This is a genomic window from Stenotrophomonas sp. GZD-301, from assembly GCF_049310345.1.
In the GTDB taxonomy this organism is placed as follows: domain Bacteria; phylum Pseudomonadota; class Gammaproteobacteria; order Xanthomonadales; family Xanthomonadaceae; genus Stenotrophomonas.
On record NZ_JBMOWY010000033.1, the window covers coordinates 1 to 40,841 of the forward strand.

Here is a 40,841-nt window from a genome sequence, read left to right on the forward strand (position 1 = left end):
GGTGCGCACACATTCGACACACAACAGAACAGTACGAACACCCAGCTGACACCCACCGCACCATGCCGGCCAACGGTCGGCACCTACCGCACCATGCCGAGCAACGGTCGGCACCTACCGCACCGTGGCGACCAACGGTCGGGGCCTGCCGGATCGTGGCGACCAACGGTCGGCACTACCCGCGCACGCACCGGTCTCCCTCGGCGCGCACCCGGGTAGAGCCGACCGTTGGTCGGCTGCCTTTCGCTCCGGCACCGACCCTCTCACCCCACAAACAAAAAGGCCGCCCGAAGGCGGCCTTTCTGCATGCCAAGGTCGGACGACCTCAATGCATCATGTGCACGTTCATGTTGTGCATGACCCACAGCGAACCGGCGACGATGATGCCGATCACCACGACGGTGAAGGCCGCCGCGCTGACGTTCCAGCGCTGCTCCGAGGAGCGGTCCAGGTGCAGGAAGAACACCAGGTGCACCAGGATCTGCAGCACCGCGGCGATCACGATGATGATGCCGGTGGTCAGGCGCGGCAGGTCGCCGTGCATGACTGCCCAGAACGGGATGATGGTCAGCACTGCAGCCAGCAGGAAACCGATCAGGTACGACTTGACGCTGCCGTGGCTCTCGCCGGCGGCGCTGTGGCCGTGGTCGTGTGCGTGATTGTCATGTGCGGACATTACAGCGCTCCATTCAGATAGACGACGGAGAACACGCCGATCCAGATCAGATCCAGGAAGTGCCAGAACAGGCTCAGGCACGCCATGCGGGTCTTGTTGGTCGGGGTCAGGCCGTTCTGCTTGATCTGGATGAACATGATCAGCAGCCACAGCAGACCCGCGCTCACGTGCAGACCGTGGGTGCCGACCAGCGCGAAGAACGCCGACAGGAACGCACTGTGGTCCGGACCGTAGCCCTGGTGGATCAGGTGGTTGAACTCCCACACTTCCATGACCATGAAGCCGAAGCCCAGCAGCCAGGTGATCGCCAGCCACAGGTACATCTGGCCGATCTTGTGCTTGTGCATGGCGATCATGCCCAGGCCGAAGGTCAGCGAGGACACCAGCAGCAGCGTGGTTTCCCACGCGACGAACGACAGTTCGAACAGATCCTTCGGACCCGGGCCGCCGTTGGTACCGCCGGACAGCACGATGTAGGTCGCAAACAGCGTGGCGAAGATGAGGCAGTCGCTCATCAGGTACACCCAGAAACCGAAGACGGTGTTGCCGCCGGTGTCGTGGTGCTCGTGGTCATCATGACCGTGGGCCGCCGCATGCGCGGCGTGCCCGTGGTTCATGGTGTTGGGGGTAGTGCTGCTCATGCCTTCAGCTCCGATTTCACCAGGCCCTGCGCCACCAGGTGGCGACGGTGCTCATTCTCGATCCGCTCCACTTCGGCGGCCGGCACGTAGTAATCCACGTCCTTGTCGAAGGTGCGCCAGATGAAGGTGCCGATCATGCCGATCATGCCCACGATGGCCAGCCACCAGATGTGCCAGATCATCGCAAAGCCGAACACCAGGCTGAAGGCGCCGATCACCACACCGGTGCCGGTGTTGCGCGGCATGTGGATGTCGGTGTACTTGGCCGGGCGTTCCCACGCCTCACCACGCTGCTTGCGCTCCCAGAACTCGTCCAGTTCGTTGACGCGCGGCAGCGAGCCGAAGTTGTAGAACGACGGCGGCGAAGAGGTTTCCCACTCCAGCGTACGGGCGTCCCACGGGTCGCCGGTCAGGTCGGCGGTCTTCTTGCGGTCGCGGATCGACACGGCGATCTGGATGACCTGGCACAGGATGCCGGCACCGATGATGAAGGCACCGAACATGGCGATGATCAGCAGCGGCTGGTACTCCATGTTCGGGTAGCTCTGCATGCGGCGGGTCATGCCCATGAAGCCCAGGATGTACAGCGGCATGAACGCCACATAGAAGCCGATGAACCAGCACCAGAACGCGCGCTTGCCCCAGGTTTCGTTGAGACGGAAGCCGAACATCTTCGGCCACCAGTAGGTGATGCCGGCGAACATGCCGAACACCACGCCGCCGATGATGACGTTGTGGAAGTGGGCGATCAGGAACAGGCTGTTGTGCAGCACGAAGTCGATGGCCGGGATCGCCAGCATCACGCCGGTCATGCCGCCGATGGTGAAGGTGACCATGAAGCCGATGGTCCACAGCACCGGGGTCGTGAACTGCACGCGACCGCGGAACATGGTGAACAGCCAGTTGAAGATCTTCACACCGGTGGGAATGGAGATGATCATCGTCGTGATGCCGAAGAAGGCATTGACGTTGGCACCCGAGCCCATCGTGAAGAAGTGGTGCAGCCAGACGATGAACGACAGCACGCCGATGCAGGCCGTGGCGTAGACCATGCCCTTGTAGCCGAACAGCGCCTTGCGCGAGAACGTGGCGATGACTTCGGAGAACACGCCGAATGCCGGCAGAACCAGGATATAGACTTCCGGGTGACCCCAGATCCAGATCAGGTTGATGTACAGCATGGCGTTGCCGCCACCGTCATTGGTGAAGAAGTGCGTGCCCAGGTAACGGTCCAGGGTCAGCAGCACCAGGGTGATGGTCAGCACCGGGAAGGCGGCGATGATCAGCACGTTGGTGACCAGCGCGGTCCAGGTGAACACCGGCATCTGCATCAGCTTCATGCCGGGGGTGCGCATCTTCAGGATGGTGATGAAGAAGTTGATGCCGCTCAGCGTGGTACCCAGGCCAGCGACCTGCAGGCCCCAGATGTAGTAATCGACACCTACCCCTGGACTGTATTCCTTGCCCGACAACGGCGGGAAGGCCAGCCAGCCGGTCTGCGCGAACTCACCGACACCCAGCGAGATCATCACCAGGCCCGCGCCCGCCACGAACAGCCAGAAGCTGAGCGAGTTGACGAACGGGAAGGCGACGTCGCGTGCGCCGATCTGCAGCGGCACGACGACGTTCATCAGGCCGGTGATCAGCGGCATCGCCACGAAGAAGATCATGATCACGCCGTGGGCGGTGAAGATCTGGTCGTAGTGATGCGGCGGCAGGACGCCCTCGGCGCCGCCGGCCGCCATCGCCTGCTGGACACGCATCATGATCGCGTCGGCAAAGCCGCGCAGCAGCATGACGAAGGCGACGATGAGGTACATCACGCCGATCTTCTTGTGGTCGACCGAGGTGAACCACTCTTTCCAGAGATAGCCCCACAGCTTGAACTTGGTGATCAGGGCCAGCAACAGCAGGCCACCGATGCCCGCGCCGATCAGCGTGGTGATGATGATCGGGTCGTGCGGGATGTCGGCAAATGTCAGTTTACCCAACAGATTCATGCTCATTCTCCCGAGCCGCCGTGGCCGGTGTGACCGGCGGCGGCGTGCTCGTCTGCAGTGTGTTCGGCATGCGCATCGGCGGCACCGGCCGCATGGCCGGCGTGCGCGTCGGCGGCGCCGGCAGCGTCATGACCATCGGCCATACCCGGCATGGCGTGGCCTTCGTGGCTTTCGCCCTCGGCGCCGTCATGCTTCATGGCCTTGTGGTCGTGCTTCATGCCGTAGTGCTGGTTGTCGCCCATGTGCTTGGCGATCACCCAGTCGAACAGGCCAGCCTCGACGGTGCCGTAGTAGGTCACCGGGTGCCAGTCGTGGTTCTTCTCGGCGCCCAGCGCGTTGAAGGCGGCCTTGTCCAGGCTGCCGCTCTCGGCACGCACCTTGGTCAGCCACGCCTGGTACTGCGCGTCGGTCACCGAGTGGGCACTGAAATGCATCTTGCTGAAGCCCGCGCCGCTGTAGTGCGAGGACATGCCCGGGAATTCACCGGTCTCGTTGGCGATCAGATGGAGCTTGGTCTCCATCGCCGTCATCGAGTAGATCATGCTGCCCAGATGCGGGATGAAGAACGCATTCATCACCGAATCGGACGTGATCTTGAAGTTCAGCGGGGTATCGACCGGGAAGGTGATCTCGTTGACCGTGGCGATCTTCTCTTCCGGATAGATGAACAGCCACTTCCAGTCCAGCGAAATGGCCTCGATCACCACCGGCTTCTTGTCGGAAACAAGAGGACGGTACGGATCCAGCGCGTGCGAGGAGCGCCAGGTCAGCACTGCCAGCACCAGCACGATCATGCACGGGATCGACCACACCACCACTTCGATCGCGGTGGAATGCGACCACTTCGGCTCATAGCGGGCCTTGGTGTTGGACGCACGGTACTTCCACGCGAAGGCCAGGGTCATGACGATGACCGGCACGACGACCAGCAGCATCAGCACGGTAGCCGTGATCAGCAGGGTCTTTTCGTCGTGGCCGATCTGGCCCTTGGGGTTGAGGATGGCCGAGTTGCAGCCCGTGAGGAACACGGACAACGCAAACAGCAGGCCCGGACGCAAAAAGCGTCCAAGGGGTTTCAACGGAATCATCGGTCGATCCAATTGCGTAGGGAATGCAGGTCAGGCCCGCCCCATCCCGGCCAAAGCCGGTTGTGCCGGTCCAGGGGGACGGGCACAGGGACGTTCTTGTCAGCCCTCTAATTTTAGGCCGTCACGCACCATTTAAGAAAGGCATTGACAATGATCCAGCGCAGGAAAGCCCTGTTTTGGGCTGCGACACGTTGTCGCACCGCGCGCAGGGCGCCCGGATCGGCACAGTTCCCGCCGTTCAGGTATAGACAATTGCCCCCCCTCTCACCTTGCTAATGGATGGAGTCGATTCTTCCAACGGCTCACAGCTACAATCTTGACGCTTTGTTAACAGGGGAAGAGGATGAAACACCAGGATGCAGCAACCGCCGTTGCTGCCAACGCGCATGGACCATATCGCGCGGACATTGACGGCCTGCGCGCCATCGCGGTTGTAGGCGTATTGCTCTACCACGCATTTCCGAAACTCCTGCCCGGCGGATTCGTCGGTGTGGACGTCTTCTTCGTCATTTCCGGCTTCCTGATCACCCGGGTGATCCTGGATGGCCTGGACCAGTCCCGCTTCAGCATCGGCGACTTCTACGCGCGCCGCGTGCGACGGATCTTCCCCGCTCTGCTGCTGGTCCTGGCGGCCTGCTTCGCGTTCGGCTGGAAGACCATGCTGGCCGAGGATCTGGCTCATCTCGGCAAGCAGACCGCCGGGGGTGCCGGGTTCGTCGCCAACCTGGTGCTCTGGAGCGAAGCGGGCTACTTCGACATCGCTTCGGCGAGCAAGCCGCTGCTGCATCTTTGGTCGCTGGGCATCGAAGAGCAGTTCTACCTGGCCTGGCCGTTGCTGCTGTGGGCGGCCTGGCGGATGCGCCTGCCGCTGATGCCGGTCATCATCGCCACCGCCGTCGCCTCCTTCCTGGTGAACCTGCACCATCAGGGCGGCAACCCGACCGCCGCGTTCTACTCCCCCCTGTCACGGGCCTGGGAATTGATGATCGGCGGCATGCTGGCGCACTGGAGCTCTGTGCAAGGTGCCCGTGAGCGCACCCGGTGGGCGGCCCGCCTGAGCCGTTCCGGCATGGCGATGCCTGCCGAAACCGCGGCGCTGGTCCGCGCCTGCGCTGCATGGGTGGGCGTGGCCCTGATCGTGATCGCAATGCTGAGCATCCGTTCGACCATGCCTTTCCCAGGCGTGCGCGCCCTGCTGCCGACCCTGGGCACCGCCCTGCTGATTGGCGCGGGTCCGTCCACCCCCGTAGCGCGTTGGATTCTCTCCAGCCGCCCCTTCGTGTGGATCGGCCTGATCAGCTACCCCCTGTATCTCTGGCACTGGCCGCTGCTCACCCTGTCCCGCAATGCCTACGGCGACCTCAGCAGCCTGGACCGCGCTGGCCTGCTGCTGGCCAGCGTGGTTCTCGCCTTGCTTACCTGGCGCCTGGTCGAGCGGCCGCTTCGCTCCTCGCGGCGCGGCGGCATCAAGGTCGCCATCCTGCTGGTGGGCATGGCCATCATCGGCGTGCTCGGCTACAAAACCTGGAAGAACGCGGGATATCCCTCCCGCTATCCGGAGATCATCCAGCGCGCCACTGAGTACGACCTGGAGGCCTATCGCGCCGGGCTGCGCAACCATGTCTGCTTCATGGAACTGGGCGACAACGCCGACAAGTACGCAGCGGAGTGCGTGGACGACGGTACCCAGCCGCTCTGGGTGCTGTGGGGCGACTCGTCCGCGGCGTCGCTGTACACCGGCATCCGCAGCCTGCAGCAGCGCAGCAGCCAGATGCGCCTGGCGCAGTTCACGTCCTCGGCCTGCCCGCCGATGGCCGGCTTCGCAGGCCCCAATCCGGCGTGTACGTACAACAACGACTGGGCCCTGGCCTCTATCGCGCGGCTCAAGCCGGACACCGTGCTGATGGCCGCCATGTGGCACGAGTACGACAAGGCGAAACTTCCGGCCACGCTTGCCCACCTCAAGGCCCTCGGCGTTCGCCGCGTGGTCATGCTGGGGCCGCCGCCGTCGTGGAAGGACACCCCGTCGCGGATCGTGTTCAATATCTGGCGCGACGACCCGCTGCATGCCACGCCTTCGTCGCGCCTGGACTACAGCAAGTACGGCATGGGGCAGGATGCCGCGGCCGGTGCGGCCGATTACCGGACCGCCACGGCCGAAGTGCTCCTGCGCGATATCGCCAAACAGACCGGCGTGGAGTACATCTCGCTGACCGAGGTGCTGTGCAACGATGACGGCTGCCTGACCCGCTCTGATTCAAAGAGCGGTGAGACGTTCTATCTGGATATCGTGCACCTCACCCCGGCCGGGTCGCGCTTCACCGTGGACCTGATCGGCAAGCAGCTGCTGCAGGACGCGCCCTGACGCCGGACGCGAACGCACCCGCTGTCCTGACGCAGGCGGCCGCTCCGGTACTGGAGCGGCCGTCTGCGTTCAAGGCGGTGTTACCCGGCGGGCGGGGCAACGGCGTTCGGGCACGGCGTACCCGCCGCGTAATGCTCCAGATTGCGCAGGGTGATCTGCGCGATCTCCTGCAGCGCCTCAGCAGTGAAGAAGCCCTGGTGGCCCGTCACCAGGACGTTGGGGAAGGTCATCAGGCGCTGGAACACCTCGTCGTCGATGATCTCGCCGGAGCGGTCCTGGAAGAACAGCGCGCTCTCCTGCTCGTATACGTCGATGGCCAGCTGGGCGAGATGGCGCGACTTCAGCGCATCGATCACCGCATGGGTGTCCACCAGCCCGCCACGTGAGGTGTTGACCAGCATCGCGCCAGGCTTCATCGATGCCAGTGCGGCAGCATCGATCAGGTGGTGGGTCTGCGGCGTCAGCGGGCAATGCAGCGAGACGATGTCCGAGCGCGCCAGCAGCACCTCCAGCGCAACGGATTGGCCGAGCGCCTCGAACGCGGCGGACGGCCACGGGTCGTGGCCCAGCACCGTGCATCCCATGCCGTGGAAGATGCGGGCGGTGGCCAGGCCGATCTGCCCGGTACCGACGATGCCCACTGTTTTGCCGTGCAACGTGCGACCGAGCAGGCCATCGAGCATGAAGTTGCCGTCGCGCACGCGGTTGTAGGCGCGGTGCGTCTGACGATTGAGCGTCATGACCAGCGTCAGCGTGTGTTCGGCCACCGCCTCAGGGGAATACGCCGGCACGCGCGCCACGAACAGCCCGAGCCGCTGTGCAGTGACCAGATCGACCATGTTGAATCCCGCGCAGCGCAGCAGCAACGCACGCACCCCCTGGGCATGCAGCGCCTCCAGCACCGGCGCGTCCAGGCGATCGTTGACGAACACACAGACCGCTTCGCAGTCCTGCGCCAGCGCCACCGTGTGCACATCCAGCGCGGCGTCAAAGTACAGAAACCCGAAGGCAGCGTTCCCGCCATCACGTGCGTTGGCGGCATCCAGGAACAGACGGTCGTAGGGGCGTGCGCTGAAAACGGCGATCTTCATCGGGAGCTCGGTGAGTGGGCCCCTGCCACGATAGCGCGGAAGCGCGTGCCCGGGCCGCTCAGATTCCCGCGTTGAAGGTCACGGGGATGCGCAGCGTGATCTCCTCCACGTCCGTCACGGCCCGCGTCGGAGTCACATGCCAGCCGCGCGCGGCCTGCAACGCCGCGCGGTCGAGCTCGGGGTGGCCACTGCTCTCGGCCACGCGCGCGTCCAGCACCCGCCCGCCGGCAGACATCCTGAGCACCAGCACGACGCGTCCATCGGGCCGTTCGCCCCCCTGCATCGTGGGATAGCGCGGGGGATGGCGGCGCGCCTGCGCCGACAGCTGCGCCCCAAGCGACTGCGCAGGATCCAACTGCGGCGGTGGCGGCGTGGTACCGACCGGGAACGGCGCGGCATCCTCCGCAGGAGGCGACGCCTGGACCGCGGCAGGCGCCTTGAACACGACCTCGACGCGCCTGCGCTCGCCGCCCTTGGGCACCTTGGTGGCGCTTCGCCAGTCGCGCGCGCCATGTCGCGCCGCCTGGTCCAGGTCCGGGCTGCCGCTGCCGGTCTCGATCAAGACCGACGTCACCTGCCCGTCCTCCCAGACATCGAGCACCAGCACCGCACGCGTGTCCGTGACGATACCCGGCGGGCGCAACGGGATGCCCGGCGGCGTCACCTTGAATCCGGCGGCGGCCAGATCAACCTGCACCTCGCCACGATCGCGGCGCGGCATCGGCGCCGGCGGTTCCGGCGGCGGCCGCAGTGCCAGTCCCGTACGCTCGATCAACAATCCGGCCGGCGGCATAGCCCGCTCGGCCTGCACGTCGTGACGCGGCGTGCGCCCGGTCGGCACCTCGATCACCCGCTCGGCGCGCGGCACCGCATCCGGCCCCTGTGCAGGCGCGGGATCGGCGGCGGGCTTGCCGATCAACAAGGCCGCACGCGACGCCAGAATGTCCCGTCGGGTCGACGACCCGCTCCCGGCCACCGTCGACATGGTCAAGACATCGCTGCCCAGCATCAGCGTGTTCACGTCGAATGCGCCGGCATCGGCGCCGACCATGCGCTCGCGCCCTTCAAGTATGCCGGCGATCACCAGCGCGCCCAGCGACAGCTCTTCGTCCTTGTCCACCACCGTTGCCGCGTAGGCTTCCCACAGCCGCCGGTCCATCGGCGCATAGGCGAACAGCACCTCCTGCAGCGCATGGACCCGCCACAACCGTCGCTCCATCGCGGCATCGGACTCGGCATCGACGGCCCCGTCACGGCCCAACCACCGCGATACCGCCAGCGTCCTGAGATCGATCGCCATCAACCGCAGCGGCACGTTGATGTTCGACGCAGACTGATCCCACATCTGTTCCAGCAGTTCCACCTGCCGCGCTTCCAGCGTCTGGATCTGCTCGGCGGTGGCCGGGTCCGGGGCCGGCACGCGTCGTCCGCGCGCATCCCGCCCGCCGACGTTCAGCTTGCCCAGCGCCTCCACGGTGTCGTTGTAGGCCAGCCGCAGGCGCTCATAGGCGGCCGCATCCTCCGCCACCCGGGGCGGGTTGCGCGACCACCGGTGCAGCTCCTCGAGCAGCGCATCGGCACCCTGGCGATCACCGCGCGCCGCGGCCCGTGCGGTCTCCTGCACCTTGGCCACCATCTCGCGTTCGAAGTGGGCGCGCGAATACCAGCGCGGCACGTGGCCATGCTGTTCCGGCGCGTCCTCGGCCTGTTCCACCGGCGCGGCGTTGCGGGCGGCCCGTTCCGGCGACAGGCCGGTGGCAAAGAAGATCAGGAAGAACACGAAGCCCAGACCACCGCCGGCGAGCAGATAGCTCAACGCGCGGTCCTGCCACGCCACGCGCAGGAACGACAGCACCGACACCGTGCCGCCCAGCAGCACCGCCGTGCGGAACGCCGCGCGGCTGTCGCCGAGCGGGCCGGTGGCCAGCAGGTGGCCCACCCAGGCGATGGCCCCGTACACCAGCGCGCCCGTCCAGCCCCAGAACGGCGACAGCCCGATGAAGACCACCACGGCGATGATCAGGATCGCGACGACCTTCATGGCCGTCTGCTCAGGATCAGCACCGGCACGAACAGGATGAAGGCCAGAATCGCGATGCCCAGCATGACCAGATGCATCCCCAGCGGCAGGCCGTCGGCCATTGCCGGCACCACCAGGTCCGCATAGCGCCGGAAGGCCGGCATGCCCCACCCCATCACCCAGCCCAGCAGCAGGGTACCGATCACCGCCATCGCCGCCCGCGTACCGATGCCGGGCAGCGTGCTGGCCGTTGCCGCCTGGCCCGCTGGAGCCGCCTGTCCGAGCGGCGCCCTGGCAGCGGCAGCGGTGTTGGCCGCCGGGCGCCGGGCCGGTTGCCGCCGCTTGCCGCCGTTGCCGGCCTTGCGCCGCGACTGCGCTTTGGCCGCGCGCACAGTGCCGGCCAGCAGCCCCGCGCGCGCGCAGGCCGCACAGGGCATGCCGGCAAAGTGCTGGTGCGCGGCATCCTGGCTGCATTCCACCAGGTGCCCTGCACTGCGCCGCGCGTAGTCCAGCAGCAGCGTGGCCCATTCCTGTGCCGACGGCCGGCGGCGCGCCTGGGTCGAGAACGCGCGGTCGAACATCTCGCGCAACGCCGCCGGAAACGCCTCATGGCCGCTTACCGGCGACGGCAGCATCTGCGCATGCGCCTTGCGCCCGTACGGGTAAAGGTTCGCGGCGATCCGCCCTGGCAGGTCGCTGGGCAGCGTCGCCCCCTTCGGCCGCCCCGCATAGGGGTGCAACCCCGAGTTGAGCAGCTGGAACACCATCACCGCCAGCGCAAAGCGGTCCTGCGCCTCTTCGGCACCAGCGCTCACGCCCCGCTGATGGAACTCGGCGGCCAGATAGTCCGGTGTGACCTGCCCCGCCGGAAAGCGCTCGCCCTTGCCCTGGATGCTGAAGCCGTCGCAATCGAGCATCGCGATGTACAGCGTCTCGCGGTAGAACCGCACGTTGAGTGGCTTGAGGTCCACGACATAGTGCTGGCGACGGTGCAGCGTGGCCAGCATCGCCGCCAGATTGGCGGCCAGGGTCATCTTCGCGCCGAGCCCGGTCGGCAGGCCTTCCGCGCGCGCCTGGCGTTCCTGCAGCACATGCTCCAGGTCGCTGGTGGCCGACACATCCAGAATCGGCATGGTGAACCCGATGAACTGCCGCGCGCGGTCGCGCAGCAGGCTCACCGGCCAGGCAATCTGCACCAGCCGCTGCCCGTTCTCTTCCACCGTCGGCAGGTCCGGCTGCAGCTCCAGCATCGCGCGCAGCTTGCGCTCGTACACCGGCGCGTCCTTGCTGGTGTGGTACAGCTTGGCCACTTCCTGTGGCCGCTCCTTCAGCAGGAACACGCTGCCGGCGCCACCACTCTTGAGCAGCCGCCCCAGCGTCAGCGGTGTGCCGCGCTGGTCATGGATGGTGTCGCCGCTGCGCGTCGGCATCGGCTCAGGCCGGCAGCGCCACCAGCAACGTCTTGTCGTCGCCGGTGATCTGGTCGGTCCGCGGGTCCGCCAGCGTCGCGCGCAGTGCTTCGCTGCCGTGTTCGCTGTCCACGCCGGCAAGATAGCGGAGTACCGGCGCAATGAAGGGCGGGAACAGGCTGTCGCCGGCGCGCGTCATCGCAAACGGCTGCACGCCGTCGGACATCAGCACCAGCGCCTGCACATCGCCCTCGAAGCGGGTCAGCCGCAACTGCTCGCGCCAGTTCGCGCCGGTCACGAACCAGGTCTCATTGGCGTATTCGCCATTGGCCGGCAGCGAGACCGCATCGGCCACGTCGCCCGTGAACGCGCAGGCCGCCACACCATCGCCGACGTGGAAGAACCAGCCCCCACGCGCGGTGGCAATCGCCCCTACCAGCGTGCAGGCGTGGTCGGAGAGCGTCAGCCCCTGGGCCGCCGCCACCGCCGCCAGCTGTTCGCGTGCGTCTTCGACAGCGGTTTCCAGCATCGCCCGCAGCACATCCACCGTCATCGCCGGCGGGTCATCGCCCAGCGTCGGCGCCCGGCCCACCGCCTCGACCACGCGAGCGGAAAAATGCTGCGCGCCCACGTCGCTGTGCGCAGCCGAGCCCGCGCCATCGCAGACCACCGCCACCACCATCCCGCGCACGCATGCCGATGCGAAGGCATCCTGGCAGGGTTGCCCGCGATCGAGATGGGAACGCCCCGTGGCCGATGCGGCCATCACGCGCCAGGACATGGTCAGACGGGTACTTGCGACCAGCTGTCCGTCGCCGGCAGCTGCACCTGGCCGCCGGGCGTCGAGTTGGACACCACGCGCATGCTCGCGCTGAGCCACAGGAACAGTTCCTTGAACTGCAGCCCCTGCAGGCGCTTCACGCCGCGCTCGCCATTGCGGCTGAACTGGCCAAGCACCCCCATATCGGCGTCGCCCACGGCAATGGGGAACACCGCCACCTTGTTCTGCTGCTCGGCATCGCGGCACTGCGCGGCCACCTCTTCCCACGCATCGGTGGGCTGGCCATCGGACATCAGGAACAGCCACGGCCGCGTATACGCCACGCCCGCCTGCCGGAAGCGGGACTTCTCGTCCTCGATCTCCTGCAGCGCCAGCTCCACGGCTGCGCCGGTGGGCGTGGTGCCATTGGCCACAAGCTGCGGCGCGGCGAAATCCATCGCGTCGCACCAGTCGCCACTGACCGCAGCGTTGTCCATGCCGCCGTACTCCACCAGCAGCACGCGCACGCGCTTGGCCGCGATCACATCGGCCTTCAATTCCTGCTCAAGCAGCTTCAGGCCCGCGTTCAACTGTTCGATCGGGCCGCCGCCCATGCTGCCGGAGCAGTCCAGTACCAGGATCAGCGGCGTGCGCTGCTCACTGTTGTCGACCAGCGAAACGTCGGGGATTGCGGCAATGGACATGGCGTCGAGCCTCCGTGCTCTTGGATCTGCGGAATATGTGAGGCGATTATAGGCCCGTCGGCACCATGCGATAGACCCCGCCCCCGCCTCTCCCCTACCATCGGGCCCTTGTGCGACGCGATGGGCAGATGTGCTTGAACAGCTTCAGCAGCTTCAACGGCCGCCGCAGCGGCAATGGAAAAGACGTCGTCATCCTCTCGCATGGCTTCGGCACCGACCAGAGCGCCTGGACCGCCCTGCGGCCCTGGTTCGAGGCACGCTATGACGTGATCTCCTTTGATCTTGCCGGCTGCGGGCCATTGGGCGCTGACGCTTACGACACCGAGCGGCACGGCTCGCTGTTCGGCTACGCCGACGACCTGCTCGACATCATCGACGAGCTCGACCTGCGCAACTGCACCTACATCGGGCACTCGATGAGCGGGATGATCGGTGCAGCCGCCTCGGTGGCGCGACCGGATCTGTTCGAGCGCATGGTCATCATCGGCGCCTCGCCCCGCTATCTCGACGACGACGGCTACACCGGCGGCTTCCAGCCGGATGACCTGGAACATCTGTTCGAGAGCATGCGCGCCAACTACCAGGCCTGGGTGGCCGGCTTTGCCCCGATGGTGGTCGGCGTGGACGACAGCGCGGTCATCGCCGACTTCTCCAACACCCTGTTCCAGATGCGCCCGGATATCGCCCTCAGTACCTCGCGGACAATCTTCACCTCCGACATGCGGTCGCTGGCGCCACAGCTTTCCACGCCGGTGCACCTGATCCAGACCGCCCACGACATGGCCGTGCCGGTCGCCGTCGGACAGTGGCTGGAGAAGGCCATCAACGGCGCGACCCTGGACGTGATCGACGCGTCGGGCCACCTCCCGCACATGACGGCACCGGAGGAAGTGATCCGCATCCTGGCGCATCGTCTCGGTGGGGCAGCGCGTTGACCACGACCGACAGCCAGGCACTGGCCGCGCTGTGCGACTTCGCACGGCTCACGACCCAGGCAGACCTGGTCATGGCCATCGAGATCCAGGCAGACGGGCGCGCCACCTGGGCCGCCGCGTCCCCCACCGTGCCGGCGGCCGGCTTCAACATGGCCCGCAGCGGCGTGTTCGACCACGCATGGGGTGACCAGCCGATGGAGGCGAGCGGCTTCCGGCTTCCTACGGCCTTCATGCACGCCCTTGGCGGCCCCGCCGCACACCTGCTGTTCGTCCCGGCGCCCTCCCACGGCGCGCCACGCAGTGGCCTGCTTCTGCTGTGGAGGCGCCACGCGCCAACCCTGACAGCGCAGATCCCACTGCTGGCTGGCAGCGTCGCCCGACTTCTCTCGGCGCGGCGCGAGGCCGTGCGCGAGTCCATCGTGCGCAACCAGTTCCTCGACCTGGTCGAGAGCGTCCCGGCAGGCATCGTTCTCATCGACGGCGATGGCCAGAACGCCGTCATCAACGAACGCGCGGCGGACCTGCTGGGCTGCACACCCGGCCACCACCGCGCCGCCGACCTCGCCGGCCCGATGCGGGCACTGCGGCAGCGCTGCGACAACCATGCCGAGCTGGACCAGGCCTACGCCGACCAGATCGGGGACATGAATTTCGCTGCGAAACTCCACTGGACGCTCGGCGAGCGCACCTACGAAGTGGATACCCACCCGGTGCGCGGCAATGGCGAGCACGGGCGCATCTGGCTGTTCGAGGACGTCACCGCCGACCTGCTGATGGCGGCCGAACTGCGCCGCCTCGCGGCGTCCGACCCGCTCACCGGCATCCCCAACCGTCGTCATTTCGAGGAGCGCTCCGCACAGATCATCGCGGCCCGCGAGGCCCAGGGGCGTGCCGTCGCCGTGCTCATGCTCGACGTGGACCATTTCAAGAAGATCAACGACACCTACGGGCATCCGGTCGGCGACGAAGTGCTGAAGGTCGTCGCAAAACGCTGCCGGGACGCGCTGCGCGACCGCGACCTGCTCGCCCGCTTTGGCGGGGAGGAGTTCATCGCCCTGCTGGCCGCGCCCGCCAGCGACGAGGTGCACATTACCGCCGAGCGCCTGCGCCGTGCGATTGCCGCCGAACCGATCAGCGTCGGTGGCGAACGGATTGCGGTATCCATCAGCGTCGGCGGCGCCATCGGTGACGCGCTGCCAGGGTGCGATCAGACATTGCTTGAGGAACTGATCGGGCGCGCCGACGAGGCGCTGTATGAGGCGAAAGCGGGCGGACGGAACCGGGTCAGGATGGCGGAGCCGGTGACGGAGTAGGCACAAACGCTGGTGAGCACAGCATCACCACACGCCAATCATCCAGCGCCATGACGACTCCAATGTTCGCCCGCACGAATACCGGCCGCGCGTTCAAAATCTGCCCTGTGTGCGCTTGCCAAGCAGCAAGGCCATGAACGGACCCAGCATGATGCGAATGCAGTCCGCGACCCATGCGCGACCATGCTGCCCCAGCTCCCTTGCTACCTCCGAGTAGCCAAAGACCCCCTGAAGCTTCCGCCAGCTGCTGCACGCAGATAGAACTTCTTTGCCGCATCCAGATCCACATCAGGCCTGATGCGATGGTAGCGCGCCCATCCAAGAACAACCTCTGGCGTCAAACCACTTCCGGCCGCCTCCTGCAGGTACCCAAACGCATTCTGGTACCCGCTCCGGTCCCCCTTCTTCATGCTCGCGCGAGCCAGGGAACAGAATGATATTGGATCTGGCGCTATCAACGATGCTTGACGATAGTTGTAGATAGCTCTCTCTATATCGGGCTGAAGATCGTGGCCGCTATCTTCATACGCCAGCCCTCGACACCAGTAGCCTGACAACCTGTCTGCCTCATCCTCTTCCCGCGCTTGCTGGCGACGCTCCGCATAGAACGCCATGCCGACGTCACAACCGAAGTGATTCACTTACCCGAAGACGCGTGGAGCTTCCCAAACTCTTCCGCGATGGCACGATTCGCCTTCACACCGATGCCCCAGTAGAACATCCTTCTCAGCTGTGCCGCCGATGACACGTCACCACAACGCCACGCCCGGAGATAGAGTGCAGCCGCCTTCGCCAGGTCTTTCCTGACACCCTCACCATCTTCGTAGCAGACGGCAAGATCGTATGCAGCCTCTGCGACGTCATTGGCCGCAGCCTGCTTGAATAGCGCGACGGCCTTCTTCAAGTTCTTCTTTACATGCCTTCCATACAGATACCAGGTGCCCAGCGCATAGTGCGCTCTGTAGTCCCCAGCCTCCATCGCCGCTACCAGCAGGGGATGGGCCTTTTCAGCGGCATCCTCATTGTTCATTATTGAAAGAGCTTCTTCGTAGTATTCGCTTCTCATTTCCCTTCCGAAATGCGGTTGCTTCCAATAGTTGTCCGAACGTGTCTGAGCTATCTGCTTGACCTGCGGCCGTGCCCCGTGACGGGCGTGCTCAGCACGTACTCCCGCAGCATCGGCAACACGATCCCGATACCGTCCCCCAAGAGGCCTTCGTCAATCATCTCCCTGGCGATCAAGGCGATATCCACTGCCTGCATCGTCAGGGTCCCACCGGCCGACGCCTGGATTGCAACCCGATGCAATGCAGCCACTGGATCAAGATGCCCACGGTCAAGGAACCACTGGACAAGCGCCAGGTGGAGGTCGGGCTGACACCCGGCAAGCGCGTAATGGTCAACCACCCAACGGCCTGCCCTGACCAGTGCGTCACTGTCGCCATGAACCAGATACGCATCCATATCCGACTCAATGGGCGTTGGTACATCAAGCTCGCCTGCCCAGTATTGGCAGATGAGGTCGGGAGCGGGAGCCGTGCCAGCCCCAAGCAACCCATTGCTGAGAACGGCGATGACGATGTCGATGGCGCCCTGCTCCGTTAAATGTAGCTATCGTCGCTACGCATTCGCTCAAAATGGCCTGATCATTTCCTGACCCGCGGCCAGGAATCGACGAAACGGGCCCGTACTTCGGGCAGCTTCAGCCTGTGCCGTCTCACACTTCCGTTCACTGGAACGCTCAGGTGAGCCCGCCAACTCGATGACGTGCCAGCTCATGGACTACGCAAAGCATGCAAATCGGATAAGAGCTGCCTCGCCCTTGCATTGTCAAGCCAACCATTTATCTCAGGGCTTGATATGGCAAAGATCACTGCCGGGATCGCTTCATTGGTCTCAAACGCCACTCCGTCGTTCGCGTCATGGAACTCGGCCCAATCAGCTATTTCCTCTTTCGTGATCTCGCCCGCCAGAAACGCATTCAATGCCCTGGCAACTTCCAAACTCGACAATAGCAGCCATTGGCCGGATTCTTCTGCAGCAGCCAGCTTTGCATGCAACACGTCTAGGGAGTATTCCGAGTCCGTCATCACTTGCGCTTGTCCTTCTCGTGAGTACCTACCCATCCGGGACTACCGTCAATCTTATGTATCGGATCGTGTCGCCTACATCATCGCCCGCGACACCGGAACGAGTCCGAATCAAGCAGGCCCGATGGCCAACAGAACAGCTTCAGTCCCGACCTCCGCACAGATCCGAAGCGCCCGCTCCCGGGCTTCAGACGCCGTCACCCGTCCTGCCATCTTCAGCACTTCAGGCAATGCCTCCGCATCAAGCGCGATCTGGTTCACAACTTCCTCTTGAATGCGGCGGTGCAGCTCAACAGCAGGACCTAGCCGCGCTCTCTCTTCAGCGTGCAGCAGACTTGAATCCTCGTGACCGTCCAACGCCTCGGAGTAATAGAAGTTGGCGTAATTGTCGATGAAGCTCTGAACGTTGACAGCACCGAGCGCAAAATCCCTCACAAGCCTCGTCATATCGATGATCCCAGTCGGGTCATTCATGGTCTACGCAGTGCCTCTCATCTCTATTGGGAAGCCAAGGTGGCTTCCATCGGGAGTTGTTTACACCTGGCACTTGGCCCGGCGGGCGTGCCATACGCCATGTTCGGACTCCTGAGCCAGCTTGAGACGGGAGCGATCACTGCGAAACGTACGTGGACCCGGCGCAATGGACGGGCGTTTCTCCAGCAGCTTGTCCGTCACGAGCCACGAGAAGAACACTTCATTACGCCCTGATGGGGCGCTGCGCCCAATCGTCATCACACTGCCGCGCGTACCACTTTTGAAGCAATGAGATCGCAGCTTCCATCGTCACCCTCACGTCTACGTGCACCTGACGCGACACTTTTGACCCTTAGAGCCACCTTCGGCGTGCTAGGAGAGCACACTACCTGCAGTGGTCGAGCAGGAACAAACTCCACACGAGCACGTCGTCTTGGCGACACCTGACCCCGCCACATCCCGCCTGACAGATCACAACGCAAACACTGTCGCCTGCGGAAACTCTCCCACCACAATTTCAACGCAAGAAACAGATGAAGCAGCAGGTAAATCAATCCAAAGCAAGCCCACACCCCCAATCCAACACCAAGCGCGTCTGGGTGGCCTCCATATGTGAGGACAGCAAAGAACACAAGACCCTTTAGCCCAGCAAAAAAAAACGTCACCACGATTCCCTTGACTAAAGTGTTCACTACTTCCTCTCCTGCTGCTTCTGAACGCAACTCGCCCCTGCTCCCGCGGCATCCTGGCCAGCTTGTGACGCCGCACCTTGGACTGCTGATTGTCGAGGCACAGCAACCCCAGTCGATGCCGTGGTCGCGGCACGGTTGGTCGCCCCTCCGGGGCATTATGACTGGGTCAACCTTTGAAGTGTTCCCCGCGCTGTTGGTCCACCAAAATCGCCGATGACCACGCCGACACCTGTGGCACCTATCAGTCGTGTCTCCAAAGCACGTTGCACATCACGTATCTTCAAGCCTCACCAATTGATCCTCATGAATTTCCGTAGAAGTGCCATCCTCGTACTCCACCGAATAGACCACTCCAGCGGGGAATTTTTTAAAGTAGCTCCCACTGGGTCGATCTGAAAAGACGCCGACCACCCAGACCAGCGCTCCCGGTCGCAAATCAATTCCTGCAGAATCCGCAACGTTGGCGCGGTCTCCGTAATCAAGCTTCGGCATCGTCACTCACTTTGGAACTCGTTAAGGTTTAGCCTACTTAAGCGGAAGAGGTGGGTTGCCTGCGTCGTCAGTCACTGCGGGACGATGCGCGTGTGGCTGTCGAGCGCCCGTCGAGACGACAGCACCTCCTGCGGTCACCGCCTCCGCAAAAGTGGTAGCAACAGATAGGAAAGAGCAGGAATGCGGCTTCCTGACAATTCCAATGCGATTCAACACAGCGTGTCAAATGCTGACAGCGATCCAAGCAACTCACAACTGATCGAACAGCCCCAACTCCGGCCGAGAAGACCGGCATGGACCGTCACGATCCAAGCTTTGGGCCCCGGGGCTTCACGCGAAGAATCAGGCCGCGAACCTGAGCATCCCTGAGCTCGCAGGGGCGGTCCTTGGGCTCAGCTGTGAACGATGCGCTTGGTGAGTGCGGATGACAGTGACCGACTGCCGGTAAGTGGCGATAGAGCCAGAGTAGAACAGGATGAGAGCCGGTGCTTGGATGAGGATCGTCCGCAGTGGACCACCCCACCCCCATACGGTTGCCAGTTCAATCAAAAATCAATCTGAAATTAATGAAATTCAAACAGGCACGCGGGCGCTACGGAACGTATACCAACACTACCTCGTATCGATATTCATCATCAACTTCATACACATGGACCTGAAGCACCAGGTCACTTCTCCCCTCCTCCTCTGTATAAAGATCAACGAGAACGTCCCAAAAATCTCCGTACCAAATGCATAAAGAAGAGTTCCAGGATTCATCCGGCAACTTTCTCAGATGTGCGCCATACGCGCGGATGTTCTCCTGCGCGCTCACCCACACATCCGGAGACTGAAGGCTTACGCGCGGCAGCAATGGCTCGCCCCCCTGGATCAGCGCATCGACGATAGCGGTGAGCGTGGGGCGCCACGCTTGCGGCACCGCAATCTCGTTTTCGCCATCTTTGGCTACGATCGTCTCATTCATTGCTGATCTCTCCCGTGCAATTTCTTGTGGCAGTCCACACAGACCTCAGCGTGATTGGAGGAAGGTTCCGTCGCACTGGAATACCAGACGGCCGTCCTGCGCAACTGGGAGAGTACGCCCCCGGCACCTGGAGTGAATGCCAGAATTCGGCGTCCCGAATGATCCTCAGTCGTCAGTCCACCTTCATCAGATACATGTTGATCGCAGCAACCCCTGCCGACTGATCCGCGTAGATGATTGTCAGTGGGATGGGTGCGCCCTTATCGCAGGGCCATAGAGAATCGGGCGCTTGTGCGACAGTAGCGCTGCCGTTTGCTGCAACCGTCAGACACGCTTTGGGGCGGTACATGAGCTTCGGCGAGCCTGTGACGTCTGTCACGACGCCCGATGGGTCGACCAACTTGACCTGGATCTGGAACGTAGCCCCCTGTGCAACGCCGACCTGGGAGACCAAGGCACCGCTGAGCACCTCCTCTCCGCTTCCGCCGCTTGAAGACTGGGAAAGCTCCCACTCGCCAACCAGCGCCTCCCCTGCAATTGCGGCGCGAAGATGCCAGGCGGGGCGGCCGTCATCCCCGGCGTTGACGCCAAACGCCACTGCGCTCAACAGCATTGCAGTCAATAGTCGGCTTTGCATGATTCCTCCTTGATACAGGCCTTGACGAAAAACGGTGGAGTACTGACACCGTGGCAGCTACTCCTAGGTGCGTCGAGGCCTACGCGGGACTCGATGCGAGGCGATGCCTGGACGAGTGACGACCGAAGCGATTGCTGCGTCCAGCGCCCCAGCCTGATCAAGCGCCCAATTACGTACGCCCACCATTTCCAGAGACTCGCCTGCGCCCAGTATCGAATCGATTTGTTCTGACCATACATACTGAACCACGATCACGACTCCTTTCCAGTCTTCCGCACCTGACGACCCAACGCCCTTCTCTCCACCTTCAACTGATCAGAGAGACCAGTGCGTGCCTGAGAGAAGAGTCGTTTTCCACCACCGCAACCAGATCCATGTCCGGGTCGCCTCCGCCAGCCCCAAACAGGAAATACTCAAGCGCCTCGCCTTCCTCCGAACTGGAAGACGTCACCACGTCAAGATTGTCATCGAGCTCCAGCACTGCATCAAGAGCGTCCTCCAGCGCATCGGAAAACTGTCCAGCGCAACAAACCTCCTTGCAACCCAAACGAACTGCCTGAAGTGCAATGCTCAAGGACGATTCGACGTCCGACATTGTGGAAGCAGGAAGCAACAACGTGCAGTTCTTACTATTGATGCTCTTTTCGGTCCGCGCAAAGGATTCGACATCGCATAGGAAAACTCTGCGAGATCCAAAATTCATCATCATGATCCAGGCCTCGACGGCGGTGGGCATTCGGCCAGGTTTTCGGGAATGGGAGGCTGTCAAACGTCAGCCGGTAATGCGCATTGAAGCCGGTTCATCGCAAGCAAGCTGGCAGCCGCCATGAATACCACATTTTGTGCGCCGAAGGCTGCATACGAAGAATCAGGCCGCGAACCTGGGCGTCCCTGAACTCGTAGGGGCGATCTCGGGGCTCAGCTGTGAGAACAATGCGTTTGGTGAGGGCGGATGACATTAGGCAACCTATCCATCAGTGGCGATAAGGCCAAGTTAGGACAGGATGCGAGACGGTGTCTGGATGCGGATCGTCCGCAAGCAGGTCCTTCTGGAGATAACCTTCCACAAGGCAAGCAAGGCTAGCCGTCCGACTCTGCTGCAACTAGCAACTTCCACCGCTGATGCTTCGTTGCCGTGTCAAAGACAATGATGACTACCGCTCAGCGCCCAACATGAATATGACCGCATTTCCCATTGAAACACAGGAAAGAGAGCCGCCTAAACATGGTCCAGAGCCGGTCGGACGCTCCATCACAACTTGCCAGACAGAATCCTCAATCCCCACATCCTCGTCCGTAGCAACCAGTTCAATGACTGAGTCACCCATAGATAGAGCAAGCCGCCCCTCGGAATCGAGCTCAACACCGGAGACTTCAACGCCAATCTTTCCATAGACCTCTGGGAGGAATACCGCCCTACCCACAAAGAAATCAACATTCCCGACATTGCCGGGAGATGTGAGGCCATCACGGAGAGTGACCGCACATGAGAAGCTCAGATCCACGTACAACGATTTATCAGGGCACGCCGATGCATTGATTAGCCTCAACGTTACCTGAAGGCTACTTACGTTGAATGAATCAAGATATGAACCAAGCAGCATCCCCTCCAAGCTCGAGAGGGCAGCCGCAACATCAACTTCCATCCTTTCGATTCGCGTCATCACAATCTATCTCGATAGTAGATATGACTTCCCGTGCACTGCTCGCCCTTGGGAATACTGCCAAAGTTCTTACCATTCTCAGGATTTACGGGCTGACGCGGGGTGCCTTCTCGCGTCACCGATACTCTGTGTGGATGCTTTGGTCCTCCGTCCATGACTCTAACGTCCATCTTCATGGACGGCACATTGTGAAGCGTTCCCGATTCCGTGCCAGCGTTGTTCGATATCCGCGTTCCCATATACCCAGCATCCTCCAGCGCCGCCCTGGTGTCAGCAGGCCTATCTCCAACCTTCACCCCGGCAACGGTTCGACCTTGCATCTCCGATACCGCAGCCTTGGCAAAGGGGAGTGCCAGATGTTCGACCGAACCTAAGGTACGACGCTTACCGTGCGCCCAGGTGACGATCCAAGCCTTGTGCCCAGAGGGCTGCACACGAAGAATCAGACCGCGAACTTGAGCGTCCCTGAGCTCATAGGGGCGATCCTAGGCTCAGCCGTGAGAACGAGGCGTTTGGTGAGAGCGGATGACATCCGGCGGGTTGTCCGTAAGCGGCCATAAGACCAACTTAGGACAGGATACGAGGCGGTGTTTGGATGAGGATCGTCCGCATGAGATTTAATCTAAAGCGGACCCATCGCCGGCATGCAGGGCTTGCCGTCGATATCCGCTGCAGCGGCCGAGATACTGATCATGCCTCCTGACTGCATCTCAACCTTCAAAGAAACTCCGCCATCCGTTGACGAATCGTCCCAGGAAGCCTCATTGATTGAACTGCTTGGCCCCCAGTGCTCTCGCCTATCAGCTGAGAATTCGTGCAGCCCTCTGAAGAATATCGACCGGCTCAAAGAGCATTCGTCCAGCACAATGAGCACCGCCGAGCTTGCAGCCCAGTCGATTCGTATTTCCAGAAGCGTCCAATCATGCATCAGAACCTCACTTTGTCTTGAGGGGAAGATGCGCTTCCGGCGACTCCGGAGCGACATGCTTCCCATTGATATCCAAACGTTGGCCACTAGCATCATTCACATGACAATGGGGGCCGCAGGCAGCGTTGGGATGTACCAGTACCCTTTGATTACCATTCACTGGATCTACGTAGGCCCCTTTTCCAGCAGAGGGGTCCGGGCCCTTGGGCTGTAGACCGCTCTGCTTTGCAATCCCGTCGATCTCTCCCGCAGTACGTCCCGCGATGTCCTTTGGACTTATATCTGGCGACTTCGCTGGCTTGGTGACCCCACCAACCGTAACAACCCCAGTCCGCGGCGGTTGCATACGCAGTGGCGGCGCTCGAATGCCACCAGCATGGGACTGCCCGCCCTTGACGATACCGGAACCAATGGCATAGCCAGTCTGCTCAGCCCAATTGGCATGCAACGGAAATCCGTGCTCGTATCGGGAAGCGTTAAGTGTTCCGTTCTCAAAGCCGGTCTGGAAGTCACTCCAACTCTGTCTCCCGTCAGGATCAGTGAACTTGTACGGATTGCCGTTTGCATACCGATAGCGATTGAACTGCCCCACAGGCTGGTCATACGCAGTTACCGGATCCACCGACAGGAACACACCCAACTGCGGATCCATGTACCGCTGCTGCATTTGCACCAGCCCGGTCTCACCGTCCATCACATGCCCGGTTACGCATTACGAGCCCAGCCGAGTGGACCCTATTACCCGACCTCGCCGGGAAGAGTATAACGACGAGCCTCAACACGGACGGAGCGTAACGGCATGGACGGATGCCAACCCTAGCTTCGTCCACATGACTCACTCCGCGGCATGAGCCCCGTCGAGTACCGTACCGCCCACGTCAGAAGCTCTACTTTAGAAATGTCTGCTTGACGGGGGAGCTTACGCAATGACCAGCTTGCAGCGAATCCCTCACCAATCAATGAGTTCCAACACTCACCCAAACAAAAAGCCCCGGCCTACGCCGGGGCTGTCTGCTGCATCTGGTGCCGGACATAGGAATCGAACCTACGACCTACGTATCAAAGGCAGCCGATCTTGAATCGCCTACTCAGCGGCTTCGGATTCAAACCGTGCTTTGATCTCTCGAAACGCCGCGCGTGCGCCAGGCAAATCTTCATGAATGTCATCTGACAGATAAACATTATCGATGAACTCCTGAGGTCGCAAGTAAAACGAACCGTCGCTGTAGCCCGCCAGCCAGTACTTTGAAGCGCGGGCGTCAGTGACTTCAAAAAGTGCGGCCGGATACAACATCAGGCGGCCATACTCATCCTCAATGCCGTAAAGAATTGAGCGCTCCATCTTGCGAGAGTCATAGTAACAATCGACTGTAAAGACAATGTACTCGTGCCCCAACGAGACTTCGTAGCGGGATAGAGAGGGGTGAGCACCCATGGCAACGGTCGCTTCAATATTTTTCCGGACAGCACGCACCTTCATATCAAACTCGCCTATGGATTTATGACGGATTTTGGTTCAATGATCTGGCCTGTGTCCGCATTCCGGAATGCATGGGTCTCTACGTGCCCCCCGTCAGCAGCTTTGTATGACGAGCTTGATACTTTTTGATAGGAAGACGCATCGCCACCGTACTCACCCGCGAGACGCTCAGCTTGACGTAGGGGCTTCGGAGTAGAAGCACCATGAGTGACCTTGACGGCCCCACTCGCCAGCTCCCCCATCTGCTGCTCGCTAGCCAACATTTTTCCCAACTGTGCGGCTTCGTCACCATGCTTTAGGACTGCCTTTCCGGCATCACCGGCAAGTGGGACCAGACCAATTGCCGCCCCAGCAATATTCGCAGCTGTTGGAGCTTGGATTGCCTCAACGATACCTTTGACGTCACCCAAGACAGGAGTGAAGTCGGCAACTACAGGGAGGATCTGCCGGGCTTGCTCAGCTGTTACGGGATTGTAGAAATCCCTCGGCGCTCCCAGCGCTTGACGTCCATCCGGATCCGTGAACTTGTAAGGGTTCGAGTTCGCATACCGATATCGATTGAACTGCCCCACAGGCTGGTCATACGCAGTTACCGGATCCACCGACAGGAACACACCCAACTGCGGATCCATGTACCGCTGCTGCATTTGCACCAGCCCGGTCTCACCGTCCATCACATGCCCGGTGTAGCCAGGGCCATCCACCACCTTGCCGATGGGCGCGCCATACGGCTCGTAATGAGTACGCTCGATCACGTTACCGGAAGCATCAGTACTGGCAACCGGGCTACCCAGCGCATCGGTGTGCAGGTAGGTGATCTTGGCGTCCACACCTGCGTAGTCCCGGCGAGCGATCAGGCTACCGGCCAGATGGACGTACTCGCGCCCCAGGCCCTTGCGGCCATCACTCTGGAATACCAGCCGGCCGTCCTGCGCGTACTGCGAAAGCACCACTCCGAGTCCTGGGGCTGAGGCAAAGATGCGGCGCCCCAGCGCGTCATAGCGATAGCTCTCCTTTCCGCTGACCTCGCGCAGACGATTGCCATAGTCAAAAACGTGATTGAGGCCATTCTTCAGCTTCAGGTTGCCCTGCACGTCATAGCTCAGGCCGATAAGCGTATTGCCCGCACCATCCCGCACATTGGTGAGGCGGTTGTGCGCGTCGTACCAGTAGCGATGGTCTTTGACACCCGGCAACATCCAGCTGGTCAGGTTGTCCAGCGCGTCGTAGCTGAACCGGTGCCAGGAATCGCCGCCAAAGTTGCTGGATTCTGCCGCGATCAGACGATCCAGACCGTCGTAGAGCATGTGCCGGTTGTAGAACGCCCCCAGTGCCAGGTCATAGATGTCGCTGACATTGCCATTCCGATCGAATCGCGTATCAAAGTCGAGAACACCTGAATCCGTGCTTCGCACCGGCAGTTGACGCTCGTTCTGCTGCATCGTGTGCACGATGCCGTTGCCATAGGTGAATTGCTTGATGCCGCCATTCGCGTGGTAGCGAACGTCGGTAGCGAAGTTGCCGACCCGCGTGGCCTGGCCCAGCGCATCGGGCGCGTAGTCGACCGTCAGCCCGCTTGGCCAGGTCTGTCCGGCAAGATGACCATTGGCGTTGTAGTTGTAGACGATGGGCCAGTCATACCAGCCCGGCTGGGACAGGCCCTCCATCGTCAACAGGCGGCGCTTGTTGTAGGTGTAATGATTGGAGGCCGTGGTGGCCCCGCCCTCATTCCAGACCGTCAATCGCGATGGGAGCCCATCCGGCGTGTACGTCCAACTCGTGTTGCCGTTTCCGTCGGGAAATTGCAGATGGATTGGTCGATTTCGCACGTCATACTCACGATAGACGGCGCGGCCGCTGCTGCTGATGGCCTCGGTATTGCAGGTCAGTGGCGATGGAGAATCGACCCCGGATGCCGACCAGATCAGGTTGCCGGCGCCGTCGTAATCCATCAAGGTACTGCCGGTTTCCGGCTCGATCGTCTTGCACAGCTGCTGGCTGGGCGAGTAGACATAACGGCGGGCCACTGTCTGGCTGCCATCGGCATTGCCGCGGGCGATGATCAATGGCTTGTTGAAGATGTCCCGGGCGATATTCATCACCGTCCCTTCCGGCATCTGGATCGACACCGGGTGCTCATAGGACGGCTCATCGAACATCTGGAACCGGGTCTGCGTCACCTGCCCCCTGGGGTTGGTCACGCGCATCTGCCCACTTGGCAGATATTCGGTGAGGGTGGTCAACAGACCATGCTCGCTGTCCTGCGAACTTGAGGTCACCCGCCCCAGTGCGTCGTACTCCTTCCAGGTGCCCTTCCAGGGAACCGGAAAGTCTGAAACCGGGTACGACGAGAATGTCTGCCGCCCCTGGGCATCGTAAGCAAACAACTGCAGGCGCTGCGTGGCGGCTTGATTGCCCGCATCGAACTCCTGGGTGAGCATCGGTCGCAGCAACGCATCGAAGTAGGTGATCTTGCGTGCGTTGCCCGTGACCGTTGTCTGCCGCCAATGACCCGGAGGAATACCGTACTCATTGATCGGCACCCACTCGAGTGCCTGCCTCTTTGCATTCCAGGCGACGCTGTCATCGCTGGGATACTCGACGCGCGTCAGCCGTCCCATCCCGTCATATTCGTACTGGGTGAGGTAGTCATTCTCGTCGGCGACGGCGGTAATCCAGCCAGAATCGTTGACGGCGGCCCGGGTCATCGTGCCGTCGGCATGGATTATCCACTGTGGGATACCCAGCTTCCACCGCTCCAACGTGGTCGTGTTGCCATTGCCATCCTTGACCGACGCGACATTGCCGTCGGCGGCGTAGGTTACCTGCTGCGCCAAGCGCCCGAAGACGTAGGCACGTACAGGTTGCGCGGTGGCTGTATCGAACTCGGTGCGCGATTGCTCGATGCCGTTCACCAGGCTTCTGGCCACCTGGCCCCGCACCCATAGCTGCGGGTTGTCGTAGTACTGGGTCGAGATGCTCCGGCCCTGGCCGTTCGAGTTGGACTCAGCAACTTCGATCTCGCGCACGGAGGGATCGAACGCCTGGACCGTTCGGGTGAACTGCACGCCATCCTGGGTAGTCAGCGTGGACTGGACCGGCCTGTTCAGGTGCTCGCCCAGCTCGGTGGCACCGTACTTCAGGTTGCGTCCTGCCTCGCGTGGGAATGGCGCAGTGGCAAGCTCCGCATCGGGGTAGTAGACGCTGCGATCGGTGCGGACAACGGCGCCGCCGGAACTGGTGGAGGTCGCCAGCAGCAGGCCATCGTTGTAGGCGACCTCCTTGCCGAACTCATAGGTCTTGACCACACCGTCCGGCTGGGTCTCGATCGTGATCTTCGGTTCGGACTGGCCCACCGGCACCATCGGCCATCCCTGCTGACGCACCTCGCGGTTGTACTTCCCACCCAGGTTGGCGTACTGATAGGTCCAACTCGCCCTCGGCACGCCGGGGCCTTCGATGGTCCTGGCGACCAGCGACATCGCGTCTCGATAGATGGGGGTGAGATTCCAACCATCTGCAAGCAACTGGTCATCGCCAGAAGTCTGGCAGTTGAAGGGAACGTTCTTGCGCCCATGGCGGAACGGCCGGAACGCGAACGCTCCCACAACACCCGAGGGATGTTTGATGCTGATCACCACCTCGGTCTGCACGATCTTGTTGGTCTTCGCGCACATGGCCGGAGTGTCCATGTACTGGACCTCAGCTTGACCAATGTAATCCGGGTACTTCTTGGTCACGCCGACCGGCGGCAGGTTGTAGCGCCAGTACGTTCCATCCGGTAGCACCACGGTTTGCAGCTCCCCCTGAGGCGTGTAGCCATAGGTCCAGTTCCTGCCGCCCGCCGATGCGCTAACAACACGCCCCTGCGCATCGTACGCCAGGCTGATACTGCGCCCGTCACTGGCATTAATGCGCTGCAGCTGCCCACCATTCCACTCATAACGAACCCAGTTGCCGAAACGATCGACCACCTGGGACGGGTAGAGGAAGACCTTCCTACGCTTCAGCGTCGCATGGGTGACGGTGTCATAAGGCTGCAGCACCGCGTAGTCTTCGTCGCGGGCCACCATCCAGTCGAAGTAGTACTTGTTGCCATCAGGCGAGTGGCCGATGAATCCTTCACCCGGCTGGCCGCTCTTGAGCGAAGCGAGGCAGGAGAAGAACCAACCTCCCTTGGTGTTCCAAGGCGTGGGCTGCCCCACCTCAGGCCGGGGCTGTTTCGCGTCGTTGCTCCCGGCCAGAACGGTTTCACCGTTGCCACCAGGCAGTGTAAGACGCACCCCATCCCAATAGGTGTGCGGGTCGAAGTTGATCGTCTGCGTGTGCCGATAATTCCAGACTTCCAGCGTCGGCGGCGCAGTTACCGTCGAACATCGCGCGCGCGGTGACCAGTAGCCCTCTGACACCGTCTCCGGCTGATCGCCATAAATGCCGGAAAGTGAAGGCACGTCCAGCGTCCAGGTGCCGAACTCTTTGTCGCCGCGGCTGCCAGCAATATCGCTGTAGCCGCGGCTGATCGAGACATCCAGTCCATTGGAGCCGGGTAGCGAAATGTCGGTCGCGCTGAAGCTGACCGAACCGTCGTAAAGATTGATCTTCTCACCGAAGATCTCTCCCTTCAGCGGCTCGACCAGATCGCCATACTTCAGGCGCTTGTCATACTCCTCGCGCCAGGTCGGAATGATCTGCGCCTGCGCTGCCAACGGCGCAAGCAGTCCGGAAGCGAGCATCGACAGCAGCAGAAGGGGCTTGGCCGCGCAACGCAGGCGCAGGCGGTGGGCAACGCGTGACAACATCTGAGTCCTCCCTGGACCGGCTTTTCCCGCATGCGTCCTAGCGGAGCCCAGCCCCCGACAGGGGGCCACTTGACTCAGACCGGAGCAGATCGCTTTCCTCTTCAGGAGCGACCACAGGTATTTGAAGTGGCTTTATGAACCAATGCAATCCGAACGGTCAATAGGGCAATCCGTTATCCGCATCGTTCCTGGGGGGGCTGCCCACGCAATCCCCCGGCAGGGGAAGGAATGCACAAACAAAAAGCCCCGACCAAGGCCGGGGCTTTCTGCTGTATCTGGTGCCGGAAATAGGAATCGAACCTACGACCTACGCATTACGAATGCGCCGCTCTACCAACTGAGCTATTCCGGCTGAGCTGGCAATTCTAAGGCCGGGCGTCCGGGCGGTCAATTGCCCGGACGCCCGGATGGGCTCAGAAGCGGTAGCCCAGGCCCAGCATCACGCCGTTCTGGTCCTGGCCGTCCCGGCGCTCGCCGACGTAGTCGATCATGATCGACAGGCGCTCGCTGGCGCGGCTGGTGACGCCGACGTTCCAGCTCAGGACCTGCTCGCCCACCGACTGGCTGGTCGAACCGAAGACCAGGTCCGGCGCGGCCGCGAAGCCGGTGCTGAACTGGGCCTGGGTGTCGCCCAGCTCCTTCTGCCACAGCACGCGGGCGTGCGGGGTGATGCGCTCGCCCTTGCGGCCTTCGAAGGTCTTGAACAGCTGCAGGCCGGCACCCACGCGGATGCTCTCCAGGCTGTCGCTGCGGCCGGCCAGGGCGCCTGCGCCCTGCCCTTCGTTGAAGCGGACGTTGGACAGGCGGGCGTAATCGACCACCGGCAGCAGCGGCTGGATCACCAGACCGCGGGCGGTGGTGAACGAGAAGCCATGCTCCAGGCGGGCCGACAGCGCGTCGCTGTCGTACTTGGCGCGCAGCGGGGCTTCCAGGCCTTCGATACCCACGAGGCTGCGGTGGGTGTCGTGGCGCAGGTCGGTGTAGCGCAGCGAGGCCGACAGGTAGCCACGCGAGTACGCGGCATCCAGGTAGCCGCCCACGTCCAGCGCCCGCACGTCACCGCTGAAGCCGGTGCCGTCGCGCCCCTTGGTGGACATCTCCGCTGCGGCCACGCTGACACCCAGGGTGACCTTGTCGTCGGCCAGGCGCGTATCGGCGCCGAGCACGATGCCGCCGGTGGTGTGGGTCATGCCGGCCACGCCGCCGTTGGCGTCGATGCGCCCCTGGCTGCCGAAGCCGCGGCCCCACATGCCGACGCTGCGACGCTCGCCAGCGGTGCCGGCACTGCCGGTGTCGCCGGCGGGCTGCACCAGGTGCATGGCCAGCTGGTTGAACAGGCTGCCATTGCCCATGCCCGGCTGCGCCGAGGCGGCCTGTGCGGCCTGCGCCGCCAGGCCATCGGCGTCGCCGCCGCTGCTGCGCATGTCGAACTGGTGCTGCTGCACGACGTTGCCGATGCTGCCCACCAGGGCGGTGTCGGCCAGGCGCAGGGTGGCGTGGCTGTCACCGCGCAGGCCACCGGCCTGCTGGGCGATCACGTCGCGGTCGGAGAACTGCAGCGAGGCCAGCAGCGGCTTGAGGCCGGCAGCGTTGCCGGTGGCGGCGCTGGCCAGCGCGCGGCCCAGACCATCGCCGGAGGTCGCGTTGGCGAACAGGCCGAGCTGGTCGAAGCCCGGGTTGGCGGTCAGCGACAGGCCGTTGGCGCTCTGCACGACATTGAAGCTCAGCAGCGAGTTGTGGCGCGGACGGAACACCTCGCCCTCGGCGATGCTGGCGGTGTAGCCGGTATCGCCCAGGCGCACCACATCCTGGAAGCCATCCTGGTAGATCGGGCCGGTGACCAGGTCGCGGCGGTAGCTGCCGTCGTAGTAGCCGCGCGCGACGTTCAGTTCCAGGTGCGCGCCGGGCGAGATCACCAGGGCGCCGTCGATCTGCTCGTCGTCGAAGAAGGTGCCCACACGCAGGCGACCGGTGGCGGCACCGCCGTTCTCGGTGACGTCGAACAGGACCTTGCCGCCCGGCATGATGTTGACGTAGCCGTGGGTGACCAGATCGCCGCCGCGCGGCATCAGGGTGCCGTACACGCGCAGGCGGTTGAAGCCGTCTTCGCGCCACGACGGGCCGCTGCCCTCGGCCAGTGCGTTGAGGTCCATCGCCGGCGAGGCGATGTCGCCATGACCGACCAGCATGCTGGTCTGCATGACGCGCACTTCAGCCGCGCGCAGGGCGCCGCCTTCCAGGGCGATGGTGCCGTTGTCGACCAGCATGAAGTCCGCGCCGGTGGTGGCCGCGGTGCGCCACACGGCACCGTTGGTGACGCGGATGACGCCCATCGAATCGTCGAGGGTGGACGCAGTGAGATCATTCAGGCGCAGCTTGGACAGCAGCAGGACCTGGATGCCCGGGTCGCTGAGGTAGTCCTGCACCGAGTCCGGGCCGATGCCGTTGGGGCCGCGGCTGGACGCGTTGTAGATGGACTGCGCCAGGTTGATGTAGGTGGACTGCCAGTCGGTGTTCCAGCGCGCGAAATCGTCGTCGACGAAGGTCTGCAGCTGGCGGCCGGTGCGCAGGTAGCCGGCGTTGATGTCGCCGGTGACGTTGGCGGTCACGTTGAGCGTGTCGCCCGGGGCGCGGTACTCGGCCGAGGTCATGATGTTGTTGTTGAACATGTCCTCGCCGGCGAAGGTCACGCGCTTGGCGCCGGACCCGTCCGGATCGAAGCTCACCGAGTTGCCGCGGGTGCGCGCCGGATCGGAGAACACCAGCAGGCCGTTGGGCTGCACGACTTCGTACATGGCCTTGTGCAGCAGGCCGGCATCCATGCCACCGCCGTAGTTGCCGGTGTAGATCTCGGTCATGCGCGCCGACGGCGTGTAGATCACCTTGCCGCCACTGCTGGCGGCGTGGATCTGCACCGAATCGACGGTCGGCAGGTCGCCGGCCATGTAACGCTCCACGCCACCGGACTGCATGATCGAGCACGAGGAGATGCAATGGCCGGACACGATGGTGTTCAGGCCGGCCGTGCGGATCACGCCCTGCAGCCACTCGCCGGCAATCAGTGCGCCGCCGTTGGAGGTGCGCAGCACCACTTCACGGATCGGACGTCCCTCGGCCTGCGCCTTGGCCAGCAGCGCCGGCAGCGAGACCACGTCGGCGTAGGTCACGCCGCCGCTGAGGAAGATCCGATCGCCCTGTACGTGGTAGCTCATCGCGGCCGCTTCGCCCGCCGCGCCCATCGCCGCCACGCCCAGCAGGCCGGCCAACGCCACACTCAACACCGATTGCTTCATGCTTTCTCTCCAGAAAAGGTCCTACCCCGCATCGCGCGGGACCTTTGCAGAACGTGGCGGAATGACGATCTCCCCCAGTCGGACGTCGACATAAAAATGAACGCGTTCATTTTCAGGCGTGGCACTTTCGGCCTTTCACATCCTGTCAACGTCGCGTAATACTCGGGATGCCCGTGATCGTTGCCGTTCGAGGTTCCGTTCTGTCCGCTCCGTCCCCCCTGCTGCGCTACGTCCCGGAACCGCTGCCGCGGGCCGAGCCGTTCGCTGCGTTCGTGCGGGATGAGCGCGCGCCGCTGTGCGCCTTCCTGCGCGCGCGCGGGGCCAGTGCGGATGACGCCGAAGACATCGCCCAGGACTGCATGGAACGGCTGATCCGCTACCAGTCACATGGCAGCGAGGAGCTGCGACTGCTGCTGTACCGCATCGCGCGCAACCGGCTGGCCGACCGCGGGCGATCGCCGCACGCGCGCACGCACCTGCCGCTGGCCGAGGGCGACGGCGCGGTCGAGCCGCTCTGCACCGCCCCCGGCCCGCTGCGCCAGGCCGAGTCCGGGCAGATGCTGTCGCTGCTGCGGCAGGCGCTGTTCAAGCTGCCCGAGCGCTGCCGCGAGGTGTATCTGCTCAACCGGATCAGCGGCATGAGCTACGCGCAGATCGCCCGCCACCGTGGCATCACCGCCAAGACGGTGGAAAAACACATCGCCCGCGCCCTGCAGGGATTGCGCCAGGAGCTGGGCCCCGACACCTTCGGCCAGGACGGAGATACCTGATGCGGGCTGCCACGCACCGCCGCCACGAACCGGCATTCGACCAGGCCGCCCACTGGGTGGCGCGACTGGAGGCGCCGGACTGCAGCCGTGCCGAACGCGACGCGTTCGAACACTGGCTGGCTGAAGACCCGGGGCATGTACGCGCCTGGGTGCAGGCCGAAACGCTGCATCAGCAGGTAGGCCAACTGGCCAACGATCCGTGGGTGCGTGCCGGCACGGCGCGCATCGCGCGCCCACACCGTGCGCGCTGGCTGCCCGCCGTGGCGATGGCCGCCAGCCTGTGCGTGGCCGTTGGCCTGGGCGGGGCGTGGGTGACGGATGGGCAGCCCACGCCACAGCACTATGCCAACGCCACCCATCTGCCGCAGCAGCGCACGCTGCCCGATGGCAGCCAGGTCACGCTGGATGCCGGCGCGGCGATGACCACGCGGTTCGGGCTGCGGCAGCGCCAGATCGCGCTGGACCGCGGCCGCATCCAGCTGCAGGTGGCGCCATCGCGCAGGCCGCTGCGGGTGCTCGCGGCCCACAGCACCATCGAGGACATCGGCACCACCTTCCAAGTGGAGCGCTGGCAGGACGACCGCATCGACGTAGCGCTGCTGGAAGGCGCGGTGGAGGTGCGCAGCGAAGGCGCGCAGGGCGGGCACCACGCGCTCTCGCAGCCGGGCCAGCAGCTGCAGGTGCAGACGACGGGGCGGATCACGCCCGGGCCCACGCTGGTGCAGGGCACGGCCGATGCCTGGCTGGACGGCCGGCTGGTCTTCGACGCGACACCGCTGCAGGCCGTGGTGGAACGCATGAACCGCTACCACGCCACGCCGCTGGTGATCGCCGATCCGGCGATCGCATCGCTGGCGGTCAGTGGCACGTTCCGCGCGGAGGATCGCGCCGGCCTGCTCGCCGCGCTGGAACAGGGCTGGTCGATCACCGGACAACAGCGTGCCGACGGCGCGCTGGAACTGCGCCGCCTGCACTGACGTCGATGGCCGTACAGGGGGCGCAACAGCGGTGGCGATGGCTGCGATGGCACGTGTTCGTCGTGGCGCTGTGCTGCGCGCTGATCGCACCGGCCGGCGCGCGCGACCGCGCCGATGTCGGCTACCAGATTCCGCGCGGCCCGCTCGCGCCGGCCCTGCAGCAGTGGGCGCGGCAGAGCCAGCGGGTACTGGTGTTCGATGCTGCCGAACTGGCTGGCCTGACCACCGCCGGGCTGGACGCGACGCTGGACGACGATGCGGCGTTGACGCGGCTGGTCGCCGGGTTGCCGGTACACGTGCTGCAGACCACCCCGGGGGTGTTCGTGGTGCGCCGCGTTGCCGTCGCGCCGGCAGCGGTGCCTGCACGCAGGCGCCCTGCCCCCGCTCCCGTCCCCCTGCGCAGCGCGCAGGTCGAGCTGGCGCCGGTGCACGTCACCGGCAGCCGGTTGCCGCGCAGTTCGGTACAGGCCTCGCTGCCGGTGGTGGTGATCGAGCGCGATGAGATCCTGCGCAGCGGCTACGGCTCGCTGTTCGATCTGCTGCGGCACCTGCCCGGCATGAACGGCCACCCGCCGCTGGCGACCTCGCGCGGGGGCGATTCGCTGTACCTGCCGGTGGGCGCGGCGGCGACCACCAGCCTGGATGGCATGGGACCGCGTGCGACGCTGTTCCTGGTCAACGGCCGACGCCTGCCGCGCTACCCGATGGTGTCGCTGGAACAGGGCGCGCTCACCGATCTGGGCGGCATCCCGTTGAGTTTCGTCGAACGTATCGAACTGGTGCGCGGTGGCGCGTCGGCCATCTATGGCGCCGATGCGATGTCGGGCGTGGTCAACATCATCCTGCGCGAGCAGGCTGACGGTCCCGAGGCGATGCTGCAGTCGGGCGTGAGCAGCCGTGGCGATGGCGACCAGCAGCGCGTGCAGCTGGCCACCGGCGGCGCGCGCGCCAACGGCGACCGCTGGTTTGCCGGCATCGATCTGCAGCGGGTGCAGCCGCTGGCCGGCGACAGCCGCGCGTGGCATGTGGAGCAGGAGCGCTACCCGATCGGCCTGTTGACCGACAGCGGCCTGTACCTGCCGGCAACGCGCTGCGCGGCGCCGTTGCAGCGCGATGCGGATGGCTGCTGGTTCGACAGCTCGCGCGGCCGCTCGCTGCAGCCGGCGGCCACCACCGTGGCCGCCTACGGGCGCTACCGGCATGCGTTCGGCGATGGCCACTATGCGTTTGCCGAAGTGCGCGGCAGCGAGGACCGGCAGCGCTTCGAACTCGGCCCGACCGCAGCAGCACTGCGCATCGGCGACGGGCTGCTGTTCAACTATGTCTTCCAGGAAGGCGGCAGCGTGCGCCCGCGCGTGGAAGCCACCACGGCCGACATCACCGTAGGGGTGGGCCGCGACCAGGCGGGCCGCAACTGGGACGCCGGGATCAGTCGCCAGTACAGCGCGGTGTCGCTGCACACGGCCGGCACGGTGCGCACGCAGCGCCTGTACGAGGCGGCACAGCAGGGCTTCCTGCCCGGGTTCAACGCGCTGACCGCACCGCTGGCCGAGCACCTGTTCCCGGCCATCCGCAATCGCGGCCGCACCGACCAGTGGCAGGCGTGGGCCGGGCTGCAGCGCGATCTGGCGCAGTGGCGCGGCGGCCCGGTGCAACTGGCGACCGGCCTGGACCTGCGCCACGAGGCCTGGAGCGCGCACCCGGACGCGCTGATCGGCGACGGCGAGCTGGCGCTGGGATTGCCGGTGGAACACCGGCGGCTGTCGCGTCTGTCCAGCGCCGCCTACGCGGAACTGGGGCTGCCGTTCACCGACACGCTGCGCCTGGACGTGGCGGCCCGGGTGGATCGCGATGGCGGCGACACCGCGTTCTCGCCGCGCGCCGGACTGCGCTGGACCCCGTCCGCGCAGTGGTCGCTGCTGTGGTCCAGTGGCCGCGGCTACCGCGCGCCCAGCCTGTTCGAGCGCCGGCGTCCGCCCGGCTACTTCGGCCAGGTGGTGCTGCCGGCCTCCAGCGCCCTGCCCCCGTGTGCGATCACCACTGCGCAGGGCTGCGTGGTGGACGTGGGCGTGGTGGAGAACAGCGCCCTCGATGCGGAGACCACGCGCAGCCATTCGCTGGGGGTGGCGTGGTCGCCACGCGAGGACCTGTCGCTGTCGCTGACCGGCAACGTGGTCGACCTGCGCAACGAGATCCTCGACCTGCACCCGGCGGACGCGGTCTGGAACCGCGCTACGTGGGTGCTGGATGACGCCGGCCGTCTGCAGGCGCTGCGACTGTCGTTCGACAACATCGGCCGCACCGTGTCGCGCAACTGGGTACTGCGCGGGGACTACCGCTTCGGCCGCTCGGCCGATGGCCAGTGGCGGGTATCGCTGGATGCGCTGCACCAGCAGGCGCTGCGCCGCTACCGCGCGCACGGCGAGACGGTCGACCTGCGCGGACATGCCACGCCCGCACTGTCGGCGGTGCTCACCACGCAGTGGCAGAGCGACCGCTGGGATCTGGCGCTGCGCGCCAACTACGTCGGCCGCACGCGCGCGTGGCTGCCAGGCGACCTCTGCCCGGCGACGCAGCGTGACCAGGGCCGTTGCCACAATCCCGACCAGCTGCGCTGGAACCTGCACGTGGGCCGCCAGCTTGGGCCGCGCGTGCTGCTGGCGCTGGATGTCCACAACTTGTGGGACGCACCGCCGGTCAACTACCTGAGCGGCAATGGCGGCCTGGCGCCGGGGCTGGACGACCCGCTGGGCCGCTATTTCCTGATGACCCTGCAGGTGCGCTGAGCGACGTAACGGGTTTTTCCTACGCATTGGCAGGGCTTTCCCTGATTGAATGTAGGAGCCTGTCGTAAAAGGCTCATGTCGCCCGTTCGGGCGACCGACCGATCAACCAGGGGATATCCGCTATGGCAGCACGCTATGACCTGAAACGCTCAGGGGATCAGTTCCACTTCACGCTGAAGGCCGGCAACGGCGAGACGCTGCTGTCCAGCGAGCGCTACACCAGCAAGCAGAACGCACTGAACGGGATCGAATCGGTGCGCGAGAATGCACCGCTGGACACGCGCTACGCGCGCAAGGACGCCAGCAACGGCGCGCCGATGTTCAATCTGAAGGCGGCCAACAGCCAGATCATCGGCACCAGCGAAACCTATTCGTCGGTGACCAAGCGGGAAGACGGCATCCAGTCGGTGAAGATGAACGCGCCCGGCGCGACGGTGAACGACCTCACCTGAGCGCCGACGGCGCGATCAGGCCGAGCGCGGCACCGAGCGCGCGATGCAGTACTGCGCGGCGTAGTACGTGGCCAGAATGCACAGCGCGGCCAGCGGCAGGCCGCCGCCGAAGCGGTCCCAGGCCAGTACCGAATCGCTGACCACGAACAGCGCGGCCCCCCAGGCCGCCCAGCGTGCACTGCGGCCCGCCTCACCGGTGGGGCGCGGCCACGCCCCGGCGCGTGCGAGCGCCAGCGTCGCCATCAGCGCCAGCACGGCCACATACACCACCACCGGCACGCGCAGATCGTCAGGCAGCAGCGGCCACAGGCCGTTGAGGTTGGCGCCGGCGAACAGGGCCAGCAGGCCTGCGGCGGCCCACAGGCTGCGTCCACTGCGCCACCCGGCACGGAAGGCGACGATGTAGCACAGGTGCGCCAGCAGGAAGGCGACCAGCCCCGGCACGAAGGCATCCACCGGCAGCATCAGCGCGATGTCGCCGATGCAGGACAGCAGCATGCCGGCCAGCACCACACGGCGATAGCCACTGCCGGGCAGCGGCGTCGCACGCCAGACGATGGAGGCGATCAACAGCGTGGTCAGCGGCTTGGCCAGCCAGTGCAGCCAGCGTGCATCACCCTCCAGTCCTGCACCGACGATCGCGGCGATGGCGGTGATGGCAATCAGCGCGTCGCGCAGGCGCGGGCTCATCGGGCCTTCCACAGCTCGGCAAGGCGGTCGGGCCGGCCGGCAATGCGCTCCAGCGACGGATACTTCAGACCATCGTGGTAGTCCAGAACAACGCTGTCGATGCGGTCCACGCGCTTGACCAGCAGCGTGAGCGGGGCCTTGTCGGTACGTGCGGCCGTGATTGCGTCCTTGAGCTGCTGGCCGTTGAACACGCGCCCGTCCAGGCCAAGCACGGTCATGCCGGGCGCCAGGCCGGCGTTGAAGGCCGGGCTGTCCCACAGCACGTCGCTGATGTAGCCGGCGTCGCTGATCGACACGCCGATCGAGTACAGCAGGTTGTTGGTCTTGCCGCGCGATTCCTGTGCCTTGAACGCCTCGTTGGGCGTGTCGGTGTAGACCAGCCGCCAGCCGGCCGCCTCCAATCCGCCGGTGAGCGGGCCGTGGCCATCCAGGCGCTCGCGCAGGAAGATGGCCCAGTCGAACGGCGCCACGCCGTTCAACGTGGTGACCACGTCATCGAAGGTATACGGATGGACGTTCCAGTCACCGTCGTTCATGCCGAAGAACGCCTTGGCGAAATCATCCAGCCCGCGCCGGTTGCCGGTGAGCGCGCGCAGCTTGCCCTCCACGTCCAGCCACATCATCTGGCCGCCGGAGTAGTAGTCCTCGCTCAACTGGTAGTTGCGGAAGGCCAGCGCGCGGCGCTGGGCGATGGTGGGATCGTTGGTGGTGTCCTGCAGGGTGCGCCAGCTCAGGCCAGGGCGGCCACGGTCGTAGGTGGCGGCAACATTGGCCAGCACGTCGCGGGTCTGCTGCACGCTCCACAGCCCCGAGCGCGCGGCCAGCACCTGGCCCCAGAACTGGGTCTGCCCCTCGTAGAGCCACAGCAGGCTGTCGCCCATCGGCACGTTGAAGTTCGGCGTGGTCAGGTCCGCGCCACGGCGGTACTTGCCGTTCCAGGAGTGGTTGAATTCGTGCGGCAGCAGGTCGCGACCCAGCCAGGTCGTGTTCCACTCGGTGAAGTAGCCCGGTTCGCCGCTGTTCTCGCTGGAGCGCTGATGCTCCAGGCCGATGCCGCCGAGCTTGTCGGTGAGCGCGAGCAGGAATTCGTAGCGGTCGAAATGACGCGCGCCGTAGAGCTTGTACATCTGCTGCACCAGCGCGCGATGCGCCTGCAGCTGCTCGGGCTTGGCCGCCAGCGATTTGGCCTGGTCGGCAAACACGTTCAGGTGCACGGGCACCTTGGCACCGGGGTCCAGGTCAAAGCGCTGGAAGTGGCGGCCGGCGAACAGCGGCGAATCGACCAGATGGTCGTAGCTGATCGGCTTGAACACCACGGTGTCGCCGTCGCGGCGCTCGGTGTCCAGTGCGGTGGCGTAGGACCAGCCCGGCGGCAGCGTGACCGTGGCCTGGGCCTGGATGTTGCGGGTGATGACGCCGGCCGGATACAGCGAATTGGCGTTCCACTGCAGGTTGAGCATGTCCGGGGTCATCACCACCCGGCCCTGGGTGCCGCCCTGCGAGGACAGGAACTTGAACTCGGCAACCACCTCGGTGGCGCCCTGCGGCACGTCCACGCGGAAGGCGTACACATCGTAGGGATCGCGGGTCCACGCCAGCGGCGTGCCGTTGGCGGTGACCACCAGGCCGGCGAGCTTGTCGATCGGACCGCTTGGCGAATGGCTGCCGGGCAGCCACTGCGGATACAGCAGGGTCAGCGGACCCGGCCTGGCCGGCACGGTGGCCTTGACCTTGAAGATGCGCCGGCCGATGTCGCGTGCGTCCACGTCGATGCGCAGCAGGCCGGGAAAGGCAACGTCCTGCGGCGGCGGTGTCTGCGCGTGTACGCCCGAGGCGGACAGGACCAGCAGCACGGAGAGGACGGCGGCACGCAGTTTCATCAGGCTCGGCTTCCAGCATACGAAAGCACCGATGCTAGACCTGCGCGTCACCGAACCACATGGCCAAAGGTCATGCCCTTGGCCATTACACCGATCAGGAGATCAGGCGCAGCCGCAGTTCCTTCGGCAGCGCGAACACCATCGATTCGGGCTCGCCATCGAGCTCGCCGATACCGCTGGCGCCCAGCGCCTTGAGCCGCTCGATCACGCCATCGACCAGCACCTGCGGCGCCGATGCGCCGGCGGTGAGCCCGATGTGCTGCTTGCCGACCACCCACGCCGGGTCGATCTCGTCGGCACCGTCGATCAGGTACGACTCCACGCCCTCGCGGCGTGCCAGTTCGCTCAGCCGGTTGGAGTTGGAGCTGTTCGGCGAGCCCACCACCAGCACCAGGTCGCAGCGCTTGGCCAGGTCGCGCACAGCGTCCTGGCGGTTCTGCGTGGCGTAGCAGATGTCGTCGTTCTTCGGGCCCTGCATCGCCGGGAAGCGGGCGCGCAGTGCATCGATGATGCCGCGGGTGTCATCCACCGACAGCGTGGTCTGGGTGGTGTAGGCGAAGTTTTCCGGCTGGTCCAGCACCAGCGTATCCACATCCTGGACGTCTTCGACCAGGTAGATCCGGCCGTTGCCGCGCTCGCGGTCCCACTGCCCCATCGTGCCTTCCACTTCCGGGTGACCGGCGTGGCCGATCAGCACCACGTCGCGGCCGGGGGGGCAGTGCCGCGCCACTTCCCAGTGCACCTTTGTGACCAGCGGGCAGGTTGCTTTGA

General features: G+C 64.3%; 34 protein-coding genes and 1 tRNA gene. 8 read left to right on the forward strand and 27 right to left on the reverse strand.

Annotation, left to right across the window (positions count from 1 at the left end; genetic code table 11):
* Window positions 1-325: 325 nt before the first annotated feature.
* From cyoD to cyoA, 4 genes are read right to left on the reverse strand one after another with little or no spacing between them, the layout of a single operon-like run.
* Window positions 326-676, reverse strand: coding sequence for a cytochrome o ubiquinol oxidase subunit IV (gene cyoD, locus ACO6VK_RS09235; protein WP_411850335.1), 351 nt, complete (start codon window positions 674-676; stop codon window positions 326-328).
* Window positions 676-1,317 (reverse strand): cytochrome o ubiquinol oxidase subunit III, encoded by a 642-nt coding sequence (gene cyoC, locus ACO6VK_RS09240; RefSeq protein WP_422506582.1) that lies wholly within the window; start codon window positions 1,315-1,317, stop codon window positions 676-678. The genes cyoD and cyoC overlap by 1 nt, the downstream gene beginning before the upstream one ends.
* Window positions 1,314-3,311: a cytochrome o ubiquinol oxidase subunit I gene (cyoB, locus tag ACO6VK_RS09245; RefSeq protein WP_422506612.1), complete on the reverse strand. Its 1,998-nt coding sequence runs from the start codon at window positions 3,309-3,311 to the stop codon at window positions 1,314-1,316. The genes cyoC and cyoB overlap by 4 nt, the downstream gene beginning before the upstream one ends.
* Before the next feature lie 8 nt (window positions 3,312-3,319).
* Window positions 3,320-4,405 carry a ubiquinol oxidase subunit II gene (gene cyoA, locus ACO6VK_RS09250; RefSeq protein ID WP_422506583.1) on the reverse strand — a complete coding sequence of 362 codons (1,086 nt, stop codon included), beginning with the start codon at window positions 4,403-4,405 and terminating at the stop codon, window positions 3,320-3,322.
* 343 nt (window positions 4,406-4,748) lie between these two features.
* Here cyoA and ACO6VK_RS09255 point away from each other — a divergent pair, with 343 nt between their 5' ends.
* Entirely contained in the window at window positions 4,749-6,770 is a 2,022-nt protein-coding gene (locus ACO6VK_RS09255) for an acyltransferase family protein (RefSeq protein WP_422506584.1), read from the forward strand.
* Window positions 6,771-6,850: 80 nt separating this feature from the next.
* On the opposite strand, the gene ACO6VK_RS09260 is transcribed toward ACO6VK_RS09255, so the two are convergent.
* Genes ACO6VK_RS09260 through ACO6VK_RS09280 form a run of 5 tightly spaced genes read right to left on the reverse strand, consistent with a single transcriptional unit; the run spans window position 6,851 to window position 12,754 of the window.
* Entirely contained in the window at window positions 6,851-7,861 is a 1,011-nt protein-coding gene (locus ACO6VK_RS09260) for a 2-hydroxyacid dehydrogenase (RefSeq protein ID WP_422506585.1), read from the reverse strand.
* A 58-nt stretch (window positions 7,862-7,919) separates the two neighbouring features.
* Complete coding sequence (locus ACO6VK_RS09265; RefSeq protein ID WP_422506586.1) at window positions 7,920-9,902, reverse strand: TonB family protein; 1,983 nt, start codon at window positions 9,900-9,902, stop codon at window positions 7,920-7,922.
* On the reverse strand, window positions 9,899-11,311 hold the full coding sequence (locus tag ACO6VK_RS09270) for a hypothetical protein (protein ID WP_422506587.1): 1,413 nt from the start codon (window positions 11,309-11,311) through the stop codon (window positions 9,899-9,901). The genes ACO6VK_RS09265 and ACO6VK_RS09270 overlap by 4 nt, the downstream gene beginning before the upstream one ends.
* A gap of 4 nt (window positions 11,312-11,315) precedes the next feature.
* On the reverse strand, window positions 11,316-12,071 hold the full coding sequence (locus ACO6VK_RS09275; RefSeq protein WP_422506588.1) for a PP2C family serine/threonine-protein phosphatase: 756 nt from the start codon (window positions 12,069-12,071) through the stop codon (window positions 11,316-11,318).
* Window positions 12,072-12,073: 2 nt separating this feature from the next.
* Window positions 12,074-12,754 (reverse strand): vWA domain-containing protein, encoded by a 681-nt coding sequence (locus ACO6VK_RS09280; RefSeq protein ID WP_411850326.1) that lies wholly within the window; start codon window positions 12,752-12,754, stop codon window positions 12,074-12,076.
* Window positions 12,755-12,882: 128 nt separating this feature from the next.
* On the opposite strand from ACO6VK_RS09280, the gene ACO6VK_RS09285 reads away from it, so the two are divergent.
* Together ACO6VK_RS09285 and ACO6VK_RS09290 are read left to right on the forward strand one after the other, a co-directional pair.
* Entirely contained in the window at window positions 12,883-13,689 is an 807-nt protein-coding gene (locus ACO6VK_RS09285; protein ID WP_422506589.1) for an alpha/beta fold hydrolase, read from the forward strand.
* A complete protein-coding gene (locus ACO6VK_RS09290; RefSeq protein WP_422506590.1) occupies window positions 13,686-15,002 on the forward strand; it encodes a diguanylate cyclase in 1,317 nt (438 codons plus the stop codon). The genes ACO6VK_RS09285 and ACO6VK_RS09290 overlap by 4 nt, the downstream gene beginning before the upstream one ends.
* Window positions 15,003-15,639: 637 nt before the next feature.
* Here ACO6VK_RS09290 and ACO6VK_RS09295 read toward each other — a convergent pair.
* From ACO6VK_RS09295 to ACO6VK_RS09330, 8 genes are all read right to left on the reverse strand, one after another.
* Entirely contained in the window at window positions 15,640-16,068 is a 429-nt protein-coding gene (locus tag ACO6VK_RS09295) for a tetratricopeptide repeat protein (RefSeq protein ID WP_422506591.1), read from the reverse strand.
* 50 nt (window positions 16,069-16,118) lie between these two features.
* Window positions 16,119-16,466: a hypothetical protein gene (locus ACO6VK_RS09300; protein ID WP_422506592.1), complete on the reverse strand. Its 348-nt coding sequence runs from the start codon at window positions 16,464-16,466 to the stop codon at window positions 16,119-16,121.
* Window positions 16,467-16,777: 311 nt separating this feature from the next.
* Complete coding sequence (locus ACO6VK_RS09305) at window positions 16,778-17,092, reverse strand: hypothetical protein (protein ID WP_422506593.1); 315 nt, start codon at window positions 17,090-17,092, stop codon at window positions 16,778-16,780.
* Between the two features lie 111 nt (window positions 17,093-17,203).
* Window positions 17,204-17,566: a hypothetical protein gene (locus tag ACO6VK_RS09310; RefSeq protein ID WP_422506594.1), complete on the reverse strand. Its 363-nt coding sequence runs from the start codon at window positions 17,564-17,566 to the stop codon at window positions 17,204-17,206.
* Between the two features lie 962 nt (window positions 17,567-18,528).
* Window positions 18,529-18,750: a hypothetical protein gene (locus tag ACO6VK_RS09315; RefSeq protein ID WP_422506595.1), complete on the reverse strand. Its 222-nt coding sequence runs from the start codon at window positions 18,748-18,750 to the stop codon at window positions 18,529-18,531.
* A 592-nt stretch (window positions 18,751-19,342) separates the two neighbouring features.
* On the reverse strand, window positions 19,343-19,714 hold the full coding sequence (locus tag ACO6VK_RS09320; protein WP_422506596.1) for a DUF7668 domain-containing protein: 372 nt from the start codon (window positions 19,712-19,714) through the stop codon (window positions 19,343-19,345).
* Window positions 19,715-19,886: 172 nt separating this feature from the next.
* A complete protein-coding gene (locus tag ACO6VK_RS09325) occupies window positions 19,887-20,351 on the reverse strand; it encodes a hypothetical protein (protein WP_422506597.1) in 465 nt (154 codons plus the stop codon).
* 307 nt (window positions 20,352-20,658) lie between these two features.
* Window positions 20,659-20,925, reverse strand: coding sequence for a hypothetical protein (locus ACO6VK_RS09330; RefSeq protein WP_422506598.1), 267 nt, complete (start codon window positions 20,923-20,925; stop codon window positions 20,659-20,661).
* Here ACO6VK_RS09330 and ACO6VK_RS09335 point away from each other — a divergent pair.
* Window positions 20,918-21,181, forward strand: a complete 264-nt coding sequence (locus tag ACO6VK_RS09335) for a hypothetical protein (RefSeq protein ID WP_422506599.1) — start codon at window positions 20,918-20,920, stop codon at window positions 21,179-21,181. The genes ACO6VK_RS09330 and ACO6VK_RS09335 overlap by 8 nt on opposite strands.
* A 324-nt stretch (window positions 21,182-21,505) precedes the next feature.
* On the opposite strand, the gene ACO6VK_RS09340 is transcribed toward ACO6VK_RS09335, so the two are convergent.
* From ACO6VK_RS09340 to ACO6VK_RS09370, 7 genes are all read right to left on the reverse strand, one after another.
* Complete coding sequence (locus ACO6VK_RS09340; protein WP_422506600.1) at window positions 21,506-22,015, reverse strand: hypothetical protein; 510 nt, start codon at window positions 22,013-22,015, stop codon at window positions 21,506-21,508.
* Window positions 22,016-22,637: 622 nt separating this feature from the next.
* Window positions 22,638-22,943, reverse strand: coding sequence for a hypothetical protein (locus tag ACO6VK_RS09345; RefSeq protein WP_422506601.1), 306 nt, complete (start codon window positions 22,941-22,943; stop codon window positions 22,638-22,640).
* Window positions 22,944-22,950: 7 nt separating this feature from the next.
* Window positions 22,951-23,637 (reverse strand): RHS repeat-associated core domain-containing protein, encoded by a 687-nt coding sequence (locus tag ACO6VK_RS09350; protein ID WP_422506602.1) that lies wholly within the window; start codon window positions 23,635-23,637, stop codon window positions 22,951-22,953.
* A gap of 390 nt (window positions 23,638-24,027) precedes the next feature.
* Window positions 24,028-24,423, reverse strand: coding sequence for a hypothetical protein (locus tag ACO6VK_RS09355; protein WP_139146374.1), 396 nt, complete (start codon window positions 24,421-24,423; stop codon window positions 24,028-24,030).
* An 11-nt stretch (window positions 24,424-24,434) separates the two neighbouring features.
* Window positions 24,435-29,222 (reverse strand): RHS repeat domain-containing protein, encoded by a 4,788-nt coding sequence (locus tag ACO6VK_RS09360; RefSeq protein ID WP_422506603.1) that lies wholly within the window; start codon window positions 29,220-29,222, stop codon window positions 24,435-24,437.
* Between the two features lie 276 nt (window positions 29,223-29,498).
* Window positions 29,499-29,574, reverse strand: a tRNA-Thr gene (locus ACO6VK_RS09365).
* Window positions 29,575-29,635: 61 nt separating this feature from the next.
* Window positions 29,636-32,515, reverse strand: a complete 2,880-nt coding sequence (locus ACO6VK_RS09370; protein ID WP_422506604.1) for an autotransporter domain-containing protein — start codon at window positions 32,513-32,515, stop codon at window positions 29,636-29,638.
* 167 nt (window positions 32,516-32,682) lie between these two features.
* Here ACO6VK_RS09370 and ACO6VK_RS09375 point away from each other — a divergent pair, with 167 nt between their 5' ends.
* From ACO6VK_RS09375 to ACO6VK_RS09390, 4 genes are all read left to right on the forward strand, one after another.
* Window positions 32,683-33,285, forward strand: a complete 603-nt coding sequence (locus tag ACO6VK_RS09375; protein ID WP_422506605.1) for an RNA polymerase sigma factor — start codon at window positions 32,683-32,685, stop codon at window positions 33,283-33,285.
* Window positions 33,285-34,262, forward strand: coding sequence for a FecR family protein (locus ACO6VK_RS09380; RefSeq protein WP_422506606.1), 978 nt, complete (start codon window positions 33,285-33,287; stop codon window positions 34,260-34,262). Before ACO6VK_RS09375 ends, ACO6VK_RS09380 begins: the two co-directional genes overlap by 1 nt.
* Window positions 34,263-34,267: 5 nt before the next feature.
* Complete coding sequence (locus ACO6VK_RS09385) at window positions 34,268-37,048, forward strand: TonB-dependent receptor plug domain-containing protein (protein ID WP_422506607.1); 2,781 nt, start codon at window positions 34,268-34,270, stop codon at window positions 37,046-37,048.
* 122 nt (window positions 37,049-37,170) lie between these two features.
* Window positions 37,171-37,500 carry a YegP family protein gene (locus ACO6VK_RS09390; protein WP_422506608.1) on the forward strand — a complete coding sequence of 110 codons (330 nt, stop codon included), beginning with the start codon at window positions 37,171-37,173 and terminating at the stop codon, window positions 37,498-37,500.
* A 15-nt stretch (window positions 37,501-37,515) separates the two neighbouring features.
* Here the strand turns inward: ACO6VK_RS09390 and ACO6VK_RS09395 are convergent, their stop codons facing one another.
* The 3 genes from ACO6VK_RS09395 to ispH all read right to left on the reverse strand — a co-directional run.
* Window positions 37,516-38,190 (reverse strand): lysoplasmalogenase, encoded by a 675-nt coding sequence (locus ACO6VK_RS09395; RefSeq protein WP_422506609.1) that lies wholly within the window; start codon window positions 38,188-38,190, stop codon window positions 37,516-37,518.
* A complete protein-coding gene (locus ACO6VK_RS09400; protein ID WP_422506610.1) occupies window positions 38,187-40,070 on the reverse strand; it encodes a M61 family metallopeptidase in 1,884 nt (627 codons plus the stop codon). The genes ACO6VK_RS09395 and ACO6VK_RS09400 overlap by 4 nt, the downstream gene beginning before the upstream one ends.
* Before the next feature lie 94 nt (window positions 40,071-40,164).
* Window positions 40,165-40,841 (reverse strand): 4-hydroxy-3-methylbut-2-enyl diphosphate reductase (gene ispH, locus ACO6VK_RS09405; RefSeq protein ID WP_422506611.1); only part of this gene is annotated, 677 nt, incomplete at its 5' end.

Excerpts from the sequence above, each read along its gene's own strand:
- cyoD (WP_411850335.1), bottom strand. The coding sequence starts at position 676 with ATGTCCGCACATGACAATCACGCACACGACCACGGCCACAGCGCCGCC.
- cyoC (WP_422506582.1), bottom strand. The coding sequence starts at position 1,317 with ATGAGCAGCACTACCCCCAACACCATGAACCACGGGCACGCCGCGCAT.
- cyoA (WP_422506583.1), bottom strand. The coding sequence starts at position 4,405 with ATGATTCCGTTGAAACCCCTTGGACGCTTTTTGCGTCCGGGCCTGCTG.
- ACO6VK_RS09255 (WP_422506584.1), top strand. The coding sequence starts at position 4,749 with ATGAAACACCAGGATGCAGCAACCGCCGTTGCTGCCAACGCGCATGGA.
- ACO6VK_RS09260 (WP_422506585.1), bottom strand. The coding sequence starts at position 7,861 with ATGAAGATCGCCGTTTTCAGCGCACGCCCCTACGACCGTCTGTTCCTG.
- ACO6VK_RS09265 (WP_422506586.1), bottom strand. The coding sequence starts at position 9,902 with ATGAAGGTCGTCGCGATCCTGATCATCGCCGTGGTGGTCTTCATCGGG.
- ACO6VK_RS09270 (WP_422506587.1), bottom strand. The coding sequence starts at position 11,311 with ATGCCGACGCGCAGCGGCGACACCATCCATGACCAGCGCGGCACACCG.
- ACO6VK_RS09275 (WP_422506588.1), bottom strand. The coding sequence starts at position 12,071 with ATGTCCTGGCGCGTGATGGCCGCATCGGCCACGGGGCGTTCCCATCTC.
- ACO6VK_RS09280 (WP_411850326.1), bottom strand. The coding sequence starts at position 12,754 with ATGTCCATTGCCGCAATCCCCGACGTTTCGCTGGTCGACAACAGTGAG.
- ACO6VK_RS09285 (WP_422506589.1), top strand. The coding sequence starts at position 12,883 with ATGTGCTTGAACAGCTTCAGCAGCTTCAACGGCCGCCGCAGCGGCAAT.
- ACO6VK_RS09295 (WP_422506591.1), bottom strand. The coding sequence starts at position 16,068 with ATGAGAAGCGAATACTACGAAGAAGCTCTTTCAATAATGAACAATGAG.
- ACO6VK_RS09300 (WP_422506592.1), bottom strand. The coding sequence starts at position 16,466 with ATGGATGCGTATCTGGTTCATGGCGACAGTGACGCACTGGTCAGGGCA.
- ACO6VK_RS09305 (WP_422506593.1), bottom strand. The coding sequence starts at position 17,092 with ATGACGGACTCGGAATACTCCCTAGACGTGTTGCATGCAAAGCTGGCT.
- ACO6VK_RS09310 (WP_422506594.1), bottom strand. The coding sequence starts at position 17,566 with ATGAATGACCCGACTGGGATCATCGATATGACGAGGCTTGTGAGGGAT.
- ACO6VK_RS09315 (WP_422506595.1), bottom strand. The coding sequence starts at position 18,750 with ATGCCGAAGCTTGATTACGGAGACCGCGCCAACGTTGCGGATTCTGCA.
- ACO6VK_RS09320 (WP_422506596.1), bottom strand. The coding sequence starts at position 19,714 with ATGAATGAGACGATCGTAGCCAAAGATGGCGAAAACGAGATTGCGGTG.
- ACO6VK_RS09325 (WP_422506597.1), bottom strand. The coding sequence starts at position 20,351 with ATGCAAAGCCGACTATTGACTGCAATGCTGTTGAGCGCAGTGGCGTTT.
- ACO6VK_RS09335 (WP_422506599.1), top strand. The coding sequence starts at position 20,918 with ATGCTCAAGGACGATTCGACGTCCGACATTGTGGAAGCAGGAAGCAAC.
- ACO6VK_RS09340 (WP_422506600.1), bottom strand. The coding sequence starts at position 22,015 with ATGACGCGAATCGAAAGGATGGAAGTTGATGTTGCGGCTGCCCTCTCG.
- ACO6VK_RS09345 (WP_422506601.1), bottom strand. The coding sequence starts at position 22,943 with ATGCATGATTGGACGCTTCTGGAAATACGAATCGACTGGGCTGCAAGC.
- ACO6VK_RS09350 (WP_422506602.1), bottom strand. The coding sequence starts at position 23,637 with ATGGACGGTGAGACCGGGCTGGTGCAAATGCAGCAGCGGTACATGGAT.
- ACO6VK_RS09355 (WP_139146374.1), bottom strand. The coding sequence starts at position 24,423 with ATGAAGGTGCGTGCTGTCCGGAAAAATATTGAAGCGACCGTTGCCATG.
- ACO6VK_RS09360 (WP_422506603.1), bottom strand. The coding sequence starts at position 29,222 with ATGTTGTCACGCGTTGCCCACCGCCTGCGCCTGCGTTGCGCGGCCAAG.
- ACO6VK_RS09370 (WP_422506604.1), bottom strand. The coding sequence starts at position 32,515 with ATGAAGCAATCGGTGTTGAGTGTGGCGTTGGCCGGCCTGCTGGGCGTG.
- ACO6VK_RS09375 (WP_422506605.1), top strand. The coding sequence starts at position 32,683 with ATGCCCGTGATCGTTGCCGTTCGAGGTTCCGTTCTGTCCGCTCCGTCC.
- ACO6VK_RS09380 (WP_422506606.1), top strand. The coding sequence starts at position 33,285 with ATGCGGGCTGCCACGCACCGCCGCCACGAACCGGCATTCGACCAGGCC.
- ACO6VK_RS09385 (WP_422506607.1), top strand. The coding sequence starts at position 34,268 with ATGGCCGTACAGGGGGCGCAACAGCGGTGGCGATGGCTGCGATGGCAC.
- ACO6VK_RS09390 (WP_422506608.1), top strand. The coding sequence starts at position 37,171 with ATGGCAGCACGCTATGACCTGAAACGCTCAGGGGATCAGTTCCACTTC.
- ACO6VK_RS09395 (WP_422506609.1), bottom strand. The coding sequence starts at position 38,190 with ATGAGCCCGCGCCTGCGCGACGCGCTGATTGCCATCACCGCCATCGCC.
- ACO6VK_RS09400 (WP_422506610.1), bottom strand. The coding sequence starts at position 40,070 with ATGAAACTGCGTGCCGCCGTCCTCTCCGTGCTGCTGGTCCTGTCCGCC.